The organism is Enterococcus sp. AZ089 (assembly GCF_050547225.1).
GTDB lineage: Bacteria > Bacillota > Bacilli > Lactobacillales > Enterococcaceae > Enterococcus_D > Enterococcus_D entomosocium.
In genome coordinates this window covers 461,372-519,042 of sequence record NZ_CP172954.1, presented here as the reverse complement: position 1 = coordinate 519,042, position 57,671 = coordinate 461,372, and the positions used below count along the sequence as shown (strand labels likewise).

Annotated in this window: 48 protein-coding genes (2 of these 48 running past the window's edge); 9 read left to right on the top strand and 39 right to left on the bottom strand. The window is 42.9% G+C overall.

The features are described 5' to 3' along the window. Nucleotides 1–522: the 3' portion of an alpha-N-arabinofuranosidase gene (locus tag IGJ01_RS02415; protein WP_430601361.1), read on the top strand. Its footprint begins 1,011 nt before the window's first position; the window shows 522 of its 1,533 coding nt (coding positions 1,012–1,533); its start codon lies beyond the left edge, outside the window; it ends in the stop codon at nucleotides 520–522. 245 nt (nucleotides 523–767) lie between these two features. Here IGJ01_RS02415 and adhE read toward each other — a convergent pair whose 3' ends face one another. From adhE to IGJ01_RS02370, 9 genes are all read right to left on the bottom strand, one after another. Next, nucleotides 768–3,359: a bifunctional acetaldehyde-CoA/alcohol dehydrogenase gene (gene adhE / locus IGJ01_RS02410; RefSeq protein WP_008376050.1), complete on the bottom strand. Its 2,592-nt coding sequence runs from the start codon at nucleotides 3,357–3,359 to the stop codon at nucleotides 768–770. Nucleotides 3,360–3,667: 308 nt separating this feature from the next. Then, entirely contained in the window at nucleotides 3,668–4,159 is a 492-nt protein-coding gene (locus tag IGJ01_RS02405; protein ID WP_005232154.1) for an NUDIX hydrolase, read from the bottom strand. A gap of 139 nt (nucleotides 4,160–4,298) precedes the next feature. Next, entirely contained in the window at nucleotides 4,299–4,817 is a 519-nt protein-coding gene (locus IGJ01_RS02400; protein ID WP_005232156.1) for a GrdB-related putative oxidoreductase, read from the bottom strand. Nucleotides 4,818–4,834: 17 nt separating this feature from the next. Beyond that, nucleotides 4,835–6,190, bottom strand: coding sequence for a PTS cellobiose transporter subunit IIC (celB, locus tag IGJ01_RS02395; RefSeq protein ID WP_034872054.1), 1,356 nt, complete (start codon nucleotides 6,188–6,190; stop codon nucleotides 4,835–4,837). 68 nt (nucleotides 6,191–6,258) lie between these two features. After that, nucleotides 6,259–6,591 carry a PTS sugar transporter subunit IIB gene (locus IGJ01_RS02390; protein WP_005227348.1) on the bottom strand — a complete coding sequence of 111 codons (333 nt, stop codon included), beginning with the start codon at nucleotides 6,589–6,591 and terminating at the stop codon, nucleotides 6,259–6,261. Between the two features lie 39 nt (nucleotides 6,592–6,630). Next, nucleotides 6,631–7,578 carry a N(4)-(beta-N-acetylglucosaminyl)-L-asparaginase gene (locus IGJ01_RS02385; protein ID WP_086299062.1) on the bottom strand — a complete coding sequence of 316 codons (948 nt, stop codon included), beginning with the start codon at nucleotides 7,576–7,578 and terminating at the stop codon, nucleotides 6,631–6,633. A 124-nt stretch (nucleotides 7,579–7,702) separates the two neighbouring features. Then, a complete protein-coding gene (locus tag IGJ01_RS02380) occupies nucleotides 7,703–9,004 on the bottom strand; it encodes a Sapep family Mn(2+)-dependent dipeptidase (RefSeq protein ID WP_430601360.1) in 1,302 nt (433 codons plus the stop codon). Between the two features lie 25 nt (nucleotides 9,005–9,029). Continuing rightward, the gene (locus tag IGJ01_RS02375; RefSeq protein WP_016611378.1) at nucleotides 9,030–9,758 is read right to left on the bottom strand and encodes a GntR family transcriptional regulator, LSA1692 subfamily; all 729 of its coding nucleotides are present in this window, start codon (nucleotides 9,756–9,758) and stop codon (nucleotides 9,030–9,032) included. Between the two features lie 26 nt (nucleotides 9,759–9,784). Then, nucleotides 9,785–10,627 (bottom strand): YitT family protein, encoded by an 843-nt coding sequence (locus tag IGJ01_RS02370; protein WP_430601359.1) that lies wholly within the window; start codon nucleotides 10,625–10,627, stop codon nucleotides 9,785–9,787. A 247-nt stretch (nucleotides 10,628–10,874) separates the two neighbouring features. Between IGJ01_RS02370 and IGJ01_RS02365 the strand changes: the two genes are divergently transcribed. Continuing rightward, nucleotides 10,875–11,306 (top strand): Hsp20/alpha crystallin family protein, encoded by a 432-nt coding sequence (locus tag IGJ01_RS02365; RefSeq protein WP_005227339.1) that lies wholly within the window; start codon nucleotides 10,875–10,877, stop codon nucleotides 11,304–11,306. Between the two features lie 131 nt (nucleotides 11,307–11,437). On the opposite strand, the gene yajC is transcribed toward IGJ01_RS02365, so the two are convergent. Beyond that, nucleotides 11,438–11,779 carry a preprotein translocase subunit YajC gene (gene yajC / locus IGJ01_RS02360; RefSeq protein WP_005232170.1) on the bottom strand — a complete coding sequence of 114 codons (342 nt, stop codon included), beginning with the start codon at nucleotides 11,777–11,779 and terminating at the stop codon, nucleotides 11,438–11,440. Nucleotides 11,780–11,861: 82 nt separating this feature from the next. Beyond that, a complete protein-coding gene (tgt, locus tag IGJ01_RS02355) occupies nucleotides 11,862–13,007 on the bottom strand; it encodes a tRNA guanosine(34) transglycosylase Tgt (RefSeq protein WP_005227333.1) in 1,146 nt (381 codons plus the stop codon). Nucleotides 13,008–13,205: 198 nt separating this feature from the next. Here tgt and IGJ01_RS02350 point away from each other — a divergent pair, with 198 nt between their 5' ends. Then, nucleotides 13,206–13,916: a DUF975 family protein gene (locus IGJ01_RS02350; protein ID WP_005227331.1), complete on the top strand. Its 711-nt coding sequence runs from the start codon at nucleotides 13,206–13,208 to the stop codon at nucleotides 13,914–13,916. 450 nt (nucleotides 13,917–14,366) lie between these two features. On the opposite strand, the gene queA is transcribed toward IGJ01_RS02350, so the two are convergent. Further along, nucleotides 14,367–15,398 (bottom strand): tRNA preQ1(34) S-adenosylmethionine ribosyltransferase-isomerase QueA, encoded by a 1,032-nt coding sequence (gene queA, locus IGJ01_RS02345; protein ID WP_008376077.1) that lies wholly within the window; start codon nucleotides 15,396–15,398, stop codon nucleotides 14,367–14,369. A 352-nt stretch (nucleotides 15,399–15,750) separates the two neighbouring features. Between queA and IGJ01_RS02340 the strand changes: the two genes are divergently transcribed. From IGJ01_RS02340 to IGJ01_RS02325, 4 genes are read left to right on the top strand one after another with little or no spacing between them, the layout of a single operon-like run. Next, a complete protein-coding gene (locus tag IGJ01_RS02340) occupies nucleotides 15,751–16,926 on the top strand; it encodes a betaine/proline/choline family ABC transporter ATP-binding protein (RefSeq protein WP_008376079.1) in 1,176 nt (391 codons plus the stop codon). 3 nt (nucleotides 16,927–16,929) lie between these two features. Next, the gene (locus tag IGJ01_RS02335; protein ID WP_005227319.1) at nucleotides 16,930–17,565 is read left to right on the top strand and encodes an ABC transporter permease; all 636 of its coding nucleotides are present in this window, start codon (nucleotides 16,930–16,932) and stop codon (nucleotides 17,563–17,565) included. Continuing rightward, entirely contained in the window at nucleotides 17,565–18,485 is a 921-nt protein-coding gene (locus IGJ01_RS02330) for an osmoprotectant ABC transporter substrate-binding protein (protein ID WP_008376082.1), read from the top strand. Before IGJ01_RS02335 ends, IGJ01_RS02330 begins: the two co-directional genes overlap by 1 nt. Before the next feature lie 4 nt (nucleotides 18,486–18,489). Continuing rightward, entirely contained in the window at nucleotides 18,490–19,152 is a 663-nt protein-coding gene (locus tag IGJ01_RS02325) for an ABC transporter permease (protein ID WP_005227316.1), read from the top strand. 130 nt (nucleotides 19,153–19,282) lie between these two features. Here the strand turns inward: IGJ01_RS02325 and IGJ01_RS02320 are convergent, their stop codons facing one another. The 9 genes from IGJ01_RS02320 to IGJ01_RS02280 all read right to left on the bottom strand — a co-directional run bounded on the left by IGJ01_RS02320 (nucleotide 19,283) and on the right by IGJ01_RS02280 (nucleotide 32,666). Then, nucleotides 19,283–22,114 (bottom strand): endo-beta-N-acetylglucosaminidase, encoded by a 2,832-nt coding sequence (locus tag IGJ01_RS02320; protein ID WP_430601358.1) that lies wholly within the window; start codon nucleotides 22,112–22,114, stop codon nucleotides 19,283–19,285. 176 nt (nucleotides 22,115–22,290) lie between these two features. Beyond that, nucleotides 22,291–24,231 (bottom strand): glycoside hydrolase family 127 protein, encoded by a 1,941-nt coding sequence (locus IGJ01_RS02315; RefSeq protein WP_430601357.1) that lies wholly within the window; start codon nucleotides 24,229–24,231, stop codon nucleotides 22,291–22,293. A 49-nt stretch (nucleotides 24,232–24,280) separates the two neighbouring features. Further along, nucleotides 24,281–24,913, bottom strand: coding sequence for a DUF624 domain-containing protein (locus IGJ01_RS02310; RefSeq protein WP_430601356.1), 633 nt, complete (start codon nucleotides 24,911–24,913; stop codon nucleotides 24,281–24,283). A gap of 4 nt (nucleotides 24,914–24,917) precedes the next feature. Then, entirely contained in the window at nucleotides 24,918–25,811 is an 894-nt protein-coding gene (locus tag IGJ01_RS02305) for a carbohydrate ABC transporter permease (protein ID WP_016609627.1), read from the bottom strand. A 12-nt stretch (nucleotides 25,812–25,823) separates the two neighbouring features. Continuing rightward, the gene (locus IGJ01_RS02300) at nucleotides 25,824–26,747 is read right to left on the bottom strand and encodes an ABC transporter permease (protein ID WP_016609626.1); all 924 of its coding nucleotides are present in this window, start codon (nucleotides 26,745–26,747) and stop codon (nucleotides 25,824–25,826) included. A 102-nt stretch (nucleotides 26,748–26,849) separates the two neighbouring features. Beyond that, entirely contained in the window at nucleotides 26,850–28,436 is a 1,587-nt protein-coding gene (locus IGJ01_RS02295; RefSeq protein WP_430601355.1) for an extracellular solute-binding protein, read from the bottom strand. 121 nt (nucleotides 28,437–28,557) lie between these two features. Then, complete coding sequence (locus IGJ01_RS02290) at nucleotides 28,558–30,108, bottom strand: response regulator transcription factor (RefSeq protein ID WP_430601354.1); 1,551 nt, start codon at nucleotides 30,106–30,108, stop codon at nucleotides 28,558–28,560. Next, nucleotides 30,083–31,726 carry a sensor histidine kinase gene (locus IGJ01_RS02285; RefSeq protein WP_430601353.1) on the bottom strand — a complete coding sequence of 548 codons (1,644 nt, stop codon included), beginning with the start codon at nucleotides 31,724–31,726 and terminating at the stop codon, nucleotides 30,083–30,085. The genes IGJ01_RS02290 and IGJ01_RS02285 overlap by 26 nt, the downstream gene beginning before the upstream one ends. 40 nt (nucleotides 31,727–31,766) lie before the next feature. Then, nucleotides 31,767–32,666 carry a helix-turn-helix domain-containing protein gene (locus IGJ01_RS02280; RefSeq protein ID WP_086332957.1) on the bottom strand — a complete coding sequence of 300 codons (900 nt, stop codon included), beginning with the start codon at nucleotides 32,664–32,666 and terminating at the stop codon, nucleotides 31,767–31,769. A gap of 120 nt (nucleotides 32,667–32,786) precedes the next feature. Here IGJ01_RS02280 and IGJ01_RS02275 point away from each other — a divergent pair, with 120 nt between their 5' ends. Continuing rightward, the gene (locus IGJ01_RS02275; protein ID WP_430601352.1) at nucleotides 32,787–34,052 is read left to right on the top strand and encodes a glycoside hydrolase family 27 protein; all 1,266 of its coding nucleotides are present in this window, start codon (nucleotides 32,787–32,789) and stop codon (nucleotides 34,050–34,052) included. Nucleotides 34,053–34,176: 124 nt separating this feature from the next. Here the strand turns inward: IGJ01_RS02275 and IGJ01_RS02270 are convergent, their stop codons facing one another. The 10 genes from IGJ01_RS02270 to IGJ01_RS02225 all read right to left on the bottom strand — a co-directional run bounded on the left by IGJ01_RS02270 (nucleotide 34,177) and on the right by IGJ01_RS02225 (nucleotide 45,091). Further along, nucleotides 34,177–36,177: a glycoside hydrolase family 31 protein gene (locus tag IGJ01_RS02270; RefSeq protein ID WP_430601351.1), complete on the bottom strand. Its 2,001-nt coding sequence runs from the start codon at nucleotides 36,175–36,177 to the stop codon at nucleotides 34,177–34,179. 33 nt (nucleotides 36,178–36,210) lie between these two features. Then, the gene (locus tag IGJ01_RS02265; RefSeq protein ID WP_430601350.1) at nucleotides 36,211–37,137 is read right to left on the bottom strand and encodes a helix-turn-helix domain-containing protein; all 927 of its coding nucleotides are present in this window, start codon (nucleotides 37,135–37,137) and stop codon (nucleotides 36,211–36,213) included. Between the two features lie 137 nt (nucleotides 37,138–37,274). Further along, the gene (locus IGJ01_RS02260) at nucleotides 37,275–37,541 is read right to left on the bottom strand and encodes a DUF6171 family protein (RefSeq protein ID WP_005232191.1); all 267 of its coding nucleotides are present in this window, start codon (nucleotides 37,539–37,541) and stop codon (nucleotides 37,275–37,277) included. Nucleotides 37,542–37,545: 4 nt separating this feature from the next. After that, entirely contained in the window at nucleotides 37,546–38,991 is a 1,446-nt protein-coding gene (locus tag IGJ01_RS02255; RefSeq protein WP_218193159.1) for an alpha-N-arabinofuranosidase, read from the bottom strand. A gap of 10 nt (nucleotides 38,992–39,001) precedes the next feature. Then, complete coding sequence (locus IGJ01_RS02250; RefSeq protein WP_430601349.1) at nucleotides 39,002–40,624, bottom strand: glycoside hydrolase family 43 protein; 1,623 nt, start codon at nucleotides 40,622–40,624, stop codon at nucleotides 39,002–39,004. A gap of 18 nt (nucleotides 40,625–40,642) precedes the next feature. Further along, the gene (locus IGJ01_RS02245; protein ID WP_086299048.1) at nucleotides 40,643–41,599 is read right to left on the bottom strand and encodes a glycoside hydrolase family 43 protein; all 957 of its coding nucleotides are present in this window, start codon (nucleotides 41,597–41,599) and stop codon (nucleotides 40,643–40,645) included. 15 nt (nucleotides 41,600–41,614) lie between these two features. Next, nucleotides 41,615–42,031 (bottom strand): hypothetical protein, encoded by a 417-nt coding sequence (locus IGJ01_RS02240; RefSeq protein WP_008376104.1) that lies wholly within the window; start codon nucleotides 42,029–42,031, stop codon nucleotides 41,615–41,617. A gap of 8 nt (nucleotides 42,032–42,039) precedes the next feature. Continuing rightward, nucleotides 42,040–42,891, bottom strand: coding sequence for a carbohydrate ABC transporter permease (locus IGJ01_RS02235; protein WP_005227285.1), 852 nt, complete (start codon nucleotides 42,889–42,891; stop codon nucleotides 42,040–42,042). A gap of 12 nt (nucleotides 42,892–42,903) precedes the next feature. Continuing rightward, complete coding sequence (locus IGJ01_RS02230; protein ID WP_176257025.1) at nucleotides 42,904–43,794, bottom strand: carbohydrate ABC transporter permease; 891 nt, start codon at nucleotides 43,792–43,794, stop codon at nucleotides 42,904–42,906. 46 nt (nucleotides 43,795–43,840) lie between these two features. Next, on the bottom strand, nucleotides 43,841–45,091 hold the full coding sequence (locus tag IGJ01_RS02225) for an extracellular solute-binding protein (protein ID WP_008376109.1): 1,251 nt from the start codon (nucleotides 45,089–45,091) through the stop codon (nucleotides 43,841–43,843). 317 nt (nucleotides 45,092–45,408) lie between these two features. Between IGJ01_RS02225 and IGJ01_RS02220 the strand changes: the two genes are divergently transcribed. After that, nucleotides 45,409–46,299: an ArsR/SmtB family transcription factor gene (locus IGJ01_RS02220; protein WP_008376111.1), complete on the top strand. Its 891-nt coding sequence runs from the start codon at nucleotides 45,409–45,411 to the stop codon at nucleotides 46,297–46,299. A 70-nt stretch (nucleotides 46,300–46,369) separates the two neighbouring features. Here the strand turns inward: IGJ01_RS02220 and IGJ01_RS02215 are convergent, their stop codons facing one another. The 8 genes from IGJ01_RS02215 to IGJ01_RS02180 all read right to left on the bottom strand — a co-directional run. Further along, nucleotides 46,370–48,193 carry an APC family permease gene (locus tag IGJ01_RS02215; RefSeq protein WP_034872061.1) on the bottom strand — a complete coding sequence of 608 codons (1,824 nt, stop codon included), beginning with the start codon at nucleotides 48,191–48,193 and terminating at the stop codon, nucleotides 46,370–46,372. Between the two features lie 217 nt (nucleotides 48,194–48,410). Continuing rightward, nucleotides 48,411–51,116 (bottom strand): YhgE/Pip family protein, encoded by a 2,706-nt coding sequence (locus tag IGJ01_RS02210; RefSeq protein ID WP_430601348.1) that lies wholly within the window; start codon nucleotides 51,114–51,116, stop codon nucleotides 48,411–48,413. Nucleotides 51,117–51,404: 288 nt separating this feature from the next. Further along, complete coding sequence (locus IGJ01_RS02205) at nucleotides 51,405–52,079, bottom strand: HAD family hydrolase (protein ID WP_005232216.1); 675 nt, start codon at nucleotides 52,077–52,079, stop codon at nucleotides 51,405–51,407. Between the two features lie 46 nt (nucleotides 52,080–52,125). Beyond that, nucleotides 52,126–52,926 (bottom strand): pyrroline-5-carboxylate reductase, encoded by an 801-nt coding sequence (gene proC, locus IGJ01_RS02200; RefSeq protein WP_008376116.1) that lies wholly within the window; start codon nucleotides 52,924–52,926, stop codon nucleotides 52,126–52,128. A 61-nt stretch (nucleotides 52,927–52,987) separates the two neighbouring features. Then, complete coding sequence (locus tag IGJ01_RS02195) at nucleotides 52,988–53,689, bottom strand: GntR family transcriptional regulator (protein WP_005232219.1); 702 nt, start codon at nucleotides 53,687–53,689, stop codon at nucleotides 52,988–52,990. A 43-nt stretch (nucleotides 53,690–53,732) separates the two neighbouring features. Further along, the gene (locus IGJ01_RS02190) at nucleotides 53,733–56,171 is read right to left on the bottom strand and encodes an FtsK/SpoIIIE family DNA translocase (protein WP_034872062.1); all 2,439 of its coding nucleotides are present in this window, start codon (nucleotides 56,169–56,171) and stop codon (nucleotides 53,733–53,735) included. A gap of 164 nt (nucleotides 56,172–56,335) precedes the next feature. Then, nucleotides 56,336–57,139 (bottom strand): amino acid ABC transporter substrate-binding protein, encoded by an 804-nt coding sequence (locus IGJ01_RS02185; protein ID WP_373192455.1) that lies wholly within the window; start codon nucleotides 57,137–57,139, stop codon nucleotides 56,336–56,338. 13 nt (nucleotides 57,140–57,152) lie between these two features. Beyond that, nucleotides 57,153–57,671, bottom strand: the 3' portion of a protein-coding gene (locus tag IGJ01_RS02180) for an amino acid ABC transporter ATP-binding protein (protein ID WP_086299043.1). 114 nt of this gene lie beyond the right edge of the window; the window shows 519 of its 633 coding nt (coding positions 115–633); its start codon lies off the right edge, out of view; the stop codon is at nucleotides 57,153–57,155.

The window sequence follows — 57,671 nt, the reverse complement described above, 5'->3', positions numbered from 1 at the left end:
GCAAGCATGATGATCACGATGCTTCAGCACGCAGATCGCGTTAAAATTGCCTGCATGGCACAGCTGGTCAACGTGATCGCACCGATCATGACTTCCGATACTGCCGCTTGGAAACAAACGATTTTTTATCCCTATGAAATGATCAGCAACTATGGTCGCGGTCACGTGTTGCATAGCATCCTTCGAGGGGCCGATTTCGATAGCAGCCATGGAAAAGCTTCATATGTGGATGCCATTGCGATCGAAAACGAAGATGACTATTTGACCTTTTTCTTGGTGAATAAGGATTTGCAGGATACCAACGAATTCACTTGCGACTTGCGTCAATATGATTCATTGCAAATCGCTACCCATCAAGTCTTGCACCACCCAGACTTGCATGCTGTCAATACCGAAGCAACCCCGAACAACGTTGTGCCCGTCAATGGAAAAACAGCGGAATTGAATGACGGCATTTTGCGTGTCGTCTTGGAAAAACAAAGCTTCCAGATGCTACGCTTGAAGAAAAACGGCAGCAAGTAACGAGCCTATCTGTTTGAGCAAAAAAGCAGCCGCCTTGGCGATACCCTGAAAAAATGAGACTTTTACGGAGTGGAGACATCCACTCCTTTTTTATGATCCCCCCCTGTTCGATTGCTGTTTTTCGCATTCTTAACTGATCTGGGCAAGGAAGCGGCAACTGCCAGCTTGCTTTCTCAAAAAAAATGAAACGACAAAAGAACACCCTGCGGCAGCTAAGATACCGCAGGGTGTTCTTGATTCATTGTTTAGCCGTTATAGGCATCAACGATGATTTGTTTCAATTCAGAGATTAGTGGTTCTTTTGGATTTGCTGTTGTACATTGGTCTTCGTAAGCCAATTCAGCCATGCGATCAACTGTTGTATCTAGTGTTTGTTGAGTGACGCCTTGCGCTTTCAAGCTCATGTCGATACCAACAGATTGTCCTAATTCGTAAACAGCTGTTGCCAATGCTTCAACCAATTCAGCCGTTGTTTTGCCTTTAAGGCCTAAGAATTTCGCAATGTCTGCGTAATCTGTATCGGCACGGAAGAAGTCATATTTAGGGAACATTGCATGTTTTTGTGGGTCTTTGGCATTGTAACGGATGATGTGCGGTAAAAGAATCGCATTTGTACGTCCGTGAGGAATACCATATTCACCACCGATTTTGTGAGCTACAGAGTGACAAATACCTAGGAATGCATTGGCGAAGGCCATACCTGCCATTGTTGAGGCATTATGCATTTTTTCGCGAGATTCCATATCAGGTGTTTTCACTGATTTTTCTAAGTAGTCAAAGACTAGCTTGATTGCTTGTAAGCTCAATCCACGAGTGTAATCAGAGGCCATTACGGACACATAAGATTCGATCGCATGAGTCAAGACGTCCATTCCAGTGTCTGCTGTAACAGAAGCAGGTACTGACATTACGAATTGAGGGTCAACGATTGCAACATCTGGTGTCAATGCGTAATCAGCTAATGGGTACTTCACGTGTGTTTCACTATCAGTGATAACCGCAAATGGGGTTACTTCAGAACCAGTACCAGACGTTGTTGGGATACAAACGAATTGGGTTTTTTCTGGTTTGTCGATCTTGTATGTCCGTTTACGGATATCTAAGAATTTTTGTTTCGCGCCGAAGAATGAAGTATCTGGGTGCTCATAGAACATCCACATGCCTTTGGCAGCATCCATTGCTGATCCACCACCAAGGGCGATCACTGTATCTGGTTTGAAATCAACCATCATTTTTGTTCCAGCGTAAACGGTGTTTGTTGATGGGTTTGGTTCTACGTCAGAGAAGACTTCGATTTTCACGTCATTTTTACGACGAGCAAGTACTTCACGAACCGTATCGCAATAGCCGAATTGAACCATACCAGGGTCACAAACGATCATGACACGTTCAACGTTTTCCATTTTCTCCAAGTACATTAGAGAGTTCTTTTCAAAGAAGATTTTTGGTGGCAATTTAAACCATTGCATATTATTTCTCCGTTTCGCTACAGTTTTCACGTTGATCAAGTTCACGGCAGAAACATTTCGTGATACAGAGTTTTTCCCGTATGAACCACAACCAAGTGTCAATGATGGAATCATTTCGTTGTAGATATTTCCGATACCACCTTCTGCAGATGGTGTGTTAACTAAGATACGGCAAGCTTTCATGCGTAGGCCGAATGCTAATTGCAAGTCTTCGTTTTCAGTGTGGATCACCGCTGTATGGCCTAATCCGCCTAAATCAAGCATTGCTTCACATTTTTCGAACGCGTCTTCTGTGTTGTTTGCTTTGATCATTGCTAAAACTGGAGAAAGTTTTTCTCTTGATAGTGGGTAATCAGCACCGACACCGTCAAGTTCAGCGATCAATAATTTTGTTCCTTCTGGTACGTTGATGCCTGCTAATTTCGCGATATCCATTGCTGAATGACCAACGATTGCTGGATTTACGGCATATTTCCCTTCGTTCATCACGGCATCTTCAAGTTTTTGTAATTCTTTTGCTTTTACAACATATACTTGATGTGCTTCAAATTCTGCTTTCACAGAGGCATAGACTTCTTTATCAACGATCACTGCTTGTTCAGAGGCACAGATCATTCCGTTATCAAAAGTTTTTGACACGATCAAGTCATTGACTGCTCGTTTCACTTTCGCTGTTTTTTCGATATAAGCAGGTACGTTCCCTGGTCCAACACCTAATGCAGGTTTACCAGTTGAGTATGCTGCTTTGACCATGCCAGCGCCACCAGTTGCTAATACGATCGCAATTCCTGGGTGGTTCATCAATAAGCCAGTCGCTTCGATTGATGGATGCTCGATCCATTGCACACAGTTTTCAGGTGCCCCAGCAGCGATGGCTGCATCACGAACGATACGTGCAGCTTCTGCTGAACATTTTTGTGCAGATGGGTGGAAAGCAAAAACGATCGGATTACGTGTTTTCAAAGCGATCATTGCTTTAAAGATCGTTGTAGATGTTGGGTTGGTTGTTGGTGTTACCCCACAAACGACACCAACTGGTTCAGCGATTTCGATCAAGCCTTTTTGTTTGTCTTCATTGATCACGCCGACTGTTTTGTCATGTTTGATACTGTTCCAAATATATTCTGAAGCGTACATGTTTTTGATTGCTTTATCTTCATAGATACCACGGCCAGTTTCTTCTACTGCCATTTTAGCTAAAGGCATGTGTTTGTCTAATGCTGCCATTGCCATTTCATGAACAATGTGGTCCACTTTTTCTTGATCAAAGCTTTCCATTTCTTTTAACGCCACATTTGCCTTCGTTGCTAAATCGTCGATCATTGCTTGTACGTCGATTGTCACTTCTTTTTCCAATGTCTTAGCCATTGTTTGTCCTCCTAGTTTTTAAACATGTTTTGTTTGTTAACTACTTCACATACAAATCATACAACATCTTTTTTTGTTTGTAAATAGTTTTTGTGATTTTTTTCACAGTTTTATTAAACTCCCTTTAAATTAAGCGTTTTCAAGAGCTTTTAAGGAAAAGAAGTGGACAAAAGTTTCGGTTTTTATTAAGAAAAATGTCATGTGCTAAGTTGAACAATGGAGGGATTTACGAAAACACCTTATCCCTACTAAATATGATCATCTGCTCTTTTCACTTTTTCTGTCAAACGTCATATGATCTGAAAGGATTATTCATAAGAAGGGTCCTCTAATACATCCCATTTCATTAGGCGTTGGCTTCTTGCCGTAAATGCCTTCTGTTTAAACACCTCACAAGCTTTTATTACAAGAGGTGATGCATTTTGTTCATTTAGCTGCTCGATGGGGAAAAAAACTGCTCCCAATGAATCTTGGCCTGTAAATTGAGGAACATTCTTCTCAAGACTTCCAACGGTTGTTTGAATCTCATAAAAGACACAGATGTGATTATTCATAGATGTTCCTTGATAGTGCCAGGGGTAAAGAAAATTAATTGCCCCTAATTGATGATAGCTAGTGACGGTCATGCCGGTTTCTTCTTTAAATTCTCGGCACAGCGTGTCTTCCAGCAATTCACCTGCCTCCATGCTGCCGCCTGGCAAATCATAGCGGTTTTGATAAGGTCCCGCCTTCTTTTTGATGACGGCCAAGCAGTTGCCTTGAAACAAAATTCCATATACTCCAAATGCGGTATGGTACAACCGAATCCCTCCTAACTTGTATCTATTCTACGTAAATCAAAACAAATCATCAACAGGCTTAGTCGATTTATGTCTTACATCGAACATGCTTGGCTTGATTCATAAAAAAACGACCAGCCAGCGCTGATCGTCTTTCTCTTTAAAACAAATCTTCTTGGTCTGCTTCTGTTAGAGGCTTCCCGTGGGCAAGCTGGGAAACAACATGCGCCATCTTTTTGTAGGAATCATTCAATCCGATTCCGCCTTTTTTCGGCATCTTCAAGATATAGATATCTTTGGCATAGATTGCCACTGCTGGGTTTTCCTCTGACATCGCTGCAGCCCCTGGAATTCCTTGTGCATTGAATACTTTCGTCAATCCTGCTGCCATTTCGCCAAAATTAGGATAATGCATCGCAGGTCCGCAAAGAACGGCATCGGCGTCAAATTTTTTAGCAAACCCCACAAATTTTTTATTCACTTCTTCTTGATGCTCGTGATAATATTGGTCACCACAATAAAGCGTTGCAACGATTTGTGCGTCTTGCTCTTGAAAAAGTGGATTCAAGGTTCGACCTGGACCAAGGGCAGCTTTTTTGCCGCTTGGCGGCAACTGAGCATTTTCATCACTTCCCATCCCTGCAGTGACATGATTGAGAATCAAAATTATTTTTTTCATGAGCGGTGCCTCTTTTCTTACAGATCATCAAAATCGAAATCATCAAAATTGATTTCCTCTTCTTCTTGTTCAACGGCATCCGCTTCTTCTTTTAGATATTGATTATCTAAGACTTTGATAAACGGGTAATAAATAGCCATTCCTAAGAGGATCAACAAGACTTGTAACACGGCCGCTTGCCAACCACTGACTAAGAAACCAGAAATAATCGGTGGCGTGGTCCATGGCAGCTGAATTCCATTGGTATAGTTGACTAACCCAAGATCCATACAGAAGTAAGAGATAATAATATTGATCGTTGGCACTAAAGCAAAAGGAATCAGCAGAACTGGATTCAAGACGATTGGTAACCCAAAGATGATTGGTTCATTGATCCCGAAAATACCTGGGATTAACGATAACTGTGATAGTTTTTTGACCCTTTGGCTTTTACAGACTAAGATCATGACTAAAATCAAAGATAATGTCGAACCGCCCCCGCCAAAGGTCGCGAACATGTCTTGAAATTGACCGGTGATGATGTTAGGAATTTCTGCGCCATTCTTGAAAGCATCTAAGTTTTCAATAGATAATGCCCGTAAGATAGGGTTGAAGACGGCACCGACCACACTGGAACCATTGATCCCAAAGAACCAGAAAAAATGCAAAAATAGGTAAGCTATGATCATGGCACCTAAAGTATTTCCTAAACTTAACAACGGTGTCTGTAAGAACTTAAAGAGGATCTCTTGGAGATTGCCATAAGACGTCAAGTTGGCTAACCAGTTGGCGATCATAAAAACCGTCACGATCACAAAACTAGGAATCAATGCCTCAAAGGATTTCACCACGGTTGGGGGAACACCGTCAGGCATTTTGATCGTCCACCCTTTGCGTAATAACGCAACGAACATTCTGGTGGAAATCAAGGCAACGACCATCCCTAAGAACAAACCGCTGGAACCCATCCACCGTAATGGCAGGCTGCCAACTTCATACACTTCCGTAGAGCCTTCTGGTGTGAAAACGGTCGTAAATGGTGTCACGATAAAAAAAGAAACGAGTGAAATAATGGCTGCTTGCATGGCATCAACTTTAAACTGTTTTGCCAAACTATACCCGATCCCACCAACGGCTAAAATCGTCATAATGTCAAAGCTGGCTGTTGCTGGCATATTCAACATCGTTGCCCAGTTGTCTCCCAGCAAACTGCTCATCATCTCGTTCCAATTTGGAATCGGAAAATTGGTCAAGACTAAAAAGAGTGAACCCACGATCAACAACGGTGTGGATAATAAGAAACCATCACGAATCGCAATCAAATATTTGTTTTCACCAATCGTCTTTGCCATCGGTGTTAACACTTTTTCTAACCAGTTTAAAAATTTCTGCATTTTTCTTCCTCCCATCTGCGTGCTATCTGGCAGATAACACGTAGTCCCCTGTTACTCCAACACTTTTATTACTTTGCTTTGGCTTTTTTGATCAAGCTTAAGGCATCTTTCAATGCTCGTTCGCCATCCATCATGCCGTATGCTTCTGTTGCGATCGTGCCGACTGGAATCCCCATTGGCTCGAAAGTTGCTTTCATTTTGCTATCTAAGTGTCGTACTTGTGGACCTAACAAAATAGCAACTGGTTTTTCTTGTTCGACTTTTTCTTCTGCATGGATTGCAGGGAATGCTTCGATCGTCAAAGGCATGTTGTGCTTTTTGACGACTTCCATCATTTTATTGACCATGATACTCGTTGACATTCCAGCTTCACAAAACAAATAGATTTTTTTCGTTGCCATATCCATTCCTCCAATGTTTGTTTTTCTCAATCGCGGTTGTTAGACCGGCGCTTTGATTCGTTCTTCATACGCTTCCAACCATTCTTTCGTAATAGGCTCGATCATGGTTGTCTGCTCAGGTCCTGGCGTTGCCATAAAAATAGCTGGCGCTTGATTGGTGGTTGCGACACTAAAGGTAAATTCTACATTGGTTGCCACGCCCCAGCGCCCCTGTTTATCTAAGGCGATCAGCGAGAAGGCGCCGGCTTTGCCATAGCGCTTCTTCAATCGCGCTTCAAAGTCGTAAACGGCTTGATCACATGCTTCTTGCGGTGCTAGCCCTTCTCCCATCAAACGGACGATTTCGTAGGAAAGGCAGCCTTTCATCAAGTCTTCCCCTAACCCTGTGGCAGCGGCACCGCCGATTTCACTATCCACATAAAAACCAGAACCAGATAAAGGTGAATCGCCGACACGACCGCTTTTTTTCATAAATAAACCAGAACTAGAGGTTCCTGCTGCCATGCTTTGGTGTTCATCTAGCGCAACTACTCCCACTGTATCGTGGCCGTCATAGGGATCGAGGTTGTTGGCAGCGATCTCTGCTTTGCGCTTTTCCCAAATGGTTTTGGCTCGCGGTGTCAGCATCGCTTTGGGCTGGAATCCTTCGGCAAGCGCATAAGCGACCGCTCCTTGGCCGATCCGAAAACTATTGAATTTTTCCTCACTTAGGCGGCGTGCCACGGAAATAGGATTTTCCACATCGACGATCCCAGCGACGGCACCAATTTTGAAGGTATCACCATCCATGAAGGCAGCGTCCATTTCCAACACGCCTTCTTCGTTGGGCAGCCCGCCATACCCCACCGATTTATAAAATGGATAATCTTCCACTGCTTTAATGGCTGTTTCTACTGCATCTTGGCAGGAGCCTTGTTGTTCTAATAGTGATTTAGCAGCGAGCACGCCATCGTGTGCCATCCGCCATGTAGCAATCATTCCCCACATAAATATCCCTCCATTTTTCATAGCGCTTTCAAGTATATTCTATACGGTATATACTACTATGTCTATACTAAAAAAAGAGTTTCTCAAAAAAATTGGAAAAACTCTTCTTCGTTCGCGTCTTCGCTTATTTTGTCAGTGCTTGTAAGCTGCGCAGATAAATTTCAAGATTCATCCGTAGATCGGCAACCGCCATGTACTCATCTTGGTTATGAGCGATCCCTTTTTGCCCTGGAAAAGACGGACCGAAAGCAAGGATATTTGGCATCTTGCGGGCATAGGTTGCTCCTGTAGTGGTCACGGGGGTTGGATCATTGCCCGTTACTTGTTGATAGATCGTCGATAGCGTTTGGATTTCGGGGGCATCTTTTGATCGGCAGAACCCCGGAATGCTGCGAAGGATCGTAAGGCTTGCCCCTTCTGGCAATGCCTTTTGCACCCCAGCGAGTACTTGTTCCTCCGTTACCGATACAGGATAGCGAAAGGCCACTTCTAACGCTAGTCCACTGGCGGATTTTTGGAGAACCACAGGGGTCAAGATCAACTTTCCTGAATCAGCATCTTCTAGTACCAAATCAACGCCTTCGCCATAGTGCTGCTGGTGAAAACTTTGGGCGATCCACTGCAAAGCTGCTTGCAAGGACGGTGTCGCCGCTAGTTGCGGTGCTGCTTGCTGGGCAAGCTTTGTAATGGCATTGTCCCCTAGCTCAGGGGCATTGCTAGGGGAGCGTTTGCCTAGTGCTTCAAAGGACTGGCTGCCTATGGTTACCGATAGGTGGTCTGGCACATGATCGCGGAATTGATCGCCAGAAAACGCCGCTAACAGCTGCTGTTCTTGGGCGGGCAACGGAAAATCAAGTTGCACATTGACGACACCTCGTTCGCCGTAAACCACTGGGTACTTGCAGTCTGGCGTAAAACCAAAACGCGGTGGCTGCTCAGCCGCTAGATAATGCGGGATATCCGACATACCGCTTTCTTCATCTGTACCGAAAATGATCCGCAGCGGTAATTGCGGTTGATGACCAAGGTCTTTCAACAATTTCATGGCAAACAAACAGCTGATGATTGGGCCTTTGTTGTCTAAAATCCCTCGGCCATAAAAGTTGCCGTCCTTTTCAGTTAGTGCAAACGGTGGATAGCTCCAGCCAGAACCTGCCGGCACGACATCCAAGTGTCCTAACACACCGATATAGTCGGTATCCGTTGGTCCCCAATGGGCATAGCCGATTGCATCATCAATGACCGTTGTTTGAAACCCGTATGCTGCGCTTTTTTCCATGACGTATGCTAACACTTCTCGTGGTCCCTTGCCATAAGGCGCATGGGGCGCCGGCTCACCTTTGACGCTTGCAATCTGCATCACTTCGCTCAAAAGCGTGAGAAATTCTGACCAATTGGCTTCAATACTTGCTGTGAGTGGATCCACTGTCTTCACCTCTAAAGGATTGATTTTATTTTTGACGAACTAATGTATTTTTGAAGGTATATTTGTCTGCTCGGTAATAGGATGTATCGTATAAGATCGGTTTGGCTGATGCGGAATAGGTCATCGAATGGACCAAAAGCATCGGTTCCTCTTGAGGCACCTGTAAAAGTTTCGCAATATCGGCAGGACTTTTCACAGCTTCCACCTCTTGATGGGAATAACCAATCTCGATGTTGGCTTCAATGACTTGATATAAAGACGACTCTAATTGAGCTTTCGTGAGTTCTGCGGTGCCTTCTTGCAGATAGCGTTTCAGTACGTAAAGATTTTCCACCGTCATCGGCTCATCATCAAAGTAACGCAAGCGCACCAAATAAACGATCGGTTCCTTGGCGTAATCACCAAACAACTGACCAATCTCTATCGGGAGCTCTTTGACGGTTTCGATATGCAGAACTTCCGTACGGGTCTTTTTCCCTTGGACCTTTGCAGTTTCAGTAAAACTTTGAAGGCCGCCGGAGCCGCTTTGGATCTTGGGCTGTTTCATGACATAGGTTCCTTTGCCTTTTTCTTTCACCAACAAATTCTGGCCAATCAATAGATCGATGGCTTTGCGCACCGTTAAACGGCTGCACTGAAATTCCTCTGCTAAATCATAATCGGAAGGAAGTTTTTGGCTCGTCACGTACGTACCTTCATGAACCCGTTGCGCAATCTGCTGGGCAACTTCTTGAAATACTGCTTGTTTTTTCAACGTCTCTCCTACTTTCTTTCACTTTGCTACCATTCATAAAACGATCGATTGGCACTGACGCCAGAAGAAACACTGACAAACGCTTGTTCATCGATTCCTTGGATCATGCCTTCGACGGTCTTGAGTTCTCTATGGGAAATGACAAGTAATAATAGTTTTTTCTGTTGATGATCAAATCCACCTTCGACATCTTTGATGACCGTGATGCCTCGCTGCAAGGCACATTGCAGCGTCGTAATGACGGGTTCTGCTTTTTCTGTAACGACCAGCAGCTGCACACGCCGCTGCTTCAGGTTGACGTAGTCGACCATCCGCCCACTGATGAAGAAGGAAATGGCACTATAAAAAGCATAGGGCCAGCCAAAGATCAGCCCGGCTGCTAGCTGCAAACTGACATTGAAGCCGATAAAGAAACTGCCGATACTTCTACCAGTGGCTTTTTTCACTAAAATCCCTAAAATATCAAGCCCACCCGTTGAAAAATCGTCGTTCAATGTCAAGCCCACCGACACCCCGTGCAGCAATCCGCCGAACACGGCACAGATCACCGGATCGGTCGTTAAAGCAATGACCGGTACCACCTTCATCATAACAGAAGACAGGACGACGGTACAAACCGTCATGATGGTAAATTCTCGATCGATTTTGACCCAAGCAACCGCTAACAATGGCGCATTAAAAAAAAGCACCAAAAGCGGGATCGAAAGCTGCAGATTCAACTGCTCGTCTAAAAGCTGCGACAACAATTGCGACAAACCAGTGATCCCACTCGCATAAATATTTCCCGGCAGCCAAAAGAGATTTAAAGCAATCGACGACAACAATGCATAGATCAAAGCAACAAGCATTCGTTTTCTATAACGTGCCATGTTTTTCCTCCTCCACTTCGCTTTTAGTATATATCATTAAGTATATACTGTCACGCGAAAAAAGCAGGAGAAATGAAGGCAGAAATGGAAACAAAGCAATGTAAAAAAACGCCAAAATCAAGGAGTAAAACGTTGGTATAAAAGGTTTTTTAAGATTTTTTTAAAGCGAGTAAATCACTTGAAATTCGCTAAAAAATGAATAAAATAAAAAGTGTAAAAACAAAAGAATAAAGAAAGGATGATTCTTATGACACATGAGATTGTGCCACGCCGCTCAGATTCATACAGTATGACACCTTTTGATTTCTTTGAAGATTTTGGCCGCAGTTTTTTTGATGGGTTTCCATCGAACCTGATCAAAACCGATATTCACGAGAATGACAAGGAATTTCTCGTTGAAGCAGAACTGCCTGGCATCCCTAAGGAAAATATTCAAGTAACCTATGAGAATGGGGTTTTAACGATTACGGGACAACACCAGACGGATCATGCGACCGAAGATGAAAAAGGACGTCTGGTTCGCAGCGAGCGCAGCTTGACAAGCGTTCGGCGACAATACCTGTTAGAAAACGTCAAAGAGGATGAAATCAAAGCCTCTTACGCTGAAGGAATTTTGAAATTGACGTTGCCAAAAGATCAAGGCAAACAAGCGTCAAAGAAACTGATTCCGATCGAGTAGCGAAGGCAATCAAAACACTGCAGCAAAACGAGCGATCTCTGTTTTGCTGCGGTGCTTGTTTTATTTTAGAAACTGTCCGACTACTAAAAAAACGCACCATCGCTTCTGAGAAAGCGACGGTGCGTTTGTGCTTATTCTTTGGTTTCGTCTTGGATGCTCGTTGCGTCTTCGACATCAGCCGGTTCGATTTGTGTCTCAACGGATGCAACAGTTCCAGGTTTCACTGTGCGGATCGCTGAACGATCAAACTCTAAGAAAATTCCTTCACAGTCGATGATCACGGTGCTTTTTTCTGTGTTGACTTCAGAAAGAACGCCGTGGAGTCCGCCGATGGTTACGACTTCATCGCCAGCTTTCATATTTTCTAAAAGATTTTTACGCTCTTGCTGTTGTTTCTTTTGTGAACGACTCATAAAGAACCACATTGCCACTAAAGCAACCAGCATAAAGAGCATTGGTAAAGATTGTGCCATTTTTTTCACCTCGATTTATTTTCTTTCTATAAGTTACTTTATCAGAATTCCTCTATTATTCCCACCATTTTAGTAGAGAATGTTAGAAATTCCTCGCATTTTCCTTGTTGAACCCATACTCTTCAATAAAATGCTCACGGAACTCCAACAAGTTGTCGTCCATGATGGCTTGACGGACATTTTTCATCAGATTCAATAAGAAGTAGACATTGTGGTAAGACGTCAAACGCATACCAAAGGTTTCATCACATTTGATCAAGTGGCGGATGTACGCACGAGAATAGTTTTTACATGTATAGCAATCACACTTCTCGTCAATTGGTCGAAAGTCACGGGCATATTGCGCATTTTTCACGACTAAACGACCTTTTGAAGTCATACAGGTACCGTTTCTTGCGATCCGTGTTGGTAAAACGCAGTCGAACATATCGACACCGCGAATCACGCCATCGATCAAGGAGTCGGCTGCCCCAACGCCCATTAGGTAACGTGGTTTATTTTCTGGAATCCAAGGGGTCGTAAATTCCAACACGCGATTCATTTCCGCTTTTGGTTCGCCAACTGACAGGCCGCCGATAGAATACCCTGGGAAGTCCATACTAATCAAGTCTTGGGCACTTTGCTTGCGCAAGTCTTCAAAGCCTGCACCTTGAATGATCCCAAACAAGCCTTGACGATCTGGATTGGCATGAGCTTTCAAGCCACGTTCTGCCCAGCGAGACGTCCGTTCCACCGATTTTTTGACGTAGTCATAGCTTTCATCAAATGGCGGACACTCATCAAAACTCATCATGATATCTGATCCTAATTTGTTTTGGATATCAATCGCTTTTTCAGGAGATAAAAACATTTTCGACCCATTCAAATGGTTTTTGAAATGGACACCTTCTTCGACGATGTTGCGCATTTCGGCTAATGAAAAGACTTGGAAACCACCTGAATCTGTTAAGATCGGTTGATCCCAATTCATAAATTTATGTAAGCCGCCTGCTTCTGCAACAATGTCTTCTCCTGGACGCAACCACAAGTGATAGGTATTGCTTAAAATGACGCCTGCACCCATTTCTTTCAACTCTTCAGGGGCAAGGGTTTTAACCGTTGCTAATGTGCCGACTGGCATGAACATTGGCGTTGGAAAGGTTCCGTGAGGCGTGATCAGTTCGCCTAAACGGGCACCGGTATGCTTTTCTTTCTTTATCAGACGATAACGAATGGCTGGTTCCGTCATTCATTTCCCTACTTTCTCTCTAAACTCAATTAACTGTGCAACGCTATCTATGATAAGGGTTGCCCTTACATTTTGCAAGGAAGTTTAAAGAAACTAAGAGTATTTTCTCCTAGTTATGCGAAACATCTATTACTTTTTTTTGAAGATTTAGCGAAAGTTTGCTATCATGTTATTTATATTGAAGGGAGGTTTTTTGAAATGAAATCAAATAGAGAACTAAAAGCAGAAGCAAAAGCAATCCTGAGAGGCCGCTGGAAAGACAGTGTTTTGATGTGTATTGTACCGACTTTGATCTCGATCGCTATCGCACTCGTCATTATCGTTCTTGCTGTTATTCCATTGTATCAAAGCGGTATGTTTAATGATCTTGGTTCCACTGACGCAGTCAATTCCGCAGGAGGAAGTGGCAGCGGCAGTGGTGGCGGTTTGATCAGCGGTCTATTTTCTGCCTTATTCGGTGCTGGGATCTCTTGGACTTTCCTTGACATTTTACGCGGTAAGAAGCAATCGATCCAGCCTTTTTCTGATGTCTTTCGCGGCTTCAGTGGCGCTTTCGTGTTAGGGATCATCGTCATCTATATTCTGTCGACTATTTTCACGACGTTGTGGACGTTCCTGTTTATCATTCCTGGGATCATTAAAGCTTATTCTTATTCTCAAGCATATTTTGTCTTTTATGATACCTATGAAGAAACGGGCATGCGGCCAGATTTTCTCAGCTGCATCACAGGTAGCCGTCATTTAATGAAAGGCTACAAAGGTCAACTGTTCATCCTTGATCTGAGCTTCATCGGCTGGCACATTTTGGCCATCATGACAGCAGGAATTGGCTACTTATGGTTGACGCCATACATCAGTGCAACCAAAGCAGCATTCTATGACAATCTGCCTAAACGAGCACTTGCTTAAAAGATCGGTTCGCCGGTCTTTTTTTTTGAAGAAAAGAATCGTTTTCTTTTGCAAACGCTTCCTTTTCGTGTTATAGTATAAGTGTAAGGAAGGTAGCAACTCTGTTGGTGGTTTTCGTAAATATCGCAAACTCAATCTACTAAAAGTTGTTGAACGTACAAGTTTCACCTAGTACCAAACGTGTAAAGTAACAAGAAGAAAAACGTAACAAGGATCGAACATTTCCATATCGAAAAATGATACGTCTCATTTTGTATCGGAATACACGAAACATGTGTAAGTTTGTAAATGAAAACAAATTTTCGAGAAACATTGCTTTGCATGGACCACAAAAAGCGACCACCACTTATACCTTCCTCTAGTAGTAAGCTGGGCGACAAAAAAAGCAGTTCTAAAAGTTGAGAAATTGATTCAACTTAAAGAGCCGCTTACGTCGCTCAGTTTTTTTGTTTATTTTAAGAACATCGCATCGCCAAAGCTAAAGAAGCGATATCGCTCATCGATGGCATGCTGGTAGGCAGAAAGTGTTAGGTCGCGTCCTGCAAAGGCACTGACTAACATCACTAAGGTTGATTTTGGTAGGTGGAAGTTGGTAGAAAAAGCTTCCACGATTTTAAACTGATAGCCTGGCGTGATAAAAATACTCGTCCACCCACTATCGGCTTTGATTTGCCCATCAAACTTGGTCCCAATGGTTTCTAATGTACGGATCGAAGTCGTTCCGACTGCAACGATCTTGCCACCATTTGCCCGAACCTCGTTCAATTGTGCGGCAGCTTCTTCTGTCAAACGGTAAAATTCGCTGTGCATCTCATGATCAGCGATATTATCGACACTGACTGGACGAAACGTTCCTAAACCAACGTGCAAAGTCAGATAAACCAGCTTGACGCCTTTCGCTGCAATCTGCTCTAGCAATTCTGGGGTAAAATGCAAGCCGGCAGTTGGTGCGGCCGCTGAGCCGTTTTCTTTGGCATAAACCGTTTGATAGCGGTCTGGGTCTTCTAGCCGTTCTTTGATGTAAGGCGGTAACGGCATTTCGCCAAGCGATTCCAGAATCTCTAAAAAGATTCCTTTGTATTGAAAACGAATGATCCGGCCGCCGTGATCGAGCTCTTCTTCCACCACTGCCTCTAATCGTCCGTCGCCGAAGGTGATCTTCGTGCCGACTTTGGCTCTTTTGGCTGGCTTGATCAAGGTTTCCCACGTATCCCCTTCAATATTGTTCAGTAAAAGGATTTCCAGATGGGCACCTGTTTCTTGTTTTTCGCCATAGATACGAGCTGGTAATACCCGCGTATCATTCATCACCAAGGCATCCCCTGGTTCCAATTCATCAATGATGTTATAGAAGTGCTTGTCCTCAAATTTGCCAGTCTCGCGGTCAACCACTAATAAACGGGAACTTGAGCGATCACTTAATGGCGTTTGAGCGATCAGTTCTTCCGGTAAGTCAAAATCAAAATCTTCAGTTGTAAGCATGTTGTTCCTCTCTTTCCCTAAATTCTTCTCTATTCTAGCATGTTTTTATAAAAATTGAAAAAACAGCTTTTAATTCTGCCCTTTCTTAGAAAAAAATAAAGAGACTGCTGCTAAGGCCTTCAGCAAAAAAGCACCCCTTTTCCCAATGAAAAATAACGACATATTTTCGCTGCTTCTTTTCTCTATGCATCGCTCCTTAATTTGGACTTGCTTATGGCGCTATTTTCGTTTTTGTCTATACAATTATGAAAAAAATGGGCAGATTATTTGAATAACACGTGACTTTTCGGCATACTTAGTACAGATTATAAGCCATTATTCAGATTGCTTAAATAAAAATAGAGGTGACATCATGATTGAGTTTCAGCAGGTATCCAAAATTTACAAAGGTGGTAAAGTCGCTGTTGAAGATGTGAATCTTTCCTTTGAAAAAGGCGAATTCATTTGCTTCATCGGGACAAGTGGTAGCGGAAAGACGACTTGTATGCGGATGATCAACCGTATGACGGATCCTTCTAAAGGAAAAATCTTGATCAATGGAAAAAGCGTTACAGAGATCAACCCAGTGGAGTTACGCCGTCAAATCGGCTATGTGATCCAAAGCATCGGTTTGATGCCTCACATGACGATTCGGGAAAACATCACATTGGTTCAAAAATTGTTAAAAGTCAGCCAAGAAGAACGCAACAAAACTGCCGAGCGCATGATCGACTTAGTGGAATTGCCACGAGAAATGCTCGACCGTTACCCCAACGAATTGTCTGGAGGGCAACAGCAACGGATCGGTGTTGTCCGTGCCTTGGCAGCTGACCAAGATGTCATTTTAATGGATGAGCCTTTTGGCGCACTAGACCCAATCACTCGTGACTCCTTACAAGATTTGGTTAAAGACTTGCAAGAACGGCTTGGAAAAACCGTCGTCTTCGTTACCCATGATATGGACGAAGCATTGAAGCTTGCTAGCCGTATCGTGATCATGAGTGAAGGAAAAGTCATTCAATTTGATACACCAGAAAATATTCTGCAACACCCAGCAACACCGTTTGTGGAAGAATTGATCGGTGAAGACCGCTTGTTACAAGCAAAACCTGACACGACGCCAGTCAAAGACGTAATGTTAAATACCCCGATCGCTATCACACCAGAAAAATCCATACAAGAAGCGATTCACTTGATGCGGGAAAAACGGGTCGATACCTTGCTTGTTACCGACAATAGCAACGTGCTAAAAGGCTACATCGATGTCGAATCCATCGACCGCAACCGTGGCAAAGTTACTAGTGTCGGCGATATCTTGAACAAAGATGTCTTTTTCGTTCGCGAAACCGCCTTGTTGCGGGATACCTTGCAACGCATCTTAAAACGCGGCTTAAAATATGTCCCAGTAGTAGATGCCGACAAACATTTAGTTGGGATTTTGACCCGTGCTTCCTTAGTTGATATCGTTTATGACGTGATTTGGGGCGATGAGCCATCGATCATGGAAGCCATTGAGTCGGCGAAACCTGAAGAAACTGAGGAGGTCTAGCGCATGCAAAGCTTCTTTAATGAATATGGCGGCCAATTGGTCACCAAAAGTCTTGAACATTTGTATATTTCCTTTGCGGCTTTGCTCTTAGGGATTCTTGTTGCCGTACCGATCGGTGTGATCTTGACCCGTTTCCCCAAAGCAGCAACGATCGTGATCGGCATCACCAGTGCGTTGCAAACCGTGCCTTCTTTGGCACTATTGGCATTGATGATCCCGATTTTAGGTGTCGGAAAAGTCCCTGCTATCGTCGCTCTTTTCATTTATTCCTTGTTGCCGATTTTGCGAAATACCTACATTGGAATGAAAAAAGTCGATTGGAATTACCGCGATGTTGCCAAAGGGATGGGGATGACCAACTTGCAGTCGATCATCAGTGTGGAATTACCTCTAGCGATCCCAACGATCATGGCAGGGATCCGCTTATCGGCCGTGTATGTTTTAGCCTGGGCTACCTTGGCTTCTTACATCGGTGCCGGTGGACTTGGTGATTTGATCTTTAGCGGACTAAACAACTACCAACCGCCTTTGATTTTTGCTGGGACGATTCCAGTGACGATCTTTGCTTTATTAGCTGACTGGTTACTGGGTTTGTTAGAAAACAAACTGACACCAGCTGCCTTAAGGGGGGATGCGTAATGAAAAAAACTTCAAAATTAGCGCTGTTGTTTTCCTTAAGTGTCGCTTTACTGTCTGGCTGTTCCTTTCCCGGTTTAGCATCGACTTCTGATGAGAATACCGTGGCGATCACAGGCGGGATCACTTCCGAAGCCCAAATTCTTGGCGCGGTGGTTGCCGGTATGGTCGAACACTATACGGATAAAAACACAACCGTCATTAACAACTTAGCAACAACGACCATCAATCACCAAGCGATGATGAATGGCGATGCGTCGATCTCAGCTGCCCGCTACACAGGAACTGACTTGACCACTACGTTAGGGTTGGAACCAGAATCTGATCCGCAAGCCGCCTTTGACAAAGTCAAATCAGAATTTGAGAAACGATACCAACAGACTTGGTTCCCATCTTACGGCTTTGATAACACATATGTCTTTCTTGTCAGGAAAGACACTGCTGAAAAATACGGATTGGAAAAAGTCAGTGACTTGAAAGATGTCGCAGATCAATTGGTCGCAGGGGTCGATACCGCGTGGATCACACGGGTCGGCGATGGGTACGATGGCTTCCAGGAAGCCTATGGATTCTCTTTCCAAAATATCCTACCGATGCAGATCGGTCTCGTCTATGATGCTGTTGATAACGGAAAAATGGATATCGTTTTAGGGTACTCAACCGACGGCCGGATCGGCAGTTACGATCTCGTGATGCTAGAAGATGATCTAAACTTCTTCCCGCCTTATGATGCCGCACCGATCGTCGATGACAAATTATTGAAAGAAACACCTGAAATCGGCGATGCCCTGAACAAATTAGCAGGCAAAATTGATACCGAAAAAATGCAAGAATTGAATTACCAAGTGGATAATGACCTTCTAGAACCAACGGTAGTTGCCGAACGTTTCTTAGAAGAAAATAATTACTTCGAAGGAGAGTGACGAAATGGCAGACATGAATTTATTCCAACAATTTCTTTTCTATTTTCAAGAAAATGGCGGCTATGTTTTTGCCCAGTTCATTCGTCACTTCTTGATTTCAATCTACGGGGTACTTTTTGCCTCAATCGTCGGGATTCCAATCGGGATCTTGATTTCTAAAAAAATGCGTTTGGCAGATTGGGTGATTCGTTTCGCCAATATCATCCAGACGATTCCATCTTTAGCGATGATCTCGATTTTAATGATCGGCATGGGCTTAGGTGTGAATGTCGTGATTTTAACGATTTTCCTTTATTCTTTGTTACCGATCATCAAAAATACCTATACCGGCATGCGCCAAGTCGACCGCAATACGTTAGATGTCGGCAAAGGGATGGGGATGACTAGCTGGCAACGATTGTATATGATCGAATTGCCATTGTCTGTTTCGGTGATCATGGCAGGGATTCGAAACGCCTTAGTCGTGGCGATCGGTATCACCGCTATTGGGGCTTTCGTTGGTGCTGGTGGACTGGGGGACATCATCATCCGTGGAACCAATGCGACGGATGGTGCATCGATCATCTTAGCCGGTGCTTTACCAACTGCCTTGATGGCGATCATTACGGATCTTGGATTGAGCTTTATTGAACGCCGCTTAGATCCAGCCAGCCGTACGTCACGCTAAACTTATTTGCAAAAAGCAAAAGCCGTTGTGACCATTTATTGGTCGCAACGGCTTTTTGGGTTTGGTCATTTTTCAGAAAAGCATGCTTCAGACGCTTCCCTTCTTAGGTTTAACGCCCTGCTCTTTTTCGCTATTTATCCATTCCGTATACTTCGACTTCATAGATTCGGGCTGCCGAATCTGCTCCTTGTGTTGGTTTATCGATACTGATTTTTACATATTGCACCTTCTGGACGGCAAACGTATTGGTGCTATTGCCGGCTTCATTTTTCAACGTTCGTGAAACTGGCTCATAGTCTTTGCCATCTTCACTGACGAGCACCGTATACGCCCGCGTATTCATGTCTGGACCTTCTCCACCAGCCTCCGCATGAGCGAGGCGTACTTCACTGACCGTTTGTGGCCGACCGAGATCGATCATCAACTCATGAGGCGCATTGCCTGTCGCACACCACTTCGTACTCAAATCACCATCGAGGGCAAAAGCCGGTGCTTCGGCATCATTGACAAACGATGAAGCAGTTGCTTCGGCATCTTTTGAAAGCAGCAGCAACTCTTTCGGCGCATCAGCAGAAATCGTGATCAATCCCGCCATTTCCAGAGGGGTCTCTCCTGCTTCGTTTTTGGCAACAAGCGTGACTTTGTAGGTACCTGGTTCCGAATAGGTCACTTGGGGATTTTCTTCTGTACTGCTGGTGATATCTCCGCCTTCAAACGTCCATTCAAATGCTTCAGCATTCGCAGATGAGGTATTCGTGAAGGTGATCGTTTCCCCCGGTGCCGCTAAGGTTTTAGAGGCTGTAAAGGCTGCTTTTGGCAACTGATTGTTCGGCCAAGTGATCTCCACCGTATCGGATAACTTGCCACGATTGCCATAGCGATCCACTGCCACCACCGCGAACTTGGTTTTCGTTCCTTTTGGACGTTCAACGGCATTCAAATAGTGGTTGGTTGCTGGCGTAGCTGCTAAGAAAGAGCGTGAACCGTCATCGTTCAATTGGTAGATCTCATAAACCGCAGCTGTCGTGTCCTTGGCAGCTTCCCACGTTAAACGGACACCCGCATAGTTGCCCTCTTCCTCATCAAAGAGCACATCCTCAACCGTCAATGCTTCGGCAGCGAATTTCTCCGCTTTCTGATCTCCGATCGTTAATTGCCCTAAATTCAATTCATAGACATCACTGGTTTCTTTCGTGGTTATGTCATAACCGATCGCTGTCACTTCCCCTTTGATGTCTTTCAATGAGTAAGTGATCGTCGTCCAGTCTGTTGCGACCTCTTTGTCTCCTTTGATCGTTTGTGTTGAACCATCGGCTAAGGTCACGACCAAATCAAGAGCTGTCGGTACCGTTGCTTTGACAGTCGTCGTCAGCTTCGTCTTTTTCGTCACAGGAAATGCTGTCTGATACAATGCCATGTGACTGGTACTGCCTTTTGTCATCTGTCCACGTAGTTTCAGTGCATTTCCGCCATTATAGGCATCCGCATAATTGATTGATACAGCCAAATCATTGTCTTTTCCATGGTCAAAGACCCAACGATAGGTCGGCAAAATAGCTTGCAAGCTTCGGTTGTTCCAATTGCGGCTGGACACTTTTTCTCCCTCGATAAAATAGTTGTAGCCATTCCCCAAACTAAAATTCGTCACAAAAGGCAGCTCTGTGATAGCGGTCTGTTCCAGGGCATAGGTGGAGATCCCAGGCCACTCTGTCGCTTCTGGCAGCTGGCTTTCCCGAGGATCGCCCGTGTTATTGACCCAAAAAGCATTCTCTTTGCTTTGGAAATCATCCGGCGTACTAGCAGAAGAATAGGTCCAGCTAGGCACATACAGGCCCAATGAGGTATAAGGAACGCCTTTTTCATCCGTAAACAGATCCCAGCGTACAGGCGTTGAATAGCCATTTTCTTGTACATCGATCCCAGCAAAAAGATCGTAAGGATCGACGCCGATTTCACGGGCTTTTTCATTGGAGGCCTTCAACAGCTCTTTGTCCGCCAGTTTGTCAGTGGTCCACCAGAAATTCAAGAACATACTATCTGCCAATGGGTTCATCTCTGCATCCACCAAATAGGCTTTGTTCTTATCCGTCAAAGCGTTTTGCCAATCCATTTTCCCATCACTCGTCATGGAATCATACCACATGATCTCTAAATGCTCGTCGGCTTGTTCTTTGAATTGGGCGATCAATTCTTGCATCGCTTTGGCGTGGCTTTCATTTAGTCCTTTACCATCAGCCCCCGATTGTTCGACACCTTCCGCTGCATCATCAAAACTAGTGACCGCCGTATCGGTTTCTTGATTGATGAACCAGCCATCAAAGCCATACGTATTGGCAACTTCGATCATTTTTTCTACGATCGGAAAATTGCCGTCCTCATCCTTAGCTAAAAACGTATCTAGCCATTCCAACTTCCCACCATGGGCAGTTTGTGGAAAGAAGATCGTTCCTAAAACCGGCACGCCATTCCTATGAGCAGCATCCGTTACATCAGGACTTGGTGGTACGATAATCCCTTCGCCAGAAGAGCCGCCCCAATAAACCAATTGATCGATGTATTGCCAATAAGAAAAGACATTGGCATCAAAGGTATTGATCCCTCGTGGTGCATTGCCGCTCGTACTGCTATTCATGATCGAAAGCGCTACGACTTTGGTTTCTGCCGTTTGCGTGTCATTTATCTTCGGCAACGTCTCTTTAGCTGCCCGCTGCGCTAATGGAACGACGCTGGTATTGTATTTCGCATCTGGATCTTTTTCAAAAGACCATGCCAACAAATCCTCTGGGAACCAATAAGACGACTCCGGCTGATTGTCCATCGCTTTTTCCAACGTACTTTTGGCTGTTTCCTGGTAAACGACTTTTCCAGTTGTCTTCGCCTCACTTTGGGTGCAGCCGCCGATTGCCGTTGCCGCTGCCAACACCAACAAAGATGCGCCAACTTTACTGATTTTCCTTGTCACACTTCTTCCTCCTTGTTTTACATAAACCCGCCAACATTCCTACACTAAAACGATAACGCTTTCAAAGGTAGGAATATAGGAACAAATTAAAGAAATCATGCAACAAATCCAAGAAGGTTGAGTTTAGAAAAAAAAAGAGCCTCCTTTTTGGGAAGCTCTTTGGCCCTGCTTACTTCTTACTCCTTTCCAACGAGCGGCAGCCAAACGCGCATTTCGCCTATGCCCCGATTGCCCCATAAATGGTATGGGATCAGTTGCCACGTACGAGGTATGACCGTTTCCGCTCGTTCTTCGTAAAGGGTTGTTCCCGACCATTCTTCGCTTTGGTAGCCTTTGATCGCCAAACGTAAAGTAGTTGGCAACAACGTATCCTCTTTCGCAAAGGTCGCCTCCAGCGCCTGTGGGTCGATGCGGCAACGCCAGAGTGCTTGACCATTGTCGGCTTCTTCTATGCAATACACGAAGGGGCCACGTTGCAATACGACTTGATTGATGTCTTGAATAACTTGAGGATTCGCACGCAAGATTTGCAATGGTTGTTCAAAACGGATATTGGCCGTCACGTTTTCGACTGCCTCAAAGATGATTGCCTCGTTCGTCTCCTGCCATTCGTGTTCACTATCGATTTGAAACTTACTTAGTCCGTTAGGTTTGTGGATGATGAGCGTCTTTGGAATGCCTTGATAGCGAATCGTGAGGTCCTCTGTAAAAGGAAACCCGCCCGTTTGTTCAAACGTAAATTGATCAGGTTCTTCTAAACGGCTTGCTACAAATAAATTCACGTAAAGCTTCTCTTGATCGCAAGTGTAAACCAAGCGCTGCAGCGATGCGACCATCCGTGCAAAATTGGGCGGACAACACGCACAACCGAGCCAATCGGGTCGTTGGGCTTTGACGTGACCTTTGCCAGGATTTTCTTGATCTCGTTGGGGATTGACCTCCAAAGGATTCACGTAGAAAAAGTGTTTGCCGTCAATTGCCGCACCAGAAAGGACGCTATTATACAACGCTCGTTCCATCGTCGCTAAATATTTTGGTTCCTTGGTTAGTTTGAACAGCTCAAAAGAAAATTGGACCAATGCAATAGCTGCACAGGTTTCACAATACATCGTATCATTTGGCAAATCATAGGGACCGACAAAGGCTTCCCCGTGAACGGTTGAGCCGACGCCACCGGTCACATACATTTTCTTACAGGCGATGTCTTCCCAAATCGCTTCGCAAGCATCGATTAATGCTTGATCTTGGGTATGCTGGGCGACTTTTGCCATCCCGCTTGCCATATACAGCATTCGTACCGCATGACCTTTGGCTTCATGCTGCTTTTTAGGTTGATCGTAGGCTTGTAAATAGGTGAGATCTACCCTTGGCGTTTCATCTGATAAGCCATCTGCTTGGTTTTTCAAGATTTCTTTTTCGTAAAAGGCAGGATCTTCCCCACGTACTTCAAGAAAGAAATCAGCTAATGTCAAATAGGTTTGTTTACCGGTGTATTCATACAAACGCACCAGAGCCAATTCGATCTCTTGATGGCCATCAGCACCTTGAATTTTTCCAGGCTCCCGCCCAAAATACGTGCAAATATTGGCGATATTTTTCTCTGCCACGGTCAGTAATTTATCCTTGCCTGTTGCTTGATCATAAGCGATAGCCGCTTCGACTAGATGCCCGGCACAATAAAGTTCATGACTGAAATACAGCTGACGGTATTTTAACTTCGGTCGGGTCAATTGAAAGAAGGTATTTAAGTAGCCGTCCGCTTCTTGCGCAGCAGCAACTAAGTCAATCACTTCATCTACTGTCTTTTCCAATTGCGGATCGCTAGTATTCAACAAGCTATACCCAGCCGACTCGATCCATTTGTAGACATCACTATCTTGGAAAAACCAGCCAAAATGTTCCCCTTCCATTTGCCCTGCAGCGATGCGAAAATTCGCCAAGGCATGGCTTTTCCCAGCTGGCAAATTGGGATCTTCCCGTTCTGCTTGAACATCTACATCGATTTCATCATTTAGGACTTGGTATTGGTAAGGAATCGTTTCTTTGCGAACAAGCTCTTGGTATCCTTGCCAAAACTCGTCCGTGAGCTGGATCTTGTTTAATGCGAATTCTTTCATTTCGTTCTCCTATTCTTTTATTTTGAGATTTTATGGTAAATGTACGAGCTTAGACAGTCGTATGCTTTTTTTCAGGTAAAAAGACATACGCATCTTTTTGTTTAAACAAATTAAGTTGAAAATAAACCAGCGGTGTAACACCAAATACGAAGAATAAACCCGGTAGTAGGTAGTAGCAACAGCTGATCCCGACCATAAGGACGAAAATTTGACCGGTCAATCCAGGTTTGCCAAGCATTAGAATCAAACTTTTTTTAAGCATGGGTTTCCAAGCTCGTTCGTGTTGAAAAAACCAAAAGAGATTGGCTAAAAAAAGGAGACTAATCACTATCAGAAGTTGGATCAACAAATAAACGGTTGTATCGGCTTCGGTAAAGACATAGTGTCTCATTAGCATCAAGTCAATCGAAAAAAGGGCTGTTAAAGGAAGGATAAAGAGTCCTAATCGATTCATTCTCCAAAAGTTTTTTCGAAAGCTTTTTGCAAAGGACTGAAACAATTTTATCGCATTTGCTTCTTGATATTTTTCATCATTGCAAAGTTCGTAAACCGCATTGGTTGCTGGCAATAGTCCGAAAAGAACTAAGCCGAATAAGATAAACAGCAGCCAATAGCAATGCAACAGAAATAACAGTAAGCCTTTTTTCCCAATGCTCACATGTAAATCGACTAGCTTATTCATGTACTCACCCTTTCATTGCACCAATCATGACTCCTTTATCAAAGTATTTCTGTAGGAAAGGATAGATCACCAAAATCGGTAAGGTCGAAACAATGATGGCGCCATATTTGATCTGATCTGCATATTGTTGTCCGTAGCCATCACCCAAAGCGCCCGCACCACCTGCAGATGCTTGATTTGATAGTAAAATATCTCGCAGAACGATCTGTAAAGGTTGTTTTTCGTAGTCGCGAATAAATACGAGTCCTGTAAAGAAATCGTTCCAATGTTGGACCAAATAGTAAAGACCCACCACAGAAATGACTGCTTTGGATAGCGGTAGTGCTACAGTAACAAAAAATTTTGCATAGGAGCAACCATCTAGAGCAGCTGCTTCATAGAGACTATCCGGAATGCTTGTCTCAAAAAAACTTCTTGCAATGATCAAATTATAGACATTGACTGCCGAGGGAATAATAAAGACCCACATACTATCGATCAACCCCACATCTCGATAGAGTAAATACGTAGGGATCAAGCCACCATTGAAAAACATCGTAAAGGTAAAGAGAAACATCAAAAGTTTTCGAGGTTTAAATTCCTTTCTTGATAAAGCAAAAGCTGCGGGCAAAGTAAAAATTAAATTGACCGCCGTTCCTCCTAACGTATAAATCAAGGTATTGCGATAACCCGTCCAAATCCTAGCATCTTGTAAAATTTTTTCAAAACCAAAAAAGCTGATATTCCTAGGAAAGAGCGTGACTAATCCTTTAGAAACCATGTTGGAATCACTAATTGAAGCGATGACGACAAAAAAGAGCGGATAGACGACAATCAAAAAGATACTCAAGCAAAGTATGATGATCGCTAGGTTAAAAAGAAGATCTGATTTAGGTTTGTTTGTTAGTGATAGATTCATATAGCCACCCCTTTACCATAAACTACGGTTCGTGTATTTTTTCGAAAGACCATTTGCTAAAACTAAAAAGAGAAAATTAATGATGTTATTGAATAGCCCGATCGCTGTTGAATAACTAAATTGACTGTTTAAGATCCCAATTTTATACACATACGTAGAAATGACTTCTGAGACGCTCAAATTCAAACTATTTTGCATCAGGAAAATCTTCTCAAAGCCAGCATTTAAAACCCCACCCATATTCATAATCAACAAAATAACCATCGTTGGCACTAATGCTGGTATATCAACATGGAGGATTTTTTGAAAACGATTGGCGCCATCGATATCTGCTGATTCATAGAGTTGCGTATCGATACTCGAAAGTGCCGCTAAGTAAATAATGCTGTTCCAGCCACAGTGCTGCCAAACCTCAGAAATGACATAGACGGGCACGAACGTACTGTCGCTCCCCATTAAGTTGACAGAAGAATCCAAGTTCAAGAGGTTGACTAAAACACCTGTTTCTGGTGAAAGAAAGACTTGCAATATCCCTACCATCACGACCGTAGAAATGAAGTGAGGTAAATAAACCGCAGTTTGCATGACTTTTTTTCTTTTAGGGTTTCTGATTTGATTGATGATCAATGCCAATAAAATGGGAGCAATGAACCCAAAAATCAGCGTTGTCACACTGATCCGCAACGTATTGACTATCACGGTTTGGAACATCGGGCTTTCGAAAAATTGTTGGAAATACTTGAAACCGACAAATTCGCCACCAGTGAGTCCCTTCGTAAAATCGAATTCCCGAAATGCTAGTTGGATACCATACATTGGTATGTAATTAAAAACCAAAATGATCGCTAATGCCGGTAAAACCATCAACCATAGCTGCCATTGTCGACTGAAATGAGAAAGTAACCGATTATTTTTTTTCACGAGAACTGTGTCCATGATCTTCACTCCTTTGATAGATTTAGGTAAATGGCTGGTCTTTGTTATTCAAGCATGAACTTGCGATTGCTTTACTCAACTCTGACCAGCCTCACCACTCACTTAATTCCCGTAATATTGATCAAATCCTTTTTGAACGATCTCGATATTTTGATCTAAGCCGCTATTTTGCAAGGTTGTGACATATTGCTCCCACTCATCTTCAATGCCACCTTTTGTCACCCATTTAGCAAATTTTGTCATTGCTTCATTGAGGATCGTTGTATTGTTGTTTGCTAGTGTTGTGGCATCCTCATTACTAAATTTCAAGAGATTGAATGGTACTACTTGTTCTTCAGGAACGATTTTATCCACGTAAGGATGCAACACTTCATCTTGGACCTCATTCGCTTTCATATCTGCGCCAAGTTCGACATCAAGAGCGTCTGAAATATACATTGGACTATTGTCCGCCCAAGTTGTTGTCCACTTCCATGTCCCTGGATCGACATTTTCATCCGCAGGTGGCAAGACGCGGTAAGTGTCCCCCTCTTTTTCGATGTTAGTGCCCAATGACCCAAACAATGCTTGGATTCCGATTTCTGGATCGTATAGCGCATTGACGAATTTTAAGGCTCCGTCCATATTTTTGGTTTGAGAGGAAACAACGGCAAAGTTTACCCCATAATTAAGCGAGGTTTCATAGCTCCATGTCGGTTCCACTCCAGCTTTTTGAATCAATGGTGCCATTGATGTATATTGATCTGCTAACTGATTACCAAATCGGTCTGAAGCTTCCCAGCCCCAAGTAAAACCGACTTTTGCCGTCTCGCCTTCTCCTCTACCAGTGGACTGATAGGCACTATAATCTTGAGAAAAAGCCTTAGGATTAATCAAGCCAGCTTCCCAGCACTTGTTCAAAAATTCCACTGTTTCTTTGTAACGCTCATCAACAAAGAAGTTGCCTACCTGTCCATTTTCAGCAAAGTAGCCGGTATTTCCTCCTTCTGAAACAACGATACCCGTACTTGCTAAAAGCTGCATTGGTTGGAAATAGCCAAAACCGCCGGTTCCAACTGGACTCCAATCCATTGGAATTTCATCGCTAGCATCCCCATCTCCATTCGCATCGTTTTCTTTGAATGCGACCAACACTTCGAATAGTTCATCCCATGTTTCAGGTACGTCTAACCCAAGATTGTCCAGCCACGTTCGATTGATATATTGACGAGAAGCAGATTTAGGCCAAAAACGCTGGTATTTTGGTAAGCCATAGATCTCTCCATTCAGTTGAGTAGCAAGTGCTTTTGTTTCTGGTTTTTCTTCAAACATCTTTTGAACATTTGGCAGGGCATCTAAGTGATCAGATAAATCGGTGAACAAGCCAGGAAACTTCGCAAATTCCGCATCCGTCACAACATTTGGTCCCAGAATCAAATCGGGAATATCTCCAGAAGCCAACATTGGGGCTTTTTTCTGATCCCAATCAGCGGAAACTTCCTCCCACTTTATGGTCAGCTCAAGTTCTTCTTCTAGTTTGTTCAACCACTCAATATCTTTGTTCTTTTGCGTCAAGCCATGCTTTACCACTAACACATTTAACTGGTTGCTTGACGACTCTCCATCTCCCTCACTTGAAGATCCTCCCCCGCATCCAGAGAGCAATCCGATCAATGCTGCGGAACAAAACACCAAACCTAATTTTTTCATTTTCTCATCCCTTTCACTCTTGTTACACTAAGTATAACGTCGAAAATGAAAACGCTTTTATTAACAATTTTTACTTCTACTCTCTTTTTTTTACTCGCCAACCATTTTTACATGATTCGCTTCATTCATAGTCCATAATGTTGCGGTTAAACTGATATGGAGAGATTCCTACACGTTCTTTAAAAACACGGAAAAAATAATTATAGTTCGCAAATCCGCTTTGCCTTGCGACTTCATTGACACTACAAGACGAGATACTCAACAATAATTTTGCATAATCGATCCGCAACTCAGACAAGTATTTTGAAAAAGACTGTCCCCATTGCTGCTTAAACACCCTACTTAAATAGGAATAATTTAAATCAATCGCTTCGGCGCAGGTCTGCAAGCTGATCGGTTCTTTGAAGTGTTGATGAAGATAAAGAATACATTTTTTTACCGGCTCGTCAACAGGCTTAAAGACTTCTTTTTGGAAATTTTTTACACTTAATGAAATGGCTTCAAAAAAATCTGCTTCGATTCTTAGTAACGTATCGAACTGTTGATAATAATTGATTTGAATCATCGTTTCCATCGGCTGTCTAAAGCTATTACTCATCGCTAAACTGATTTGAAAATCAATTTGTGCAATTAGCTCTAAGGCCAGCGAACGTGCGACCCGTTTTTCTCTTATATACTCAAACAGTTTTTTACTATAATATTCGATGTTTTCTGGTTCGATGTATTTGGTATAAAAATAGATTTTTTTCAGATACAAAGCGATCTCATGCTGTTGAAAGACGTTTTTACTGCATTCTTGGCTTGAAAAATGCAGCAACTCATTCGGACGTGAAAAAAAGAGTAAATCTGAGATTCGTTCATCGCTCTTAAATAGTTCTAATACCTCCGACAGTCGATTGCTTACTGGGGATCGCAGGAGAAAAAGTTCAACATCTAGTAAGCGCTTGGCAGCATGGTAGCACTTGTTTTTGATCGTTTCCAAGTAATCATTGATCGCTTTATAGGACTTGATTTTTGCAAACGAGTAGAGCATAAAAAGCTTCCCATCATCAGTCACAAAAGAGAGCATTTCTATGGTTTCATTCTTTGTGTCTAAAATCAATTGCTCTAAAACAGCGCTCACTTTTCGTTTATACTTTTCTTTGTCCCAAACATTTTTGCTGATAGAGATAGGTATCATAACAAGTCCTACCATTTTTTCAGTTACAAAATGCGGATACTGTTGCATCAAGAAACTTGTATTTCCATGAAAAAAGTCACGTAGAGAGGGTGTTTCGTAAGCAGGCGCAGCGATAGGCTTGTTTGTAAAAAAATTGATTTTTTTCAGCGCTTCCGAAATCACTTCCTCGCTCAATTCATGTTTCAAAAGATAGTCAACGACCCCATATTTCATGCTACCACTCGCATAATTAAAGTCGGCATAGCCACTCATCACGATCACTTTAGTCGTGCGATCGATCAGTTCCAATTGTTCTAAAAAGGCTAAACCATTCATAATTGGCATATTCATGTCTAAAAAAATGAGATCTACAGAATAAATCTCCAAATAATTTAACAATTCGTAAGGATTTGCCGTACTGAGCACAATTTCAAATTGAGGGAAATTTTGTAAAATAGTACTTATTTTGTTGCGTGAAATCAACTCGTCATCCAAGAGGGCTATTTTCTTCATCGTCGTTTTCTCCAATCATAGGAAGCTCAATAATGACCCTGGTATAAACCTCTAACTCTGTTTCATATGTGATACCATAGTCTGGACCATAGTAAAGCTTGATTCGTTTATCGATATTATGGATACCAATTTTCGAATAGTGTTTTCCATTGCTTTTTTCTCGATCGTTTATCTGTTTTATCGCTTCTTCTGTTAGTCCATTACCATTATCTTCAACCATTAAACAAAGCTTATCTCCCCTTTTTTCTCCACTTATTTTTATTTGCCCTTTTTCGCTATTCGTTCCAACAAAATTGTGCAAAATGCTATTTTCAACAATGGGCTGCAAAATAAATCGGAGGATACGGCAAGATAAAATCGCTGGATCAAGCGCCCAATGAACATCAAAGCTATCAATATAGGCAACTTTTTGGATGGACACATAGCTTTTGACATGGGCTACTTCTTCAGACAAAGGAATCAAGTCTTGTCCCTTATACATCGTGGCATGCAACAATGATACAAGTGATTTCGAAAGATGGGCAATATTGTTAGCCTGTTGTAATTCAGCCATCCAGGTAATCGAGTTTAACGTATTGGACAGAAAATGGGGGTTGATTTGAGCTTGTAAAAAGTCGATCTCAATTTCTTTTTTCTCTTTTTCTCTGGCTTTATTTTCTTCCATCAAAGTATTGATATTGGCTATCATCGAATTAAAGACTATACTCATTTGTTTTAATTCGTCATTGCCTTGGATCTCAACAGTGGTTGATAAGTCCTTATTCTTGACCCGCTCCATTGCTTGGTTTAATTGATCGATTCGTTTCGACAGTTTTAATATAATCAGCGTAGCCACAAAAATACTCATGCTGACGATCACGATACACAGAAAAATCATCAGTCGTAAATTCTGTGTCAACGGTCCCAAAAATGGCTTTTTAGGGAGATGGAGATGAAACCACGCTTCGACTTCTTCACTATAGAATGATTTCTCATACAAATTGGCTTGGTCTTCATCAATGGTGCCAACTTCAGCAAGCACCGTTTGCTTTTGATCTAACAAGGCGATCTGCGTACCAGCAGGGAGATTTTCTAATTGATCATTAAGAAACTCGCTTGTATGAAGGAATCCCACCAAATGCCCCAGGACTACTTGCCCGACTTTGATTTCATTTTTGATATAAACAGTCGAATCATCAATCTCTCTTGCATAAGCGGCCTCATTGGTGTAACCAATCAGCTTTTCTTCAACAACTGGATCAACTAACCCAAACGACATCAACCGATTTTCTTTGGAATAAATCGCCATTCCCAGCAAATAAGGTTGAAATTGATACAATGGTTCCACGATCTCTTTCAATTCCATAGTCAGCTTGATGCTCTCAAAGGTGTCTCTCGTAATCCGTGGTTGTTCACTGGCCTCTTTCAACGTGTCGTAGCCATCCATAATCAATTTATAATTGATATGATTGAGATCCGTACTGATCGTATGGATATTACGTAAAATAGAGACCTCGATCTCTTTCGCTTGGATCTCCATATTTTTATCAATGATCTTATTCGCGGTATTAGAAAAAAAGAGAATGATCAGTGACGAAGTAACGACATTTGCAATAGTGATCGTTACCATAAGTTTCATTTTTATCTTCAATCGCATCACACTTTCTAACTATCTGTCTTTACTTCATTCTTAAAAAAGCTGTATGTTCCCCTAATATATGTTGTCCTGCTTCTTCTTTGATTTGATGGGTGTAGATTTGACGATAAACTTTAGGACTCATGCCTTTTTTCTGTTTAAAGGTATTGGTAAAGTGCTGCCTACTGTTGAATCCTGCTTGAGCGGCAATTTCGACGATTGGCAGCTGACTATTGCTTAGTAAAAATGCTGCCTGCTTCAGACGCTCACTGGTGAGAAAATGGTTGACCGTCACTCCCAGTTGCTCATGAAAGAGTTTATGCAAGTAGGCTTTCGTAATCCCCACCGCCGTTGCGATTTGGGAGACTTGAATATCTTCATCAAAATGTTGTTGAATATAGTCGATCGCAGCGTTCACATAGCAATTGCCCCGTTTGGTTTCTTTCGTACGTAATGAAAAGGCTAATTCCATCAGCATCCGCTTAAACAAGAGCTCGATCGTAAATTGCCGTTCAGCAGACGGTTGCTCTTGAGTATCATCGATCATTAGCAGCTGCAGCAATGACTTGATCGCTTGTCCAAATTGGCGGACATCGCGACTTTTCGCGTAAGGCTCATTCCATTGTACATTTCCTTTGATGTATGCAAAAACATCACGAACACAAAGGGCGGACGGTGTCTCACTCAGAAGAAATTCAATATTCAGTAATGTGCAGGAATCTCCTTCAACGAGTAAGGCGTGTTCCACAAACGCATTTATGAAAACGAAATCATTTCTTTCCAGAACAATTACTTGATCTTGCACCTTTATCTTACACTTCCCTTTGGTCACAAACATGATCTCACACGCTGGGTGTTGATGTGGATTCATGGAAAAACGCTCAAGGGCAACACTATAGTATGCTGTAATCTTCGCATAGTTTGTTTCTTGTGGAAACACTATTGATCAACTCCTTTTTCATTCGTTGACGATTTCTTTCTTTTTTATTTCTAGTAGACAAAACTTTCCCTCTCTTTTTTATTGCTTACTATACTATAAGAAAAACGTACTAGGAGGAAATCGATGTCTTTTTTACATTTTGCACAAACACCCCCAATGGGATGGAATTCTTGGGACTGCTATGGCGCTTCTGTGACCGAAGCAGAAGTGATCGCCCATGCCGATTTTATGGCAGAGCATTTGAAAGCTTATGGTTGGGAGTATGTCGTCGTGGATATTCAATGGAGCGAACCAGAAGCAAAGTCTACAAGGTACAATGATTTTTATCCGTTGTGTATGGACGACTATTCTCGCTTGATTCCTGCTGAAAATCGTTTCCCTTCAGCAAAAGATGGCGCTGGTTTCAAAAAACTTGGTGACTATCTGCATCAAAAAGGGCTGAAGTTTGGTATCCATATCATGCGCGGCATTCCACGACAAGCAGTTCATCAAAATACGCCGATCAAAGGAACGGATAAACGGGCACGGGACATTGCTATGAATTCAATCTGCCCTTGGAATTCCGATATGTATGGGGTCGATGTTTCATTGCCTGAAGGACAGCTTTATTATGATTCTTTGCTCGAATTATATGCTTCTTGGGGTGTTGACTTTATAAAGGTGGATGATATCGGCGATTCGAAAATTTACGGTGATGCCCATAAAGCAGAAATCAAAGCGATTCGCCGTGCAATCGATCGATCCGGTCGAGAGATCGTCCTTTCTTTGTCTCCCGGACCAGCTGCCCTCAAAAATGGTAGTTTCTTTCAAAATCATGCCAATATGTGGCGCTTGACGGATGACTTTTGGGATCATTGGGATGCCCTTTACGCCATGTTTGACCGAGCAGCAGAGTGGGCACCTTTCGTCCGTCCAGGTAACTGGCCTGACTGTGATATGTTGCCGTTGGGTCATATCGGCATTCGGGCAGTTGATGGTGGCGGTGGTGACAGCTGGACACGTTTTACGGAAGACGAGCAATACTTATTGATGAGTTTATGGACGATCTTCCAATCTCCATTGATGTTTGGTGGTACTTTACCAGACATCGATCTCTTTACCTTACGTTTATTGACGAATACTGAAGTCTTAGAAATGTATCGAAAAATTCATACGAAAAAAGAGTTCTATCGTGATCAAGAGTGGATCATTTGGGAGGCGTTGAGCGACACAGTAGTCTACTATGCCATTTTCAATGTTTCTGATCAAACGCAAACCATCCCAAAATCGATCGCTGATTTACTACCACTTAAAAACGGCACTGAGTTATGGCAACAAAAAGAACAAACAATTGCCAATGCTGAGGTTCCTACTCATGGTGTCTTGTTACTCAAAAGCCCATTACAATAGTCCTTTCAATGAAAGCAACACAATGTGCCGAGCACATTGTGTTGCTTTTCTATTCATATTGTTCTTACCCTCTCAACAAGGTACCTACCAGTCTTACAAACAACTGACCGTAACCATTTCCTGCCTATACTTCATGAATCAAGTAACTCTGTTTTCCCTCTCGTAAAAAGATTGGTAAGGAATCAATTTGTGCCTGTGCGACAATCCATTGTCCACCTTCATAAATAGTTCCATCTCGAGCATCGGTCCATTTTGCTCCTGTTGGCAAATATACCTCACGCTCAGTAGCATGCGCTACAACGATGGGCGCCACTAGAATATCAGAACCATAGAGATACTGTGTTGTCAGTTCCCATACCTGGCGATCCTCTGGAAATTCATAAAAAGTTGGTCGAATGACTGGCGTTCCTTTTTCATGAGCTGCGCGCATCAATTCACGCGAGTAGTCCCGCATCAATTCACGAATTCCAATAAATTTTTTCATAATCTCATAGTTCTTTTCCCCAAACGCCCATATTTCGTTAGCTGCTCCGGTTTGCTCTGTTTCTTCACCATCTGCTTTGAAGATTTTTTTATGGGGAGTACGTGAACCGTGCAATCGCATGACTGGACAAAAAGTCCCGTATTGAAACCAGCGGATCAATAAATCTTGAAAATCTAGACTTGTCACAGAACCACCATGAAATCCGCCGATGTCACTTGTCCACCACGGGATGCCTGCTAACCCCATTTGCATGCCAGCAACGATTTGGTTGCGAAAGTCTTGGTAAGTCGAATGAATATCGCCGGACCAAACCAATGCCCCATATCGTTGGCTACCCGCCCAAGCACAACGAACCAATTTGATTGAATGTTCTTTTTGTGAGGAAGCTTCTCCCTCATCAAAACCACGAACATACTCACGGGGATAAATATTGCCTTTTTGCAACACACTCCCTACATAATAACGATAGGAATCATAGTCATACGTACCAAATTCTGGTTCAGCCTCATCCAACCAAAACAAGCGAATGCCGTTATTGACATAATTTTTTGATACTTTCTCCCAGACATAGTTTCGAGCTTTAGGATTTGTTGGATCATAAAAGATGTTATTCCCATGAAACAACATCTGTACATCAATGCCGCGATCCGTTTTGACTAATAAGCCTTGTTCTTTCATCTCTTGAAAATTCTCACTACGCGTGTCGATTTGGGGCCAGATCGATACCATTAGCTCGATTCCATATTTATCTCGTACTCCTTCTGCCATCGCCTTGGGGTCTGGAAAGAAATTTTCATCAAAGCGAAAATCACCACAGCGCGGCCAATGATAATAATCGATCACTAGTACATCAACGGGAATGTTCCGCTCTTTGTGTTCCCTAGCGATCGCCACTACTTCCGCTTGTGTCGCATAGCGAAGTTTACATTGCCAAAATCCTAGACCATATTCGGGCATCATAGGTGCCCGTCCTGTCACTTGGCTAAATTGTTCTTCGATTTGAGCTGGTGTCTCTCCAGCAGTGATCCAGTAATCCAATTGCTTCGTACTTTCGGCACGCCATTCGGTCGTATTTTTACCAAAAGAGACCGAACCGATTGCTGGATTGTGCCAAAAAAAGCCGTATCCTTTGTTTGATAAATAAAAGGGGATCGAAGCTTGTGAATTTCGATGCGCTAATTCTAAATTACACCCTTTTAGATCAAAAATATCCTGTTGATATTGCCCCATACCATAGATTTTCTCCTCACGATTGGCTTCGAAAGTAGCTTTCAGTTGAAAATCTCCTCCAATAATCGACTTAAAAAACCGCGCCTTCTTCAAGAGCGCACCGCCAGATGCTGCCTCTTTCAAAATCACTTCGCCTTTTTGATTGTAAAAAGTGATCTTGCCATAGTTGTTCCAGCCTGCGTCTTTGGTGACTACTGCGTGGATTTTTCCATTACCGATAGCTCCTACATCCCCCTCAATCGCAACCTCGGCCTTAGAATCTTGTGTTAATAATGCGCAGCAGGATAAATCTAGTTCACCAGACGGTGCACTCACCACCCGCAAACTGTTCGTGCCCCAAGCAATAATGCGCACGACTTCATTTTCATTTTGAAATTCGAGGTAATTCTCACCTATTGAAAAAAACGACATTTTTGAACCCTCCTTTTTTTCAGTATAGCTGGATTACAGAGGGCTATCCTTCGATTTTATGGCGTGTTCTATCGTAATCATGTCATTTTTCCGATATTGTGTAGGGGTCTCACCAAACATCTTTTTGAAGCACATAGAAAAATGATTACTATTACAAAAACCGACAGCTTGAGCGATCGCCACCATGGTCAAATCAGTCTCTCGCAACAATTCTGCCGATCGGACCAAGCGATAATGATTTAGATAAGCCATTGGGGAAGTTCGAAATGATTGTTTAAAAAATCGTGTAAATTGCTCTTTACTTAAGGAAACAGAATCGGCTAAATCTTGCAATTGGATCATTTCATGATAATTAGTATGAATATAAGATAAAACCACTTTTTCCCGTTTTTCTTGGAGGCGCTCGCTTGATTTTTTTGCTGGCTGGTCGGTCCCAACTTCTAATAGATATGACAAGAGTTGGATAACGATCCCTTTCAGACGTAATTCACGATAGGACGATTTCCCCATAAAGCATTGATCAAATAGTTGAAACAAGCTGAGACTTTGTTGACTTTTATCTGGAAAATCCACATAAGAAGTAACACATTCTTGTATCAAAAAAGGGTCGATTTGTTGGCTTTGAATTCTATCTGATTGCCGACTCGTAATTAATTTTTCAGAAAAAACGATACATGAAAAACGGCAGCTTTGTTGTGCGATTCGATAGGCAGTGTGTAAAGTATTGGGAGGAATCAGTACGATCGTATTTGCCTTAATCTTGCGTGAGACTCCATTAACGACTAATTCTAGCTGTCCTTGATGGACACATAAAATTTCGATTTCTTTATGCCAATGTGGCACAAAAAAGAATTCTCGCCAAACACTCACTAAATTAGGATAATATGCTAATGGGAAATCTTCCGTGCCATGATTCGCAGCTTCATAATAAGTAAGCGCTGCGGGTTGATTTATTTTCATTGAATCACTCGCTCACTTTCCACTTTATTAACATTGTTTTTCGTTTAATCATAGCGTATCTACAACGATTATGTAAGCGTAATCAAAAAAATGTTTTATCTGTTGATCCTTCTGACCAATTGAAACAAACAGGACAGCTACTTGACGAGCTGTCCTGTTTGTTCCCACATTCCTGCAGGACAGTTTTTCTTAGCTAAATTTGCGCGAAACCGATAAAAGCAGCCGCATTTGGTACAGGTATGATTCAATCGCAATGGACAAGTCTCACAAACAACGATTCTCCTACTGACGATCTCCGGCGAAGCCAAGTCGCTTTCTAAAGAAAGTTGTTCTGCAATCAAGGATTCAATGTCTTCCTGTGCTGCTGCAGCAGCATCTTTCACTTCGCATCCTTTACAAGTCATGGGATCAGACTGTCAATGAGATCGTTAGAACACTCATTGCTGGCACCCGCAAGCTGACTTTGTTCTCTTTAACATCGTAAGCGGTGAAGTCTTGGATCACCACATCTTCAGGATGATCAAAATCATTGTGTGCGTTCATTTTGTCCCCCACGATATAACGAGCTTCTTTCACTTCATTGATCGCTGTTTCCAGGGAGAAGGATAATTCTTCCGTGCCTTGGGTAGCAAAATTACAAACCGATAGATGGATCGTATCTTCTTTTTTCGAAATCGTATACGTAATGGTATCGCTGCTGGTTCCATGGCTATCAATGGTTTCAGCATCTTGATGGACTTTGTACAAATCAAAGACATGATAGCTTGGGGTTTTCACCATTTGTTCGCCATCTGTCAAAATCATCGCCTGCAGGACGTTGACGGTTTGTGCGATATTTGCCATATGCACTCGCTTGGCATGTTTATGGAAAATATTCAAGGTGATCGCTGCGACCATGGCATCACGGATCGTATTTTGTTGGTATAAGAAGCCTGGATTCGTACCAGGTTCTGCTGAGAACCAAGTGCCCCATTCATCAACAATGATTCCCACACGCTGTTCTGGGTCATACTGGTCCATAATCGCGCTGTGGCGGGTCAATAATTCATCCATGTAGGCTGCTTTTTCACAGGTCACTTGCCACTCTGCCTCATCAAATTCCAAGGCGCTACCTTTTTCTTCCCAGCCTTGCGGATGAACGTAGTAATGCAAGCTTAGGCCGTCCATCAACCAATGGGCGTTTTTCATCAGCGTTTCTGTCCAATGATAGTCTGCGACATTCGCTCCGCCGGCGACTTTGTAGATTTTTTTGTCGCCGTATTGGCGGACATAGGTTTGATAGCGGCGATACAGATCCGCATAATACTCTGGCCGCATATTGCCGCCGCAGCCCCAGTTTTCGTTTCCTACGCCAAAAAATTTCATTTCCCACGCTTCTTCATGGCCATTTTCTCTGCGAAGATCAGCCATCGGAGAAATGCCATCCATCGTGATGTATTCCACCCATTCCGACATTTCTTGCACCGTTCCGCTGCCGACATTGCCGTTGACATACGCATCACATTCCAGCTGCTTGATCAATTCAAAAAATTCATGGGTCCCGAAATGATTGTTTTCAGTCACGCCGCCCCAGTGGGTGTTGACCATCGTTTTGCGGTTTTCTTTAGGACCAATCCCGTCTTTCCAATGGTATTCATCGGCGAAGCAGCCGCCTGGCCAACGTAGCACAGGGATTTGAATGTTTTTCAGTGCTTCAACCACATCAATCCGCATCCCATTTTTATTTGGGATCGGCGAATCTTCTCCAACGTATAATCCTTCATAGATACAACGGCCTAGATGCTCTGCAAAATGACCGTAGATATATTTGCTGATCGTTGTTCCTGATTTTGTGTTTTGAATGTTAATCGTCATTGTTATACTCCTATTCTTTGATTCCCCAAATGGATTCATTATTATCGCCAATCGTTGAAAACGTTAATTTTTGCTGCTCAAATTCTGTTATTTCCTGACTTAATAAGATACCTTTGAAGGTCGCTTCTTCAAAAGTCAATGCCAAGTATCCCGCATCGTACGTCCAAGTTCCGGTCAAGTCACCAGTAACGCTTCCATCTTTTTGAAGCTCGATTGTCTGCGTTTTTAGCATGGTCGTTCCATTGTCGGTACCATGGTTAATGATTTCATAGCGTCCGATAATGTTATCTTCTGACAAAGCATCTGCTACTTGTTCATTGCCTCGATACTCGTAGGGTGCTGGAACTGGCCAGCCCTCCTCATTCATATACATTCTGTTGACCCGCACTTCATGGGCTTCGGTTCCATTGTTAAAGCGCGTATGGTACACCAAGGACCACTGACCATTCTCATCGATGATCGCCGAATTGTGTCCCGCTGCTCGATACCCCATTTGTTGAAACGAGAATTGGTAGTTGCCAATCAATTTGATGCCGTAGTTTGAATTTTGGTCCCCTTGTTCGAAGATTGGGCTATTTCCTTGGGCATCAAGGTAAGGTCCTTCTGGTTTTTCAGCGCGAAATAGTCGCATATTGTAACCACCTTTTGCTGCTAAACCACCATAAGTGACGAATAGGTAATAATAATCGGTTTCCTTATCATAAACAATATAGGGACCTTCTCCTGATTGATGATAGCCGCCAAAAAGCTTGATCCCGAAATAGCGATCAATGATACGCCCATCTTCCGTCGTGCTATCTTCCCCAGGATACATTGGTTTTCCAGTGGCTGGATCAACTTCCAATAAAAAGATACCGCCAGACCAAGAACCATAGGTCATCCATAGTTTCCCTTCTTCATCATAAAACAACGCTGGATCAATGGCGTTTGGCGCATAATCGGTGTTATACGTCAGACCATCTTCGATCGCCCAGTTTTCACTGAACCCACTGATTTTCCCCTCTTTGATCAATTTCGCCAAATGGGTATTTTGATAGTTGGTATTGCGTTCACTACCATCTGTCGAATCTTTTTCTGTAAAGCCAGAATAGATCACGGTATCCGCATAGCTATAGGGTCCTTCGATTGTTTTAGCTACGGCCAATCCAATCGCTGAACGCCGCCAAGTAGAACTAGCTGAGTAGTAGAGCATATAGGCTCCTTTGTCTCCATTTGACCATTCATAATCAGCATTCCAAATGACATCTGGTGCCCAAAGGCTGTAACCACCTTTTGAATCGGCATCATCGTAGCCTGCCCATTCAAAAGTCTCAGCTAGATTTTCTTTTGTGTTACCATAGATCATATTGTCTTCCATTGATTCATATTCGTGAGTGAAAGGTACTTCCCAAGTTTGTAAATCTTCTGTTTTCGCTTGGGCGAGATGCGAACCAAATACGTAAAACAGCTCTTGGTCACCAACATGAATAGAAGTAATCGATGGGTCATGAATCGACACTCGATTTTTTGTCGTTGTTTCCCACTCCTTTTGTGAAAGTTGCTCAGCAGCATCTCCTGTTTGACAGCCAGCAAGAAATAAACTAGTAAAAAAAACGGACATGGTTAAACAGAGCATTTTTCTTTTTGTATTCATTTTTTCCCTCTCTTTTATCTATCCTTTGACTACACCGGGTTCGCCAAAATCAGGCAATCCATTTTTCTTCCAAGTAAACGGTTGGACGTACGCATGTCGATTGGGATTTTCTAAAGGATTACTGTAATCATTTTTTTCTGGTCTTGCATGATACACTAAGATATCTTGTTTCCCCTCCTCATCGACTGTAAAGGAGTTATGTCCTGGTCCGTATAGGGAATTTTGTTCAGAACTTGAAAAGACTGGTTCCTTCAACTTATGCCAAGAATACCCATTCAATAGATCACTATCCTCATCTGCCCACAACAGTCCCATCGCGTAGTTTTCATCCGTCGCACTGGCTGAATAAGTAATGATCACTTTTCCATTTCTAATCAAAGCAGCTGGAGCTTCGTTCACTTTGAAGCCGATTTTTTCCCATTCATAATAAGGAATGCTCAGCAGAATCTGCTTTCCTTTCAATGTCCAAGGATTTTCCATCTCTGATAAATAAAGATTGGAATTGCCTGGAATGTTTGGATCTGCTTGTGCCCAGACATAATACAATCGGTTCCTGTGTTCAAATACCGTAGCATCTAAACTGAAACTCTCAAATTGCGTCTCGATCTGTCCTTTTTCTACCCACTCGCCTGCAAAGGGATCTTCATTCGCATTTTCGATCGCAAACATCCGATGATGATGCTGATCATTTCTGACTTCTCCATGATCTGCAGCAGCAAAATAGATGTACCATTTTCCTTGAATAAAATGAATCTCTGGTGCCCAGATCAGCTCACTCATGGGGCCTTCGGCATGAGCCGTCCAGATGACTTTCACTTCACTGTCAGCCAGACCTTTCAAGGTTTTCGCACGCCTTAATTCGATTTCCTGATACCCTGGTTTTGATCCAGTGAAGTAATAATATCCATCGGTATGCTTGTATATCCATGGGTCTGCACGTTCTAATACAATCGGTTCCAAATAATTTTCTGCCATAAATTCTACACCTTCTTAAAAAATTCCATTTTCCGTTTTTAGTATTTTTATTGCTTTGTTTTTAGACATATACATCGTCGTAGCTAGTAAATAGAGGACGACACCGATCACATCATAGATGATCAAATGGATGATGACACAGGCGATCATCCAACGTATCGTTCCTTTGTTTATTTGTTTGTCTCGCATATTCTTCGCGTTGATCCAACTGATAACGCCCATCAAAATCGTCGCTAACGCAACGATCATAACTACCTTCGATATCATTCCTACCAGACTTGACTGCAAGTATTCATACTGATTTTGATTTTGAAATGCTGCGATCCCTTGTTCTTCAAACCAAGGATAATACCCAAACATCGTTACGAGACCAATACAGACATCCCAGACCGCACTGGCACGTAGTAAATTTCTTTCCAATTTTCGATTCATGATCTTCACTATCCTTTTATTCCTGCATTTAAGTTCATAGATTCAATGAAGTATTTTTGAGCAAATAGAAACAGCATGACGGTTGGAATGATCGCAATCAATGCCGAGCCCATCAATTGACCAATCATTCGGTAGTTGCCATAAATGTCTTGTAGTAATAGCAAACCGGCTGTAATCGGCATCTTACTAACATCCGTATACACGATCACTGGCCACAAGAAATCATTCCATGAGCCTGTGAAAGAAAAGAGGCCTGCAACGATCAACACAGGTTTGATCAAAGGAACGATGATCTCTGCAAAAATTGTAAATTCATCTGCACCATCCATTCGTGCTGACTCGTCAAATTCAAGCGGGATACCTTTCATAAACTGTCGCACAAGAAAGATATTTCCCATCCCTGCTAAGCCTGGAATAATCATAGCAAGAGAAGAGTTGACCCAGCCGAAGGTTTCAATGATTTTGTAAGACGGGATCAAATTCACTACACCGGGAAACATCGAGATCCCCATCAAAAGATAAAAGATACGATCACGGTATTTAAACCGCATTCTGCCATAGCCATAAGCGGTCACTGAAACAACGATCACAACTAAAACAGTGTGCGTGACTGCGATAAACATTGAATTCCATAACCACTGCATAATTGGTGCAGTAGACGTATTAGTCAAAATCGCTACATAGTTATCTAATATCCAGTTTACGGGTAATAAACGAAACCCAGTAGAGACGATTTCGGTTTGAGAACGAAAAGAAGTGGCAAAGCTAAAAATCAATGGAATAACCCAGATGATACATAAAACGATCAGAAACAAATATGCGATGACCATACTAGGTATATGTTTCTTTTGTGTATTCATTTTTTTGCCCCCTTAAGTATTGCTTCTATCTAAAAGAAAATATTGAAATACGGACACACACATAATGATCAATCCTAAGATGACTGCCATTGCCGAAGCCATTCCTGCAATTGATTCTCCTTGACTAAAAGCCAGTGAGCGGATATACATCATCAATACAGTCGTGCTTTGGTTTGGACCTCCACCTGTCATCATCAAAGGCTGTGCAAAGACATTAAATGCTCCAGCAGTTGTCATCACGATCGTATATAACAGTGGAAAGCGAATAGATGGCAAGGTCACATTCAAGAATTTTTGGAATGCTCCAGCTCCGTCGATCTCTGCCGCTTCATAAAGGTCTTCATTGACACCCGCTAAAGCTGAGCGATAAATGATCATGTTACCACCGATCGCTCCCCAAATGCTGACAACAAAAATCAAGATCCATGCATAGGGTTGTCGCGAAGCCCAAGAGAAATCGAACCCAAAAATATTATTGATGGCACCTAATCGAGAGTGGAAAATCAATGACCAGATCAAAGAACCTGCTGAAACAGAGATAAGACCTGGAATATATAGAATTGCTTGAAAAAGTCCTTTCAGCTTCACTTTTTTATGTTGCAATGCAGCTGCAATCATCAGTGGAATGATGATTTGTAACGGCACCATGATCAAAACGAAAATAAAGGTATTTTTCAAACCATTCCAAAATTGGGTATAGAATGTCGAGGAACTATCAAACAATAATGTTTTATAGTTGTTAAAACCGACCCAGACTGGATCAGAGATCAAATTCCATTGCGTAAATGAAGCATAAATACCATAGATCGTTGGAATACATACAAAAATAATAAAGAGTACCATGTGTGGTCCAATGAATGCGATTGATGCCCAGTTAATGCTCTTTTTTTTCATTCCTTTCATTCCCTTCTAAAAATTGGAAAAGGGGATAGAATTATCCCCCCTTCACTTATCTAGCTACTTCTGCAATCTTATCTTCGACATATTGTTGCATCGTTGCTAATCCTTCATCCATATCTAATTCACCGTAAGCGATATCTGTACTATAAACATCTAATGCTTCTAAGACATAAGAGAAATAAACGTAGTCAAAGATGTAAAGTGTTTCTTCTTCCTCTGGTGTAGAAGTAAAGAATGATTGTGGGTATTGTTGGTAATCATCACTTTCTAAAATATCTTTACTTGCAACGATTTGACCGGCTTTTGCCCATTCGATCGAGTTTGTACGAACGAATTCTAAAAATTGTGCGATTACTTCTTCTTTTTCTTCTGTTCTGCTTTCACTCTTCAACATGCCAAACATATGAGAAGCTGCTCGGTTAGTTGCGATGTCATCTGAAGTCGAATAAATATTTGTTACGCCCCAATTCAAGCCCTCAACCGCATCATGAGCGGTGGAAGTCCAAGTACCATCTGTTGATAAGAGTACGTTTCCGCCTTGGAACATCAAATACCCATCTTCTCCATAAGGTGTCATCAAACCTGCATCTGTTAACGCTTTAATTTTTTCTAACGCTTCTTTCATTTCTGGCGTATTCACCGTCGGGTTCCCAGCATCGTCAGAAATTGCGCCACCTAAGTTACGGATTTGCGCTAAGATAACCCAAGAAAGTAACGCATTATTTACGACATAATCGCCTTCTTCCATCTGCCCTGCTAATGACATCATTTCATCAAACGTCACGATGTTATCGTCTAGCCAAGAAGTGACATTGTATTTTTCTAAAAGATCTTGATTGTAATACATGGCACTGGCATGGATATCTAATGGGATCGTATATTGAGTATCGCCGATTTTTCCTGCATTCCACGCTGTATCTAAATAATTGCTTTCTTCTAACTCAGGTTGATAAGAAACCAGACGATCAACCGGATCAATAATATCGGAATTGACAAATTCCTCTACTTTATAAGAATGCATCAAAGTCAAATCTGGAATCCCACTTTTAGAACTAACAACCGTACTTAATTTAGTATACATATCAGACGTGATCACATGATTGATTGTATAATCGGAACCTGATTGTTCATTGAATTCATTTACGATCTGATCCATATAAGCGCCATCATCACCAGTAAGGGGTGACCAAAAATTAATCGTGTATTTTTCTTTTTCCGCTGCCTGATAACGATTAAAACCAATAAGGGCAACTGCAACGACTGCAACTAAAGCACCAATAATAATAAGTTTCTTCTTCATGTTTTTCCCTCTTTCATAGAAATTGAATTTTGGTCTTTGAAGCCGAACACACGCCTATCCTCCTTCTCTTATTTGCTATCCCAGCATTTATAATTGCATTATTCATTTCTAGCGTTTGCAAACACTTTCAATTTACAAATAAATCATAACTTGATTTGTAATCGCTGTCAACAATATTTTGATTAATTTATCAAGGATAATATCTATATTAATTAATAAATATATTAATAACTAGCGAAATAAACAACGCTATTTACACAAATTAGCAAATATGTTAACATTCAAGTAAATCAAACAGTTTAAGCGGAGGTGACACGATGCAATTAGAAATCAATCAAGAAGCATTGCCTGTCTATGAGGCACTTGCCAGTAACGTGCGAATTAAAATCATTCAATTGCTAGCTAAAAACAAGATGAATGTCAAAGAGTTGGCACAGGAGTTGGGCTTAAGCAGCGCTATCATTACGATGCACATCAAAAAATTAGAAGAAGCCAAAATCATCAAAACAGAGCGTGTGGGGCAAAAAAAGATTTCCAGTTTGAGAGTGGATCATATCGATATCAACTTTCCTGAGAAAATCTTTAATGCCTTTGATACGAAAGAAACGGCGATACCGATCGGTCATTATACAAATTATTCGGTAGAACCAACGTGCGGGCTTGCTACTTCAGCTGATTTTGTGGGAATGGTAGATGAACCGAAGTTTTTCATGGATCCCCGACGAATGGATGCCCGCATCTTGTGGTTTACGAAAGGATTTGTCGAATACCAATCGCCAAACTTCTTAGCAAAAGAAGAAAAACTCGAAATGATGGAGATTTCAATGGAGGTTTCGTCTGAATTTCCTTTTTCCAATAACAACTGGCCTTCAGACATCACCTTCAGCTTAAATGGTGTGGAGCTTGGTACATGGACTAGCCCAGGGGATTTTGCAGACATTCGTGGAAAGTATACACCGGATTGGTATCCAGACAATCTTAATCAGTACGGGTTATTGAAGACGATCCGCATCATGGATCATGGAACCTACATGGAAGGTGTTCCTCTTTCCGACATTACGATCAAGGATATACCTGCCTACGAAGATACGTGGCATTTAAAAGTGGAAGTCAAAGAAGATGCCGAGCATGTCGGCGGTTGTACCCTCTTTGGCAAGGGGTTTGGAAATTACGATCAAGATATCAAACTAAAAATGTTTTATAGCTAAAAAAACGCTAGTCTTAGCGGCTGACCCAAACATTTCTTTTGGGAATCAGGTCGCTAAACTAGCGTTTTTGTTATTTCTTCAAATGGTAACTGTACGTACTTACAATGATGTTTTCACGCCAAGAGAGTCTGAAACGCAAGCGCAGGCTTGTTTGGTTGTGCAAAATATTTTGCCAGCGACGTCTTGGGACAAACTGTGGAATGATGACGGTCGTTGTGTAATTGTGTTTGGCTGCATTGCGGCTGACTAGATCCACATAACGTAAGATGGGATTTTCAATCGAACGATAAGAAGAATGAACGACGGAGAAACGCACGTCTGGGAATTTTTGCTTAAATTCTTGTTCGATTTCTTTTTCTTTCTTCACATCTTCATCCAACGATACGTGCATCGCTACGACATAATCACCAATCGATTGGGCATAGTTCAATGCGCCGATATTTACTCGGGTAACATTTCCGACTAAAACGATCACAGTATTTCCTTCATAAACATGTAGTGCTTCTTGTTTTTCCAACCGCAGCTGTTCTGCGACTTTCTTATAATGATCATGGATCTTGTAAAAGATATACAAGAGGATCGGCATGATAATAAAGAATGGCCAAATATCGCCTAAGCGATACACGAACAAGATGGCAATGATCGCAAAGGAAATCAAAGCCCCAACGATGTTGGCGATCGATTTAAAGAACCAGCCTTTGCCTTCTTTTCTCCATTTGATCACCATTCCGCTTTGGGACAAGGCAAAAGGAATAAATACCCCAATGGAATACAAAGGAATCAAACGCTCGGTCGATCCTTGGAAGATAAACAATAATACGATGGAACCAGCAGCCAAGGTGATGATTCCGTTCGAATAGCCAAGACGGTCCCCACGGTCTTGATACATATGCGGCATATATTTGTCTTTCGCTAGGTTATACGCCAACACGGGGAAAGCTGAAAATCCGGTATTTGCGGCAACTGCTAAAATCAATGCCGTAGCAAATTGCAAAACGTAGTACATAAACCCATGACCAAAAACGGCAGAACCGATTTGAGATAGAACGGTCACTTCTGTTTCTGGTACGATACCATACCAATAGTTGATAAAAGTGATGCCGACAAAGAAGAACCCTAAAATCGACGCCATGATCGTCAAGGTCGCAGCTGCATTTTTCGCCCGTGGTTTTTTGAAAAACGGCACCGCGTTACTGATCGCTTCGACCCCTGTCAAAGAAGAGGAACCCGATGAGAAAGCCCGTAAAATCAAGGCCACGGATACCCCAGGTACGACCGCTCCCGGTAGTGCGGTTGCATTTAACGGTTGCGCACCCGTTACGATATTGTACAAACCGACCACGATCAAGACTGTGATCACTGCGATAAAGGTGTAGACAGGAATCATCAAGAAGCTAGCTGATTCTCGCAACCCTCGCAGATTCATCATCATGATCAAGATTACGATCACGACAGAAATCGCCACTTGATGACCGAATAACGCCGGCACAGCCGAAGTGATGGCTTCTGCCCCTGCTGAGACGGATACTGCCACTGTCAGCATATAATCGATCAATAGAGAGCCGCCGGCAATCAGGCCCGCATTTTTCCCTAAATTTTCACTACTTACTACATATGCCCCACCGCCGTGAGGGTAAGCATGAATGATCTGGCGGTAAGACAAGGTCAATGAAATCAAAAGAATAATAACAAAAGCAGCGATCGGCAATGAATACCAGATAGCAGCAGCGGAAAGTGCCACTAATACGACAACGATCTGCTCTGTCCCATAAGCAATCGAAGACAAAGCATCAGAAGATAGCAACGCAAGGGCCGCCGTCCGGCTCAGTTTTTGTTCATCATTCTCTGCGGATTTCAATGGACGTCCGACCAACAAACGTTTCAAATACTCCACTTTTTCTACACTCCTTTTCATGAAAAAATCCTTCGTTAAACTTGTAACGATATCCTCACAAATATTGAATTATCAAGACTGTATGCTACTCTTGTAACCGCGAAAAGTCAATGAAAATCAGATGAAAAAACGACCCTTTTTCCCTCTTTTGATTATTAGAAATTTCACGTGATGGCACAAAAGCAGAAAGAACAAATGCTCTTTCTGCTTTAAGATTTTAGTGGAAGAAATGACTTTCTTTGGAAATGTCACTTAGTTTCTTCGTAGAGTTGACTAGATAAGGATACGCGTACGTACCGACGATCCCAAAGACTAGGAACAAAATCGTTAAAATGATCAACTGCGGGATAGCGTTTGGCCAATAGATCCCACCGGCTGATTCTCTTAACAGATTGACCGCATGAGTAAACGGCAGTAGCGGATTAATGAATTGGAAGAACTTCCCAGAGACTTGGATTGGGTAGTTTCCTCCCCCACCTGAAATGGAGAGAACCAAAATAATGATGGCGATCCCTTTCCCGAGGTTGCCGAACAGTCCCGCCAGTACGTAGACGATCATCATAAAGGCGAGTCCGACGAGTAATGCGAAGAAGACACTGTACACAGGGTTGTGGACATCGACGCCTAATAAAAACATATTTCCTAGGGTCACGATCAAACTTTGGGCGACTGCCATCGTCAAGAACGTCAGCATCCGTGCCACAAAGGTTTCACGTTGTGTAAAGCGTTTTTTGTCTTTCTTCTCTAAATGATACTCCGTTGTAGCGACACTTGACAATAATAATGCCCCTACCCACAAACACAATGCGGTATAAAATGGTGTGCTAGCTGAACCATTGTTGGCGATTGGGTAGATTTCATTGCTTTTTAATTCCACTGGTTGTTTGAAGAAGTCGGCTTCATCCGTGGCATCAAGTTTCAATAATTTGATGACTTCCCCGAGATCGACTTCATTTTCTCCTGCTCGGATCGCATCAGCGGCTTTGTGGATGCCTGCTTTGATACTTGGCCAATCGTTATTGATTAAATCGACAGCCGCATCCAAGGCTTTTTCAACTTCTGGCAGTTTTTCATCCACCATCGCCATCGTAGAACTGATTTCTGATTTGATGGTTGGCCAATCGTTTTGCAAGAAGTCTACGGCCAACCCTAATTTTTCTTCGACAACTGGCAATTCGTTGTTGTACAGGTCGGCTCCTTTATTGATGGCATTGACGATTTCATCCATATGACCATTCAGCATCGTATTGGCATCGTGCAATTCTTGCTTGATGGCAGGCAATTCTTTTTGGTATTTTTCCAAAATCGTCACGGCATTGCTGACCACTGATTTGGTGGAAGACAGCAACGAGTCAAAATCGATTTCTTGGGCTTTTTTCAAGACATCTTCGGCAGTGGTGATGGTTTCGATTAGTTTGGTTAGAATGTCGTTGATGGTTGCAGTGATTGAATCAACATTGATGCTGTTCATGAGATCAGCGATGTTTTGAGCAGCTGCGGTAACTTGATCGAGGTACGCTGTAATTTCATCAACAGAACCATTTTGAACAAGGTTATTCAATTGCGATAAGCGGTCAGATAAAACTCCTAGCGATGTTTTAGCATTGCTTAGTTGCGTAATGATACCTTCTAAATCGGCGTTACTACCGGAATTCTGAATATTGGTTAAAAAGGCAATCAAGGAATCCAAGGCTGCTTGTTGTTGCTGGATGTTCTTTTGAAAGTCAGTGATCGTTGCACTGATTGCTTGACGCTCTTCATCCGTTAGTTCATTGTCAGCTAGTGCTTGACGAATCGTACTTGTCAGCCCAGCAGTAGTTGTTGCCACTTGACTGATCGACTCAATCGTCACCTTCACACTGCTAGAAATACTTGGCAGGGCATCTTGCAACTGTTGCGCCCCATCTTTGGTCGCTGTGGCGAAGCTGGCGGCTTGGTCGCCTAGTTGTTCGATCTGTGGTAACGCGGCTTGCACTTGTTCGATGACTTGCAGTCCTTGTTTGGCAGTATCGATGCCGTCCGTCATGGTGCTGGCAATGTCATCAAAATCATCATCGATTATCTTCAATTGTTTGCCGGCATTTTGGATCTCTGGGATCTTCTCTTGCAAGGTCAAAATGATGCTGGCTTCTTTCTTCAATGTCGGCAGCTTATCGTTTAGGCCAATCAGTTTTTCCCCCATGGCATCCACTTGCGGAATATAATCGGTAAATTCTTCGGCTTTTGCGATCTTTTCTTTGATTTCTGGAAACTTATCGTGCAAGGTGACGATCTCTTTCGTATAACCGTCGATCGTAGCCAAATTGTCATCGGTATCTAAGATCATGGATTTGACTTTGTTGATGCTGACTAAGTTGGAATCAATGTCATAGCCGATTTCATTGAAGACTTTTATTAACGTAGAGCTGGCGGTTTCAATAAAGTTCTGTGAGATCTCTTCTTGAAGGCTGCTAGCTCCTTTCTCGGTGATTTTTGGTGCGATGGCGTTGATTTTTTGGTTACTGTAATACTCAATGGTCGGTTTTTCAATTGTCCCGCTGGTAAAGCTGATCAGATCATCTGAAAAATCAGCTGGCAGATAAATACCGGCGTAATACTTTCCTGATTTGACTCCTTCTACCAAGTCCTCTTTTGAATCCACGAAACGCCAGCCTAACTGTTTGTTATCATGGAGGGTGTCGATGACTTCATCACCGATATCGATATGCTTGCCTTGAAATTCTGCCCCTTTATCCGCACTATACACGGCGATTGGCAATTCACTGGTGTTGCCATATGGATCCCAAAGTGCTTTGATATTGAACCACGCATAAAGCGAGGGTAAGATCATTAAGGCAATGATCAAAAATGCAGAGATTGGATTGCTGAAAATTCGTTTCCAGTCCAGTTTATATAAATAGAAAACATTCTTTAGTTTATTCATTTTTTTCTTCCCCCACTAGTTCTTCGTCGAAGGATAATTTACCATGTTTTTCCCCCGCCGCCAACGGCTACGATCGACCAAGAAAAGTCCTTTTGACAAATGGACGTTTTTGTCAAAATGAAACCCCTTTACTTTTTGTTTTTTTTCGCTTATTGTTAAACTTTCTTTAACTTTACCATGATGGCGAAAAACAAACCACTCATATCCTTTGAACTGTTTTTTTTACCGGTCTTTTCTTCACAAAAAAAGCTTCCTTTTTCTGCAACGAAAAGGAAGCTTTTTTAGGTGTTATTTCAGTTGATCCTTTGCCAATAAATCATACACATATTTCAGTGAGGTGGCTTCGCCATATAACTGAAGTCCGGCCTTCTCTTCTGGGGAGTAGACTTGATCAAAACTTTGATCGGGAATCAACACGACATCGATCTCCGCACGCGTCGCAGCTGTTGCTCCCACAAGAGAATCTTCCATGACTAATGCTTTTTCTGCTGCGACTTGCGCTTTTTCTAAAGTCAGCAAGTAAGGTGCGGGATCAGGTTTATGGGCGGAGACATCATCGCCAAAGGTCTGATAGTCAAAGGCCTGCAACAAATCGAAATGCGCCAACAATTCAGAGGCTCTTTTTTTCATCGTCGAGGTGGCTAGTGCCGTTTGGAAGCCTTTCTCCCTAGCCAATGCGATGGTTTCTTTCGCATAGGGTTTAGTTTTGAAGGTGCCATCAGTTATTTGCTGGGCAATATAGACTTCCCGTTCTGCTCGTAATTCCTGCACCCGCTGCTGACCGCCTACGAGGTCGGCTAATTTACTAGCCGTCTGTTGCCAACTTTGACCACGCCAACCAAAAATATCAGCGGCTGTAATCGGAAGCTGATACTTTTTAAATAGAGCCAACCACCCATCAAAATAGACTTTTTCAGTATCGACTAACAATCCATCAAAATCAAAAATCAAAAGTTCTTTCATAAACGCTCCTTCGTTTTGCTAAGATTTTCCCCTCACTCACTGGGTATCAAGACATTTCCCGACTTTTGTCAGCAGCTGCTTGCACTGCTTTGATGACAGCCGCACGAAAGCCATTTTCCTCTAAGGTTTTGACTGCTTGGATCGTTGTGCCCCCAGGCGAGCTGACACGATCCTTTAAGACACCTGGGTGTTCCTTCGTCTCTAGTACCATCTTCGCTGCGCCTAATACCGCTTGAGCAGCAAATTCATACGCCATCGGCCGCGGCATACCTTCTGCCACTGCTCCATCTGCCAAAGCTTCAATGAATAAATACGTGTAGGCTGGCGAAGAACCACTGACACCAATGACTGCATCGATCATGCTTTCTGGTACTTGCTCGGCTTTCCCAAGGCTTTCAAAAAGTTGTTTGACTTCGTTGGCTTCGGCTTCCGTTACTTGACCGTTGGGGCTGATAGAAGACATCCCTTCGCCGACAAGTGCGGGGGTATTTGGCATGACCCGCACGATTTTGTGCGCACCGATGATTTCTTCCATTTGCGCGATCGTCACACCCGCGGCAATGGATACTAGCAAATGTTCCTCAGTCAATCCTGCTTTTAAATCAGCAAGCAAGCGGGGAAAGACAAAAGGTTTGACTGCTAAGACGAAGATCTCTGCTTTTTCTGTGACATCCGCCAGCTTAGTTGTCCCAGTGATCCCGGTTTCTTTTTCTAATTGTGCCAAAGTCGGCTCGTAGCGATGGTTATAAACCAAGATCTCTGCTGGTTCATACAGCTTTGCTGCAATCAAGCCATTAATGATAGCTTTTGCCATGTTACCGGCTCCTAAAAAGGCGATTTTTCTCATGTATTTCACGCTCCACTTCTGATTTTGATACCACTTTTTGCTAAAAAAGCCTAATCAATGACTAGGCTTCAAATTCGATCATATACGGATGCAAGGCAGTGTTATAGATCCCTTCTGTATATTCTACCACTTCTCCTTGTAGATCATACGAATAACGGGTTCGTTTCAAGGCAGCGACCTCCGGCGTGATCATAAACTTCTGTTGCTCTTCAGTCAACGTCGTTGCCACAAACGCATCTTGAAAGCGATCGATGATCATTCGATGTTCATCCAATAGGCGATACAATGATTTCTCTTCAAAGACCTCGATGGAGGTTCCCTTTAGTTGCTTTGGCAAATGGTACTCATAGTAAATAAAAGGTTGGTGGTCAAAATAGTACATGCGACGTAAACGCATGACTTCTTTGCCCATCAAAGAATACGCAGGGTGTTCAGGCGCAAGTTCGACTAATTCATAGCTGAGGTTTTTCTTTGTGTATTCCTTGCCGGTCTTTTCAAGCAATTGGCTAAACGTCGTGCCTTTTGACAGCTTGTTGTAGGGGCGATTGCTTAAAACCGTCGTCCCACGTCCGCTGCGTTTTTCCACATACTCATCTGCCGCTAACAATTCGATGGCTTTGCGGACAGTGATCTTGCTGACATTGAAGGTAGCTTCCAATTCTGTTTCCGTCGGTAAAAATGAACCAATCGGGTAGCGACCCGACATGATGTCTTCTTTGAGCTTATCGGCAACATCACGGTAAAGAATGTGTTTGCGTTTCATTGCTATCTCGCCTTTCTCTCATTGGATTGGTCTGGTGTTCTCCTTATTCATCAAAGGTAGGAATGTCTTCTGGTTGCGGCTCGATCAAGACTTTCCGTGGCTTGCTGCCTTCAGAAGGTCCAACGACGCCTTGATCTTCTAATTCATCCACTAACCGAGCCGCTCGGTTATAGCCGATGCGAAAACGTCGCTGCAAGAGAGAAACGCTGGCGGTCTGCATTTCCACCACAAGTGCTTTGGCGTCTTCGAACAGCTCATCTTGCGGTTGTCCGCTGCTGCCGGCACTCGTTTCTTCCTCAGTGACCATCATTTTTTCTTCATAATTGGCTTCTTGCTGATCTGTCACGAATTCAACCACTCGTTCGACTTCTTGGTCGGAAATAAATGCCCCTTGGACCCGAATCGGTTTGTTCTCACCCATCGGCAGATAAAGCATGTCGCCGCGGCCCAGCAGTTTTTCGGCCCCGTTCCCATCAATGATGGTCCGAGAATCGACACCGCTGGAAACAGCAAACGCCATCCGTGATGGAACATTGGCTTTGATGATCCCTGTAATGACATCCACACTTGGTCGTTGCGTTGCTAAGATCATATGGATACCAGCTGCCCGCGCCATTTGTGCCAAACGAATGATGGCATCTTCGACTTCGTTGCTAGCAACCATCATCAAGTCAGCTAACTCATCAACGATCACCACAATGAATGGCAAGATCGGACGATTTTCGCCATCTTCTAAATTCTTATTGATTACTAAATCGTTGTAGCCAGTAATATTTCGGACCCCAGTTGCCGCAAATTTTTCGTAGCGTTCTTCCATTTCCTTGACCACTTTTTGCAACGCTTGCGCCGCTTTGCGAGGATTGGTCACAACGGGTGTCAAGAGATGGGGAATCCCATTGTAAACATTTAATTCAACCATTTTCGGGTCGATCATCATCAGTTTGACTTCATGGGGTTTTGCCCGCATCAAAATACTGGTGATGATGCCGTTGATGGCTACGGACTTCCCGCTCCCGGTCGATCCGGCAATCAAGAGATGGGGCATTTTCGTTAAGTCTGCCGTTTGGACACGGCCAGAAATATCGCGTCCTAAAGGTACTTCTAATAGTTTATCTGGATGATCTGGTTGGGCTTCGATCACTTCTCGGAATGAAACCATGCTGACTGCGCTGTTTGGAACTTCGATCCCAATCAATGATTTCCCTGGGATCGGCGCTTCCATCCGGACGTCTTTGGCGGCCAAGGCTAAGGCGATATCATCGGTCAACCCGACGATTTTGCTGACTTTGACCCCTACTGCTGGTTGAACTTCGAATTTGGTTACTGCTGGTCCTAAGCTAGCTTTGACGACTTTTGCGTCAACACCGAAGCTTTGGAAGGTGGTTTCTAACACACCAATATTTTGTTCGATCTTTTTGTACTCGCTGCTTTGATCCGTTGAAGGGATCGAATCGAGTAATTGCGCTGAAGGCAATTCATAATCACGATTTTCAGCTTCTTCCGAAATCTCAAATTCCAATACTTCACCATCGTCATCGAGGATCTCCCCGTCTTCGTTGACCTTTTTGCTTGGTCCCGGTTTGTTTCCTGCTGGATGCGGTGCTTGAGCGGCCTCTGGTGCCGCCGCTTGCGGCAATTCTTGGAAGTGGTCGATGGGTACAAAGCTCAGCTGCTCAGGTTCAAAATCAGCTGGCGCTTGCATCTGCTGTTCTTTTGCTGATTTTTCGTCTTCTGTCATTGGTCGGACTTGATTCTTTTCTTTGATCTCCGCCATGACTGCTGCTCGCTCGGCTTCTTTTTTGGCTTCTTTCGCCGCTTGTTTCTCTGCTGCTCGTTCCGCTTTGCGGGCTTCTCGTTCGGCTTGCTTTTCTGGAGAGCCTTCTAACAACCGCTGCAGCTTGTCACCAGCTACTTGCAGGTGCTCCACTAACTCGTGGCTGCTCATTTGGCTGAACAAGAACGCCCCGATCAGCATGAGTAAAACAGCGATGATGTAGCTGCCGATCTGGGAAACAAGAAAATAGGTCGCCCCATAAAGCATGGCGCCAATCATTCCGCCCCCGACATTTTGGGTCACTTGGCTGCGCCGGATATCGCCTAACAGCGTCATCCACGTCGTTTGGAAGATATTGGCTTGTTCTCCCACCACATTACTAAAGATTTGCGCATGGAGGATGATCAGTAAACCAAAATACACCAATATACAGCCGATCACTCGCCGAATGCTCTTAAACCGAGCATCGGTCGTTTTGATCGCTAACCAGACACCATAAGCAGCTAGGGCAACACTCAAAAATTGGTACGTGTTTCCGCCAACGATCCGAAACCCGTTGGCAATCAAGGTTCCTAAAAAACCTAAATGGAAAAAGCCAAATATCGAAAACAAGACAAAGAGCAGGCCGACGCCGACCAGCATTAATTTCTCTTGCTGTTTTTGTTGTTTTTTTGTTTTGCGTTTCTTTGCGCGTTTTTTTTGCGCCATTTCTATCCCTCTTTTCATCTTTCCCTATTATAACGAAAAAAGAAGGCGAACAAAAGTTTTCCTGTGAGAAATTTTGGTTAGCTGTTGGAATTTAAGCGAAAATTTCTTAAATGATGAAAAAAACACCAGCTGCTAAGCAGCCAGTGCCTCTTGTTGACTTGTTTTTAGTTTGGTGTGACGTCTTCGCCAAACCACTTTTCAGAGATTTCAGCAAAGGTACCATTGTCTTGCAATTCTTTCAAACCATCGTTGATTTTATCTGCCATGGCTTGATCGTCTTTCCGCACACCTACAGCAAAATCTTCTGCTTCAAAGGGGCTTTCGATTTCGTTGAAGTCATCGGTTTTGCCTGTTTGAGTCAAATAATATTCTGCGTAGACACGGTCGATCAAAAGACCGTCGATCCGACCGTTTTCTAGATCGATAAAGGCTTCATTAAAGCTGGCATACAAGGTTGCGTCATTGCCGTCTACGAGATCCTTCAAAACTTCCGGTTGGTTATTGAAGGTCTCATAACCAGAAGAACCTTCTTGGGCACCTAAGACTTTGCCCGCCATATCATCAAAACTAGTAATGCCGCTTGATTTCGCTGTGACCAAGACTTGTTTATTTTCCATATAAGTATCTGTAAACAATACTTTTTCTTCACGAGCTGCGGTTTTGGTATACCCGTTCCAGATCATATCGATGGTGCCATTGCTTAGTTCGGTTTCTTTCATGGACCAATCGATTGGTTGAAATTTGACTTTGGTTCCTGTTAGATCCAAAATCGCTGTGGCTAAATCCACATCAAACCCAACGATGTTGCCTTGGTCGTCTTTAAAGCCCATCGGTACGAAGGTATCGTCTAGGCCGACGATCACTTCTTCTTTGTCAGCGGCACTGGTTGTGGTGTCATTGCTACTGCCGCACGCCCCTAATAAAAATACACTTGCTGCTGCGATTCCCGTCAATAGTAATTTTTTCATTTTTTTCTCCCCCTTATTCTCCTGCTACTTTTAATAATTGATCGCCGATATTTTCGGCAAAAACCAAATCATGGGTCACCACGATCTGGGTCACTCCTTCTTTTTTCAGATCCAAGATCAGCTGTTCGACTTGCTGTCTCAAGCCTGGATCTAAGGCACTGGTAGGCTCGTCATAAGCCAACACTTTGGGATTCATCGCCATCGCTCGTGCAATAGCCACTCGTTGCCGCTGCCCCCCGGACAACTGGAAGGGATATTGGCCTAGTAGGTCACTTAACCCTAGTTTTTCTGCCAACTGTTCGGCTTTTGCTGTATACGCGGCCTTGTCTTGTTTCAGCACCATTTTTGGTGCCAAAGTGATGTTTTCAAAAACCGACAAGTGCGGAAACAATTGGAAGTCTTGAAAGACGACACCGACGACTTGTTCTTGTTCTTTTGTGTCGGTGGGATCAAAGGCTTTGCCATCCAGCAAAAAGCTTCCAGAATCGATCGTTTCTAACCCAGCCAGTGTCCGAAGCAAGGTGGTTTTCCC

Coding starts and splice junctions, on each gene's coding strand:
- IGJ01_RS02290 (WP_430601354.1), bottom strand. CDS start 30,108: ATGAAGAAAATAGCCCTCTTGGATGACGAGTTGATTTCACGCAACAAA.
- IGJ01_RS02385 (WP_086299062.1), bottom strand. CDS start 7,578: ATGTGGGGAATGATTGCTACATGGCGGATGGCACACGATGGCGTGCTC.
- IGJ01_RS02230 (WP_176257025.1), bottom strand. CDS start 43,794: ATGAAAGGAATGAAAAAAAAGAGCATTAACTGGGCATCAATCGCATTC.
- IGJ01_RS02185 (WP_373192455.1), bottom strand. CDS start 57,139: ATGAAAAAATTACTATTGACGGGAATCGCAGCAGCAAGTGTATTTTTA.
- IGJ01_RS02255 (WP_218193159.1), bottom strand. CDS start 38,991: ATGACGATTAACATTCAAAACACAAAATCAGGAACAACGATCAGCAAA.
- IGJ01_RS02340 (WP_008376079.1), top strand. CDS start 15,751: ATGATTGAGTTTCAGCAGGTATCCAAAATTTACAAAGGTGGTAAAGTC.
- IGJ01_RS02300 (WP_016609626.1), bottom strand. CDS start 26,747: ATGGACACAGTTCTCGTGAAAAAAAATAATCGGTTACTTTCTCATTTC.
- IGJ01_RS02245 (WP_086299048.1), bottom strand. CDS start 41,599: ATGGCAGAAAATTATTTGGAACCGATTGTATTAGAACGTGCAGACCCA.
- IGJ01_RS02390 (WP_005227348.1), bottom strand. CDS start 6,591: ATGGCAACGAAAAAAATCTATTTGTTTTGTGAAGCTGGAATGTCAACG.
- celB (WP_034872054.1), bottom strand. CDS start 6,190: ATGCAGAAATTTTTAAACTGGTTAGAAAAAGTGTTAACACCGATGGCA.
- IGJ01_RS02370 (WP_430601359.1), bottom strand. CDS start 10,627: ATGGCACGTTATAGAAAACGAATGCTTGTTGCTTTGATCTATGCATTG.
- IGJ01_RS02325 (WP_005227316.1), top strand. CDS start 18,490: ATGGCAGACATGAATTTATTCCAACAATTTCTTTTCTATTTTCAAGAA.
- IGJ01_RS02220 (WP_008376111.1), top strand. CDS start 45,409: ATGCAATTAGAAATCAATCAAGAAGCATTGCCTGTCTATGAGGCACTT.
- IGJ01_RS02260 (WP_005232191.1), bottom strand. CDS start 37,541: ATGACTTGTAAAGGATGCGAAGTGAAAGATGCTGCTGCAGCAGCACAG.
- IGJ01_RS02190 (WP_034872062.1), bottom strand. CDS start 56,171: ATGGCGCAAAAAAAACGCGCAAAGAAACGCAAAACAAAAAAACAACAA.
- adhE (WP_008376050.1), bottom strand. CDS start 3,359: ATGGCTAAGACATTGGAAAAAGAAGTGACAATCGACGTACAAGCAATG.
- IGJ01_RS02330 (WP_008376082.1), top strand. CDS start 17,565: ATGAAAAAAACTTCAAAATTAGCGCTGTTGTTTTCCTTAAGTGTCGCT.
- IGJ01_RS02365 (WP_005227339.1), top strand. CDS start 10,875: ATGACACATGAGATTGTGCCACGCCGCTCAGATTCATACAGTATGACA.
- IGJ01_RS02310 (WP_430601356.1), bottom strand. CDS start 24,913: ATGAATAAGCTAGTCGATTTACATGTGAGCATTGGGAAAAAAGGCTTA.
- yajC (WP_005232170.1), bottom strand. CDS start 11,779: ATGGCACAATCTTTACCAATGCTCTTTATGCTGGTTGCTTTAGTGGCA.
- IGJ01_RS02250 (WP_430601349.1), bottom strand. CDS start 40,624: ATGAATACAAAAAGAAAAATGCTCTGTTTAACCATGTCCGTTTTTTTT.
- IGJ01_RS02335 (WP_005227319.1), top strand. CDS start 16,930: ATGCAAAGCTTCTTTAATGAATATGGCGGCCAATTGGTCACCAAAAGT.
- IGJ01_RS02240 (WP_008376104.1), bottom strand. CDS start 42,031: ATGAATCGAAAATTGGAAAGAAATTTACTACGTGCCAGTGCGGTCTGG.
- IGJ01_RS02210 (WP_430601348.1), bottom strand. CDS start 51,116: ATGAATAAACTAAAGAATGTTTTCTATTTATATAAACTGGACTGGAAA.
- IGJ01_RS02285 (WP_430601353.1), bottom strand. CDS start 31,726: ATGAAACTTATGGTAACGATCACTATTGCAAATGTCGTTACTTCGTCA.
- IGJ01_RS02225 (WP_008376109.1), bottom strand. CDS start 45,091: ATGAAGAAGAAACTTATTATTATTGGTGCTTTAGTTGCAGTCGTTGCA.
- IGJ01_RS02350 (WP_005227331.1), top strand. CDS start 13,206: ATGAAATCAAATAGAGAACTAAAAGCAGAAGCAAAAGCAATCCTGAGA.
- IGJ01_RS02275 (WP_430601352.1), top strand. CDS start 32,787: ATGTCTTTTTTACATTTTGCACAAACACCCCCAATGGGATGGAATTCT.
- queA (WP_008376077.1), bottom strand. CDS start 15,398: ATGCTTACAACTGAAGATTTTGATTTTGACTTACCGGAAGAACTGATC.
- IGJ01_RS02195 (WP_005232219.1), bottom strand. CDS start 53,689: ATGAAACGCAAACACATTCTTTACCGTGATGTTGCCGATAAGCTCAAA.
- IGJ01_RS02305 (WP_016609627.1), bottom strand. CDS start 25,811: ATGAATCTATCACTAACAAACAAACCTAAATCAGATCTTCTTTTTAAC.
- IGJ01_RS02270 (WP_430601351.1), bottom strand. CDS start 36,177: ATGTCGTTTTTTTCAATAGGTGAGAATTACCTCGAATTTCAAAATGAA.
- proC (WP_008376116.1), bottom strand. CDS start 52,926: ATGAGAAAAATCGCCTTTTTAGGAGCCGGTAACATGGCAAAAGCTATC.
- IGJ01_RS02315 (WP_430601357.1), bottom strand. CDS start 24,231: ATGAAAGAATTCGCATTAAACAAGATCCAGCTCACGGACGAGTTTTGG.
- IGJ01_RS02265 (WP_430601350.1), bottom strand. CDS start 37,137: ATGAAAATAAATCAACCCGCAGCGCTTACTTATTATGAAGCTGCGAAT.
- IGJ01_RS02295 (WP_430601355.1), bottom strand. CDS start 28,436: ATGAAAAAATTAGGTTTGGTGTTTTGTTCCGCAGCATTGATCGGATTG.
- IGJ01_RS02235 (WP_005227285.1), bottom strand. CDS start 42,891: ATGAATACACAAAAGAAACATATACCTAGTATGGTCATCGCATATTTG.
- IGJ01_RS02400 (WP_005232156.1), bottom strand. CDS start 4,817: ATGAAAAAAATAATTTTGATTCTCAATCATGTCACTGCAGGGATGGGA.
- IGJ01_RS02205 (WP_005232216.1), bottom strand. CDS start 52,079: ATGAAAGAACTTTTGATTTTTGATTTTGATGGATTGTTAGTCGATACT.
- tgt (WP_005227333.1), bottom strand. CDS start 13,007: ATGACGGAACCAGCCATTCGTTATCGTCTGATAAAGAAAGAAAAGCAT.